56 protein-coding genes and 2 riboswitches (1 of these 58 only partly in view) are annotated in these 57671 nt (G+C 35.5%); of the genes, 14 read left to right on the plus strand and 42 right to left on the minus strand.

Annotated features, from left to right (window positions below; translation table 11 throughout):
* Together JM172_RS05295 and yutH are read right to left on the minus strand one after the other, a co-directional pair.
* On the minus strand, positions 1 to 1236 hold the 5' portion of the coding sequence (locus JM172_RS05295) for a homoserine dehydrogenase (protein WP_214481055.1). It extends 63 nt beyond the left edge of the window; only the first 1236 of its 1299 coding nucleotides appear in the window; the start codon lies at positions 1234 to 1236; its stop codon lies off the left edge, out of view.
* 297 nt (positions 1237 to 1533) lie between these two features.
* Entirely contained in the window at positions 1534 to 2544 is a 1011-nt protein-coding gene (gene yutH / locus JM172_RS05300) for a spore coat putative kinase YutH (protein WP_214481056.1), read from the minus strand.
* Between the two features lie 329 nt (positions 2545 to 2873).
* On the opposite strand from yutH, the gene JM172_RS05305 reads away from it, so the two are divergent.
* Entirely contained in the window at positions 2874 to 3371 is a 498-nt protein-coding gene (locus tag JM172_RS05305; RefSeq protein ID WP_214481057.1) for a phosphatidylglycerophosphatase A family protein, read from the plus strand.
* Positions 3372 to 4191: 820 nt separating this feature from the next.
* Here JM172_RS05305 and JM172_RS05310 read toward each other — a convergent pair.
* From JM172_RS05310 to JM172_RS05320, 3 genes are all read right to left on the minus strand, one after another.
* A complete protein-coding gene (locus tag JM172_RS05310) occupies positions 4192 to 4965 on the minus strand; it encodes a TIGR01457 family HAD-type hydrolase (protein WP_214481058.1) in 774 nt (257 codons plus the stop codon).
* Positions 4966 to 5046: 81 nt separating this feature from the next.
* On the minus strand, positions 5047 to 5691 hold the full coding sequence (locus JM172_RS05315; protein WP_214481059.1) for a helix-turn-helix transcriptional regulator: 645 nt from the start codon (positions 5689 to 5691) through the stop codon (positions 5047 to 5049).
* A gap of 86 nt (positions 5692 to 5777) precedes the next feature.
* Entirely contained in the window at positions 5778 to 6221 is a 444-nt protein-coding gene (locus tag JM172_RS05320) for a DUF86 domain-containing protein (protein WP_214481060.1), read from the minus strand.
* A 162-nt stretch (positions 6222 to 6383) separates the two neighbouring features.
* Here JM172_RS05320 and JM172_RS05325 point away from each other — a divergent pair, with 162 nt between their 5' ends.
* Positions 6384 to 6650, plus strand: coding sequence for a DUF3055 domain-containing protein (locus JM172_RS05325; protein WP_214481061.1), 267 nt, complete (start codon positions 6384 to 6386; stop codon positions 6648 to 6650).
* An 81-nt stretch (positions 6651 to 6731) separates the two neighbouring features.
* Positions 6732 to 6983, plus strand: a complete 252-nt coding sequence (locus JM172_RS05330; RefSeq protein ID WP_214481062.1) for a cytosolic protein — start codon at positions 6732 to 6734, stop codon at positions 6981 to 6983.
* Positions 6984 to 7284: 301 nt separating this feature from the next.
* Here JM172_RS05330 and JM172_RS05335 read toward each other — a convergent pair whose 3' ends face one another.
* A complete protein-coding gene (locus JM172_RS05335; protein ID WP_214481063.1) occupies positions 7285 to 7569 on the minus strand; it encodes a YutD family protein in 285 nt (94 codons plus the stop codon).
* Positions 7570 to 7698: 129 nt separating this feature from the next.
* Here JM172_RS05335 and JM172_RS05340 point away from each other — a divergent pair, with 129 nt between their 5' ends.
* A complete protein-coding gene (locus tag JM172_RS05340) occupies positions 7699 to 8316 on the plus strand; it encodes a YhcN/YlaJ family sporulation lipoprotein (protein ID WP_214481064.1) in 618 nt (205 codons plus the stop codon).
* Positions 8317 to 8372: 56 nt separating this feature from the next.
* Here JM172_RS05340 and lipA read toward each other — a convergent pair whose 3' ends face one another.
* Positions 8373 to 9266, minus strand: coding sequence for a lipoyl synthase (lipA, locus tag JM172_RS05345; protein WP_214481065.1), 894 nt, complete (start codon positions 9264 to 9266; stop codon positions 8373 to 8375).
* 476 nt (positions 9267 to 9742) lie between these two features.
* On the opposite strand from lipA, the gene JM172_RS05350 reads away from it, so the two are divergent.
* The gene (locus tag JM172_RS05350) at positions 9743 to 10738 is read left to right on the plus strand and encodes a M23 family metallopeptidase (RefSeq protein WP_250886522.1); all 996 of its coding nucleotides are present in this window, start codon (positions 9743 to 9745) and stop codon (positions 10736 to 10738) included.
* 200 nt (positions 10739 to 10938) lie between these two features.
* Here JM172_RS05350 and JM172_RS05355 read toward each other — a convergent pair whose 3' ends face one another.
* The 7 genes from JM172_RS05355 to JM172_RS05385 all read right to left on the minus strand — a co-directional run bounded on the left by JM172_RS05355 (position 10939) and on the right by JM172_RS05385 (position 18018).
* On the minus strand, positions 10939 to 11043 hold the full coding sequence (locus tag JM172_RS05355; protein WP_214481066.1) for a methionine/alanine import family NSS transporter small subunit: 105 nt from the start codon (positions 11041 to 11043) through the stop codon (positions 10939 to 10941).
* Positions 11043 to 12551, minus strand: a complete 1509-nt coding sequence (locus JM172_RS05360) for a sodium-dependent transporter (protein WP_214481067.1) — start codon at positions 12549 to 12551, stop codon at positions 11043 to 11045. The genes JM172_RS05355 and JM172_RS05360 overlap by 1 nt, the downstream gene beginning before the upstream one ends.
* A gap of 380 nt (positions 12552 to 12931) precedes the next feature.
* On the minus strand, positions 12932 to 14533 hold the full coding sequence (locus JM172_RS05365) for a Na+/H+ antiporter NhaC family protein (protein WP_214481068.1): 1602 nt from the start codon (positions 14531 to 14533) through the stop codon (positions 12932 to 12934).
* Between the two features lie 129 nt (positions 14534 to 14662).
* Positions 14663 to 14856: riboswitch (Lysine riboswitch) on the minus strand.
* 63 nt (positions 14857 to 14919) lie between these two features.
* Positions 14920 to 15678: a sporulation protein YunB gene (yunB, locus tag JM172_RS05370; RefSeq protein ID WP_214481069.1), complete on the minus strand. Its 759-nt coding sequence runs from the start codon at positions 15676 to 15678 to the stop codon at positions 14920 to 14922.
* Positions 15679 to 15730: 52 nt separating this feature from the next.
* Complete coding sequence (locus tag JM172_RS05375; RefSeq protein WP_214481070.1) at positions 15731 to 16855, minus strand: HD-GYP domain-containing protein; 1125 nt, start codon at positions 16853 to 16855, stop codon at positions 15731 to 15733.
* A gap of 154 nt (positions 16856 to 17009) precedes the next feature.
* Entirely contained in the window at positions 17010 to 17312 is a 303-nt protein-coding gene (locus JM172_RS05380) for a YunC family protein (RefSeq protein ID WP_214481071.1), read from the minus strand.
* Positions 17313 to 17481: 169 nt separating this feature from the next.
* Positions 17482 to 18018, minus strand: a complete 537-nt coding sequence (locus tag JM172_RS05385; protein ID WP_214481072.1) for a hypothetical protein — start codon at positions 18016 to 18018, stop codon at positions 17482 to 17484.
* A gap of 947 nt (positions 18019 to 18965) precedes the next feature.
* On the opposite strand from JM172_RS05385, the gene JM172_RS05390 reads away from it, so the two are divergent.
* Positions 18966 to 19304 carry a hypothetical protein gene (locus JM172_RS05390; protein WP_214481073.1) on the plus strand — a complete coding sequence of 113 codons (339 nt, stop codon included), beginning with the start codon at positions 18966 to 18968 and terminating at the stop codon, positions 19302 to 19304.
* Positions 19305 to 19428: 124 nt separating this feature from the next.
* Here JM172_RS05390 and JM172_RS05395 read toward each other — a convergent pair whose 3' ends face one another.
* The 18 genes from JM172_RS05395 to JM172_RS05480 all read right to left on the minus strand — a co-directional run bounded on the left by JM172_RS05395 (position 19429) and on the right by JM172_RS05480 (position 39449).
* Positions 19429 to 20274 carry a DUF72 domain-containing protein gene (locus JM172_RS05395; RefSeq protein ID WP_214481074.1) on the minus strand — a complete coding sequence of 282 codons (846 nt, stop codon included), beginning with the start codon at positions 20272 to 20274 and terminating at the stop codon, positions 19429 to 19431.
* An 85-nt stretch (positions 20275 to 20359) separates the two neighbouring features.
* On the minus strand, positions 20360 to 21757 hold the full coding sequence (gene sufB / locus JM172_RS05400; protein WP_214481075.1) for a Fe-S cluster assembly protein SufB: 1398 nt from the start codon (positions 21755 to 21757) through the stop codon (positions 20360 to 20362).
* Positions 21758 to 21824: 67 nt separating this feature from the next.
* A complete protein-coding gene (sufU, locus tag JM172_RS05405; RefSeq protein ID WP_214481076.1) occupies positions 21825 to 22262 on the minus strand; it encodes a Fe-S cluster assembly sulfur transfer protein SufU in 438 nt (145 codons plus the stop codon).
* Complete coding sequence (locus JM172_RS05410; protein WP_214481077.1) at positions 22252 to 23472, minus strand: cysteine desulfurase; 1221 nt, start codon at positions 23470 to 23472, stop codon at positions 22252 to 22254. The genes sufU and JM172_RS05410 overlap by 11 nt, the downstream gene beginning before the upstream one ends.
* On the minus strand, positions 23472 to 24785 hold the full coding sequence (gene sufD, locus JM172_RS05415; RefSeq protein WP_214481078.1) for a Fe-S cluster assembly protein SufD: 1314 nt from the start codon (positions 24783 to 24785) through the stop codon (positions 23472 to 23474). The genes JM172_RS05410 and sufD overlap by 1 nt, the downstream gene beginning before the upstream one ends.
* A 17-nt stretch (positions 24786 to 24802) precedes the next feature.
* Entirely contained in the window at positions 24803 to 25588 is a 786-nt protein-coding gene (sufC, locus tag JM172_RS05420; RefSeq protein ID WP_214481079.1) for a Fe-S cluster assembly ATPase SufC, read from the minus strand.
* A 298-nt stretch (positions 25589 to 25886) separates the two neighbouring features.
* Positions 25887 to 26741, minus strand: a complete 855-nt coding sequence (locus JM172_RS05425) for a MetQ/NlpA family ABC transporter substrate-binding protein (protein ID WP_214481080.1) — start codon at positions 26739 to 26741, stop codon at positions 25887 to 25889.
* 12 nt (positions 26742 to 26753) lie between these two features.
* Positions 26754 to 27422, minus strand: a complete 669-nt coding sequence (locus JM172_RS05430; protein WP_214481081.1) for a methionine ABC transporter permease — start codon at positions 27420 to 27422, stop codon at positions 26754 to 26756.
* Entirely contained in the window at positions 27415 to 28440 is a 1026-nt protein-coding gene (locus JM172_RS05435) for a methionine ABC transporter ATP-binding protein (protein WP_214481082.1), read from the minus strand. The genes JM172_RS05430 and JM172_RS05435 overlap by 8 nt, the downstream gene beginning before the upstream one ends.
* Before the next feature lie 442 nt (positions 28441 to 28882).
* Positions 28883 to 28991, minus strand: a riboswitch (SAM riboswitch).
* Between the two features lie 155 nt (positions 28992 to 29146).
* Complete coding sequence (locus JM172_RS05440) at positions 29147 to 30451, minus strand: O-acetylhomoserine aminocarboxypropyltransferase/cysteine synthase family protein (RefSeq protein WP_214481083.1); 1305 nt, start codon at positions 30449 to 30451, stop codon at positions 29147 to 29149.
* Positions 30444 to 30821: an SCP2 sterol-binding domain-containing protein gene (locus tag JM172_RS05445; RefSeq protein WP_214481084.1), complete on the minus strand. Its 378-nt coding sequence runs from the start codon at positions 30819 to 30821 to the stop codon at positions 30444 to 30446. Before JM172_RS05445 ends, JM172_RS05440 begins: the two co-directional genes overlap by 8 nt.
* Positions 30822 to 31495: 674 nt before the next feature.
* On the minus strand, positions 31496 to 31801 hold the full coding sequence (locus tag JM172_RS05450; protein ID WP_214481085.1) for a thioredoxin family protein: 306 nt from the start codon (positions 31799 to 31801) through the stop codon (positions 31496 to 31498).
* 14 nt (positions 31802 to 31815) lie between these two features.
* Entirely contained in the window at positions 31816 to 32163 is a 348-nt protein-coding gene (locus JM172_RS05455) for a toprim domain-containing protein (RefSeq protein ID WP_214481086.1), read from the minus strand.
* Positions 32164 to 32529: 366 nt separating this feature from the next.
* Entirely contained in the window at positions 32530 to 32913 is a 384-nt protein-coding gene (gene gcvH / locus JM172_RS05460; protein ID WP_214481184.1) for a glycine cleavage system protein GcvH, read from the minus strand.
* An 82-nt stretch (positions 32914 to 32995) separates the two neighbouring features.
* Positions 32996 to 33349 (minus strand): arsenate reductase family protein, encoded by a 354-nt coding sequence (locus JM172_RS05465; RefSeq protein ID WP_214481087.1) that lies wholly within the window; start codon positions 33347 to 33349, stop codon positions 32996 to 32998.
* Between the two features lie 463 nt (positions 33350 to 33812).
* Positions 33813 to 35597: an acyl-CoA dehydrogenase family protein gene (locus tag JM172_RS05470; RefSeq protein ID WP_214481088.1), complete on the minus strand. Its 1785-nt coding sequence runs from the start codon at positions 35595 to 35597 to the stop codon at positions 33813 to 33815.
* A 120-nt stretch (positions 35598 to 35717) separates the two neighbouring features.
* The gene (locus tag JM172_RS05475; RefSeq protein WP_214481089.1) at positions 35718 to 36893 is read right to left on the minus strand and encodes an acetyl-CoA C-acetyltransferase; all 1176 of its coding nucleotides are present in this window, start codon (positions 36891 to 36893) and stop codon (positions 35718 to 35720) included.
* A 171-nt stretch (positions 36894 to 37064) separates the two neighbouring features.
* Positions 37065 to 39449: a 3-hydroxyacyl-CoA dehydrogenase/enoyl-CoA hydratase family protein gene (locus JM172_RS05480; protein WP_214481090.1), complete on the minus strand. Its 2385-nt coding sequence runs from the start codon at positions 39447 to 39449 to the stop codon at positions 37065 to 37067.
* 359 nt (positions 39450 to 39808) lie between these two features.
* Between JM172_RS05480 and JM172_RS05485 the strand changes: the two genes are divergently transcribed.
* The gene (locus JM172_RS05485; protein ID WP_214481091.1) at positions 39809 to 39958 is read left to right on the plus strand and encodes a YuzL family protein; all 150 of its coding nucleotides are present in this window, start codon (positions 39809 to 39811) and stop codon (positions 39956 to 39958) included.
* Positions 39959 to 40200: 242 nt separating this feature from the next.
* On the opposite strand, the gene nagE is transcribed toward JM172_RS05485, so the two are convergent.
* Both nagE and JM172_RS05495 read right to left on the minus strand, forming a co-directional pair.
* Positions 40201 to 41568 carry an N-acetylglucosamine-specific PTS transporter subunit IIBC gene (gene nagE / locus JM172_RS05490; RefSeq protein WP_214481092.1) on the minus strand — a complete coding sequence of 456 codons (1368 nt, stop codon included), beginning with the start codon at positions 41566 to 41568 and terminating at the stop codon, positions 40201 to 40203.
* A gap of 17 nt (positions 41569 to 41585) precedes the next feature.
* Positions 41586 to 42317, minus strand: a complete 732-nt coding sequence (locus JM172_RS05495; protein WP_214481093.1) for an SIS domain-containing protein — start codon at positions 42315 to 42317, stop codon at positions 41586 to 41588.
* A 661-nt stretch (positions 42318 to 42978) separates the two neighbouring features.
* Between JM172_RS05495 and nagA the strand changes: the two genes are divergently transcribed.
* From nagA to JM172_RS05510, 3 genes are read left to right on the plus strand one after another with little or no spacing between them, the layout of a single operon-like run.
* The gene (nagA, locus tag JM172_RS05500) at positions 42979 to 44130 is read left to right on the plus strand and encodes an N-acetylglucosamine-6-phosphate deacetylase (RefSeq protein ID WP_214481094.1); all 1152 of its coding nucleotides are present in this window, start codon (positions 42979 to 42981) and stop codon (positions 44128 to 44130) included.
* A gap of 20 nt (positions 44131 to 44150) precedes the next feature.
* Entirely contained in the window at positions 44151 to 44879 is a 729-nt protein-coding gene (gene nagB / locus JM172_RS05505; protein WP_214481095.1) for a glucosamine-6-phosphate deaminase, read from the plus strand.
* A gap of 20 nt (positions 44880 to 44899) precedes the next feature.
* The gene (locus JM172_RS05510) at positions 44900 to 45625 is read left to right on the plus strand and encodes a GntR family transcriptional regulator (RefSeq protein ID WP_214481096.1); all 726 of its coding nucleotides are present in this window, start codon (positions 44900 to 44902) and stop codon (positions 45623 to 45625) included.
* Positions 45626 to 46111: 486 nt separating this feature from the next.
* Here JM172_RS05510 and JM172_RS05515 read toward each other — a convergent pair whose 3' ends face one another.
* Complete coding sequence (locus JM172_RS05515; protein ID WP_284730429.1) at positions 46112 to 47029, minus strand: proline dehydrogenase family protein; 918 nt, start codon at positions 47027 to 47029, stop codon at positions 46112 to 46114.
* Positions 47030 to 47608: 579 nt separating this feature from the next.
* On the opposite strand from JM172_RS05515, the gene JM172_RS05520 reads away from it, so the two are divergent.
* Positions 47609 to 47875, plus strand: coding sequence for a hypothetical protein (locus JM172_RS05520; RefSeq protein WP_214481098.1), 267 nt, complete (start codon positions 47609 to 47611; stop codon positions 47873 to 47875).
* Between the two features lie 16 nt (positions 47876 to 47891).
* The gene (locus JM172_RS05525; RefSeq protein ID WP_214481099.1) at positions 47892 to 48227 is read left to right on the plus strand and encodes a spore coat protein; all 336 of its coding nucleotides are present in this window, start codon (positions 47892 to 47894) and stop codon (positions 48225 to 48227) included.
* Positions 48228 to 48386: 159 nt separating this feature from the next.
* Here the strand turns inward: JM172_RS05525 and JM172_RS05530 are convergent, their stop codons facing one another.
* A complete protein-coding gene (locus JM172_RS05530) occupies positions 48387 to 48632 on the minus strand; it encodes a YusU family protein (protein ID WP_214481100.1) in 246 nt (81 codons plus the stop codon).
* A 100-nt stretch (positions 48633 to 48732) separates the two neighbouring features.
* Here JM172_RS05530 and JM172_RS05535 point away from each other — a divergent pair, with 100 nt between their 5' ends.
* Positions 48733 to 49431: an SIMPL domain-containing protein gene (locus tag JM172_RS05535; protein WP_214481101.1), complete on the plus strand. Its 699-nt coding sequence runs from the start codon at positions 48733 to 48735 to the stop codon at positions 49429 to 49431.
* Positions 49432 to 49731: 300 nt separating this feature from the next.
* Here the strand turns inward: JM172_RS05535 and JM172_RS05540 are convergent, their stop codons facing one another.
* From JM172_RS05540 to JM172_RS05550, 3 genes are all read right to left on the minus strand, one after another.
* Positions 49732 to 50439, minus strand: coding sequence for an ABC transporter permease (locus tag JM172_RS05540; protein ID WP_214481102.1), 708 nt, complete (start codon positions 50437 to 50439; stop codon positions 49732 to 49734).
* Entirely contained in the window at positions 50436 to 51284 is an 849-nt protein-coding gene (locus JM172_RS05545) for an ABC transporter ATP-binding protein (protein WP_214481103.1), read from the minus strand. The genes JM172_RS05540 and JM172_RS05545 overlap by 4 nt, the downstream gene beginning before the upstream one ends.
* 180 nt (positions 51285 to 51464) lie before the next feature.
* On the minus strand, positions 51465 to 52571 hold the full coding sequence (locus tag JM172_RS05550) for a LytTR family transcriptional regulator DNA-binding domain-containing protein (protein ID WP_214481104.1): 1107 nt from the start codon (positions 52569 to 52571) through the stop codon (positions 51465 to 51467).
* A gap of 172 nt (positions 52572 to 52743) precedes the next feature.
* Here JM172_RS05550 and JM172_RS05555 point away from each other — a divergent pair, with 172 nt between their 5' ends.
* A complete protein-coding gene (locus JM172_RS05555) occupies positions 52744 to 53574 on the plus strand; it encodes an aldo/keto reductase (protein ID WP_214481105.1) in 831 nt (276 codons plus the stop codon).
* A gap of 151 nt (positions 53575 to 53725) precedes the next feature.
* On the opposite strand, the gene JM172_RS05560 is transcribed toward JM172_RS05555, so the two are convergent.
* From JM172_RS05560 to JM172_RS05570, 3 genes are all read right to left on the minus strand, one after another.
* The gene (locus tag JM172_RS05560) at positions 53726 to 54082 is read right to left on the minus strand and encodes a cupin domain-containing protein (protein WP_214481106.1); all 357 of its coding nucleotides are present in this window, start codon (positions 54080 to 54082) and stop codon (positions 53726 to 53728) included.
* A gap of 95 nt (positions 54083 to 54177) precedes the next feature.
* Positions 54178 to 54867, minus strand: a complete 690-nt coding sequence (locus tag JM172_RS05565; protein ID WP_214481107.1) for a hypothetical protein — start codon at positions 54865 to 54867, stop codon at positions 54178 to 54180.
* Positions 54868 to 55030: 163 nt separating this feature from the next.
* Positions 55031 to 57430 carry a penicillin acylase family protein gene (locus JM172_RS05570; protein ID WP_250886523.1) on the minus strand — a complete coding sequence of 800 codons (2400 nt, stop codon included), beginning with the start codon at positions 57428 to 57430 and terminating at the stop codon, positions 55031 to 55033.
* Positions 57431 to 57671 lie beyond the last annotated feature (241 nt).

Below are 57671 nucleotides of genomic sequence, written 5' to 3' on the forward strand. Positions count from 1 at the left end.
TAATTGCTGCAAAATTTGCTCATAGTCTTGTAATGAAGCGTGATGTGTCACTAATACGATTTCCGCTAAATCACTTTCTTTTAAAGGTAACTGTAATATTTTTTCAAAGCTTACATCTCGTGCTGTAAATAGACCCGTTATTTTCGCAAAAGCTCCAACTTGATCCTTCACATGGATACGTAAAAAGTATTTTGAAAGAATTTCTGAAGCCGCTTTAAGTTGCTTATCATATTGTGGAGTAATAAAGCTATTTCCATTAATACCAAGTCTCATGTTTTTCATTACTCCAACCAAATCTGAAACTACTGCAGTAGCTGTTGGTAAGCTACCAGCCCCTGGGCCATAAAACATTGTTTCTCCTACTGCTTCACCATAAACATATACGGCATTGTACTCGTCATTTACTGATGCTAACGGGTGTGACTCCGGAAGTAGCGTCGGTTGGACACTGACTTCAACTCGATCACCACTTCTATTCGCCAAACCAACAAGCTTCATTGTATATCCTAATTGCTTACTATATTGAAGATCCTCTTCCGTAATATCTGTTATACCTTTCACTGAAACGTCTTCTAAATCAATATTCATCGAAAAGCCGAGGGTTGCCAATATTGCCATTTTCCTTGCGGCATCTAATCCTTCAACATCTGCAGTTGGATCTGCTTCCGCATACCCCAATTGTTGTGCTTCAGCTAGCACCTCATCATAGGGGCTACCAAATTTATTCATTTTCGTTAAAATAAAGTTTGTTGTCCCATTTACAATTCCCATCATTTTAGTTATTCGATCTGAAGCAAGACCGTCTACTAAGCCTCTTAAAATTGGAATTCCGCCTGCAACACTCGCTTCATAGAAAATATCACAACCGTTTTCTGCAGCAACTGTTAACAATTCTGATCCATATAACGCCATAAGGTCTTTATTTGCTGTAACAATATTTTTCTTATTTCTGAGTGCATCTAAAATATGTGAACGCGTTTCATCTACTCCACCCATTACTTCGATGATAACGTCGATGTCAGGATCATTAATCACATCATCAACATTCGTTGTGAGCACAGATGCATCTATCTTAACATCCCTATCTTTATTAACATCTTTTACAACGATTTTCTTAATTTTCACCGGACAGCCGACCTGATGCATAAGACGATCTTGATGGTTTTCAATAATTTTCACAACACCGGAGCCTACTGTTCCAAGACCTAATAACCCAACTGAAATTGACTGTACCATACTCCCCACCTCGTTCATTGTTTTCTCCATAGAAACATTTGTTTATATATAAAAGACATTATAGAGAGTATTACATATGATTACAAGCCTTTTTTTAAATGCAAAAATGTAATCGCATACTTTTATAATGACTGTTTTTTAGTGATTAGTTGTTGTATATCGTACTAAATTATAGACATGTATACAACTTGCCTTTCGGGGTAATCTATATTCTTCAAAGCACATGTTAATCCCATAACCTTTAACTAGTTCTTATGATTCAAAATACAGTTTACAAAATGAGCTTATATAAAAACCTCATTTATATAACCATTCCAATTTCTTTAATGATCCTTGCTGGTTTACGTGAGACAAGTAATCATATACTTCTTTAAGAAAATGCTCATACTGCTTTGTTGTTTGTAAGATGTTATCTAAAGCTTTTATATTCCTTTCTGCATTTTCTTGTTTATTATTACGATAATATTCTTCAATACAATCGAAATAATGTATCGGAAATAGTAAACGAGCAAACAATATTCTAATAAAAAAAGGAGATAGTTGCTTGGAGCGTCCATAATGATAAATAAATTGAGGAATTGTTCGGTTGTCAAACTTACCAGCTCTAAAATATTGGTGTCGCAACCACTCAGCAATATCTCTTGACGGATGATCAAAAACCCAATCTGTAGGAAACCTTACAAGCTGTTGATGTGACCATGTATTTTCTGTAAACCGTTGATGACAAACTGTTGCAGAATCTACTGGTTGTGGTTGTTCATCTAATTCTGTATCAACAAGAAATTGAATAGCGTTTTCTGTTATTCCTAAGTAGTATGGAAATGAGCATAGAAATTTTTCATCGAAAGCATTTAGATTTTCTGCTCTTACTTTTCTCCCCCAGAATATTTCCATTTGATCAAGCCTTTTTTCCCATAAGTATTTCCACTGTCCAATCCTAGCAGTTCTCGTTACTGAATATGGAAACCCACGACCTATATGATGGAATTTGGCAAGTTCCTTTGCTATATGTACATGTTTTTTGTACGTAAAATTTTTATATTGTAACAAAGCATACCTTTGGTCATTAATAAGGGCAAACAATAATTTACTCTTAGCAGGTACGAACGTTGAAGTGAATTGGTCTCCTTTTTGAACAAAATACTTACTAAACTGATCAAGTTCCATTATTTCTTCATCTTCAAGATGATCAACACGGACTGCAACATAGGATGTACGGTTATTTCTAAGTGAAAGGAAACTACCTGGATTTGAAAAGCTCTCATTCACAGATATTCCAAAAAATTCATCTATTTGCTCTTTGTTCATTTTATTCTCCTTTCTTCACCATAATAAAGGCAATCTCATAATGGCTTAACTTAGCTAATTTACTTATATGTATGCTGCTAATTACTTGAATAATCTACAATGCTCCTTTATGATATAGAAAACAATCTGGCAAAATTTTTCACATTCTTAACAATGAACTAGTAAAATATAAGAAAAGTGAGAGCTAGAGCCATCGATGAAAACTTCCATAAAACATGAAGGTTTCTGTTCGTAAGATATGTATCTCATAGGTAATGTTAAAAAACAACTACATTCCATATGAGACGCTTAAATGTAAGGAAAAAACACTTAGGAATCAGGTGACTACAATGGAAATTGAAAGAAGCAACCAAATCGAAGCGAGCGCTAGAGAGCTATTAATTCAAAGAGGTGTTACAATCGATGATATTGCTGACCTTGTATATTTTTTACAAGTGAAATATCATCCAGATTTAACGAAGGAAGTATGTAAAGATAATATTGAACGTGTTTTATCTAAACGTGAAGTACAAAATGCTATATTGACAGGAATTCAATTAGACATTCTTGCAGAAAAAGGCTTACTAGAAGAACCACTTCTTTCAACAATTACTGAAGATGAAGGGTTATATGGGGTTGACGAAATACTCGCCTTATCAATTGTCAATGTATATGGTTCAATCGGGTTTACTAACTATGGATATATTGACAAAGAAAAACCTGGCATACTTAAAGATTTAAATGATAAATCCTCAGGGAAATGTCATACATTTTTAGACGATATCGTAGGAGCGATTGCAGCAGCTGCCTCAAGTCGACTTGCCCACAGATTCGCAAACACAGAGTAAGAAGAAAAGCGGAAGTGCCTTGAACATCCCCGACAAGCACTGGAGCCATTTCACATGAAGGCGCTTTTTGCCTTCGGGTGAAATGGTGAAGTGACTCGAGGGGATAGGCACAGGAGCTGGACAAGAAGAAAAGCGGAAGTGCCTTGAACATCCCCGACAAGCACTGGAGCCATTTCACATGAAGGCGCTTTTTGCCTTCGGGTGAAATGGTGAAGTGACTCGAGGGGATAGGCACAGGAGCTGGACAAGAAGAAAAGCGGAAGTGCCTTGAACATCCCCGACAAGCACTGGAGCCATTTCACATGAAGGCGCTTTTTGCCTTCGGGTAAAATGGTGAAGTGACTCGAGGGGATAGGCACAGGAGCTGGACAAGAAAAAAAGCGGAAGGTGCCCGCTTATCGACGACAAGCATAAGCCAATTCGGCATGAAGGTTGCTTTTTAACCATCTTGACGGATTGGCTTATGACCTCGAGACGATGGCACCTGTAGCTAGACATGTAGAAAAGCGAATGTGCCTTGAACATCCCAAACAAGCACTGGAGCCATTTCACATAAGGTGCTTTTTGCCTTCGGGTGTATGCTTGCAATGACCTCGAGAGGCTAGGATGCAAACTTGAAATACCTTGCAACGTTAAAGGTTTATGTAAGAAAAAAAACTGTTAAAACGCTTAGAATTGAATGCACGTCAAATTGTTAAACAGTATCTAACAATTTGACGTGCAGTTTTTATGTGCTAAATATATTTTATTACGATGTTAATTAAACATTTTGTTGCGAATTAAACTTCTTAATGAAAGATGATGCGGTTTTTCCAACATATTAAATAAGTTCCATCCATTCTTCTAAAGTATTGATGACGTGTGTTGGCTGCTGCTTATACCCTTTTAATAATTCCTTAGTCGTCACACCTGTATGAACTAATAACGTATCCATACCAGCATTCATACCTGCTAGAATATCTGTATCGTAATTATCTCCAACCATCACAGTATTTTCTTTAGCCACACCAAGTACTTTAAGGGCTTGGTCTACAATTATTTTTTCTGGTTTACCTATAAAGATTGGATCAACTTGAGTTGAAACAGTAATAACAGATGTTAGTGAACCGTTACCTGGTAATAACCCTCTCTCTGTTGGGATTGCAATATCACCATTTGTTGAAATAAAAGTTGCTCCATCTCTTACAGCAAGACAACCTAATGCAAGTTTCTCATAATTAATACTTCGATCAATCCCTACTACAACAAAATCAGGTTTGTTATCCTTTAATTCAATTCCTTGATCAGTTAATGCTGTTTGAATACCTTCCTCCCCTATTACGTATGCACTGGCATGCTCTTTTTGTTCTGATATGTAGTTAGCAGTTGCCATACTAGTCGTAAAAACCTGCTCTTCTGTAGACGGTATATCAAAATCTCTAAGCTTTTGTGCTACTTGTGCTGGTGTTCGAGAAGAATTATTCGTTACAAATAAATAGGGGATATTATTCTTGTATAATTTTTTCACAAAATCACTCGCTGCATCAATTTTATCTTTTCCCCTATACATGGTTCCATCTAAATCAATTAAATAGCCTTCATATTTCTTTGACATGTTACACTCTCCTAAATAGTCATTGTGCTTTCTTATCTTATCAAAAAAAACACTTTCTATAAAAAATAGAAAGCGTTTACTTTATTTTTTTCTATTTACTGATGGCTTTTTTACTTCGTAACGACAATAATCATCGCCTTTTGCTAAACAAGAGCATGCAGTCACATCAGTTTTAAGTACATCTTTAAATAGTTGTAATTCACAAGCACATGCTTGTTCATAGTGCTCAGCAACTTCGGAAATTGGACAATTAAATTCGTTAATGTAAAATACGTCATCGTCTTTTTGTTCAATTTCTGCCATATATCCATTTTCATTTTGTATAGAAGCAAGTTCTTTAATTTTTTCCTCAAATGTTTTATTCTTCAATCGATCGTCATATCTTTTCGTCAATCGGTCTAATCTATTTTGGAAAAGTTGATGAATCATTTCTTGTCCGCCCATTTTATGAATATCTTCCAGGAACTCTAAGGTAACTGATTTATAATTACGAGGAAATAGTTCTTCACCTTTAGCTGATAATTGATAGACATGTATAGGTCTTCCAATTGCTTGACGTACAAGTGTAGATTGTATATATAAATCTCTTTCTAATGTATTTAAGTGTCTTCTAACAGCCATTTCTGTTATTCCAAGCTCATTAGCAAGTTCAATAACAGTCAGACGCTTTTTGAATTTAAGCAGCCTTAAAATTTCATCACGAGTTGAAGAGGATTTATTTTGCATGTACTTTCACCATCCTCTTCTTATTGTATACGATTTTACATGTTATAACAATTAATACGTTGCAAACAGCAGGCTACCATAGCATGCTATCGTTCACTTCTAAATGCTGATACTGGACCTAATTCATTAGCTAAATAGTTTAGAACAGACGACGAAAATGTTTTAATACAGGCTATGTTTTTCTGTACTTCAGCTATTAATTGTTTATGGTTTATATGTAAATAATCATGGACAACCATTTTACGGTAACGAATTATATTTTTAAGTGCCTCACCATCATCATTTGAAACGACCTTTTCATCAATTAATATATCTATTATATCTTCATAACTTCCTGGATCTCGCATAATGAATCCATCAATGATTAAATTTCCTACATCTAGCACCGACTCAATCATAATATGTACTATTCGTTCCAATGCTAATTGTTCAATTTGTCCATTGAATGTTTGTTTACTTTCAAATAATTGCACATGATTATCTAAAAAGACTAATGTTACTTCTATTTTTTGTCTATCAACAAAATACATATGAGTCTCCTTTCAACTTACAAACTTGCACTTACCCTTATTCTACCACATCATAAGGTCCGATATTGTTGCTGCTCCCCTCCTAAATGTTCAGATACTCATAAGAAAGTTGCGTGGTTGATTCATACGATATAATATACTAATAGTAAGGAGGGAGTACATATGAGTGAACGTTTCTTTTTATATGATGAAACTGCACAAACAACGACAAGATTTGTGAGCTTCATGGGAGAGCATCAACGTTTTGATTTGGCAATTATTAAATCAGATAAATATTACGGTAAGCACCTTGTCTTAAACTTACTAAGTAATAAATTTGCTATTATAGGTCAAGACGATTTGGATGAACCTGGGTTTCTTGAGGGGGCTTATCAGCTTAGTGAAGAAGACGCACATGAATTGCGCTCATTTTTAGAAGAGATTGTATAATTCAGTCTGTTCACTGGGAATAATACCAATAGATCTAACTTTAAGCTGTTGGTATTATTCCAAAAAGTAGGTGTAGCCATCATGAATAATAATAAGAATGAATCTTACTCAGATTTTAATAATGTTGAAGCAATGAAAAATTATATAGTTCCAGAACAACTCCCTGAAGGCCCTTATGGCTCACCTCGGGGACAAGAAGAGCAAGTTGAGAATAAAAGCTCCTCATGGGAGCCAAATCAACGATATTATAGTGCTTTTAACTATGAGGTTAAATCACTACATCATGATATTCCTCGCAAATTTCCTGGTGCACACCCTCCACATGACAAATAAAGTGCTCATGTGTTATGACAAACCCTTGTCGTAAACTTTGTTTTCTATTTTTACAAATCACAAAGCTAGGTCTTTTAAACAAGGGTCTTTCAAACTTTGTGCTTTTTTACTTACTTTAAGCAACTGATGTGTACGATATGATTTTTATAGCCTTTAAAGGTAAAAGGTGCTAAACATGATTAGCCCTTATGACGAAAAGCAACAATTAATGGGAAAACAGCCGTAACAAAACAAAAGATATGGCTTAAGGCTAGTTATATGTTGGCCTCTAATACGTCATGACAATAGTATTGATACTAGCTTACTTTTTTTTATTCTTCACTTTTCGCAAGACAAAATACGCACAGCCAAAATTACAATATTCAAATAAATACTCTGAGATTGAACTAATCTTTGTATCAAATGTTGCTTTTTGATTTTGATCTTCAAAAAAGCCTCGTAACCTTAATTGATTATAGCCCCAATCCCCTACTATGTAGTCATACTTATTTAAAATATCTGAATATCTTGCTCGGAAATCCTCTTCTTTAAACCCATCTTTTATATTTTCAACTAATTCAAAACAATGGTTATTAATACAAATCATTAAATATACCTCCTACAGAAAAAGAAGTTCTTACCTTATTTTTACCATAAAAATTATAGAATTACCATTCGATTACTCTTATAAAACTGTTTCAATTGCACAATGTTAGTATATGAGGAGGTGTTTGAATTGAACAAAACGATGATACTGCTAGTCAGCATATCGAGTGCTTTTTATTTAACAGCTTGTGCAACCAATGCAGGAGAAAAACAAGCACTTTATGAAAGAAACGGTACAACAGTTAATGTTACAGATCGCAACGATTTATATAATGAAACAAACTTGAGAAACGATAGAGAGCCTACTCGTTATGGATATGTGAGACATCAGAAAAACCCTATACCTGGAAAAGATACATCATATGATCAGATGGCTAAATTAGACAAAGAACAAGCAGCTGACGTAATTGGAAAGTTATGCACTCAGCTACCGAACGTTTCAGATGTAGCCACACTCGTCACTGATGAAGAAGTATTAATCGCTTATGAAACTGAATCAGATGATAGAGACTTGATTGCCGAGCAAGTAAAGAGAACTGCAACATCAGTTGTTCCAGGCTACTACGATATTATTGTTGCAGATAATCTAGAAATAAGCAAAGAAATTGAAAGGTATGGAGCCTTGGATGCATCTAATAGTAGTATCGATAAATCACTTAGAGAAACCATTAAGAAAATGTTGACATATCCTCAAGGAACAGACTTTAATTCAAACAAATTGAAAGATCAAGACATGATGTCAAAATAAAGTTCATTATACACTAAAGTCCAGCATTGTAGCTGGACTTCTCATTTAGAAAATATTTATGCTTCCTGCGCTTTCTTTGCAGCTGCACTAACTTGTTCATCGGCATGATATGAAGAGCGAACAAGCGGACCAGACTCACAATGACTAAAGCCTTTACTTAACGCAATTTCTTTAAATTCAGCAAATTCATCAGGGTGATAATATTTCACAACAGGTAAATGACTCTTAGAAGGTTGTAAATATTGCCCAATTGTAAGAATATCAACTTGATTTTCTCGTAAATCATCCATAGCCTCTATAAGATCTTCCTTCGTTTCACCTAAGCCAATCATAATACTTGACTTAGTTGGAATATCTGGCTGCATTTCTTTCGCTCTTCTTAAAAATTCTAAAGAACGCTCATATTTTGCTCTAGCCCTTACTCGATCCGATAATCGCTTAACTGTTTCAATGTTATGATTTAATATATCGGGACGTGCATCCATTAATGTTTTCAAATTATCATATTTTCCTCCCATATCGGAAGGGAGCACCTCTATAGATGTAAGTGGGCTTTTCCTTCTAATAGCCCGAACAGTTTCTGCAAACACTTCACTTCCACCATCTTTTAAATCATCACGTGCAACAGCTGTAACGACCACATGCTTTAAATTCATTAACTGGACAGAATCAGCAACACGTTCAGGCTCTTGCCAGTCAAGCTCTGTAGGCAAGCCTGTTTTTACTGCACAAAAACGACACGCTCTCGTACATATATCTCCTAAAATCATAAATGTCGCCGTTCTTCGCTCAGCCCAACATTCGTGTATATTTGGGCACTTCGCTTCTTCACATACAGTATGTAGCTTCTTTTCTCGCATCATTTTTTTAAGGCCTGTATAATTTTCGTTCGTATTTAATTTTATTTTCAGCCATTCCGGTTTACGTTTATATTCCTGTTTGTTAGCCAATTTTATCAACTCCAATTTATAGCTCTATCCTCTTAATTATATATCCAAACAATGTGTGTATCCAAATTTCAAGCTTTTTGCATTGATTATTGCTTTTTGCACAAAGATACATATCCCACTAGTTCATGACATCTTATCAAATTTCATCAAGCTGTAGTTTACAAATGGGCAACAAAGTAAACTAAAAAGCCCCATCCAATGTTATTTCTTCTGTCACTTTACCACATTTCTCAAGAAACGAACAAGAAAAAAGAATTACCAAGAATTTCTACTCGATTTTTATTATTAAAATACTACTTAGCTACAAACTAACATTAAGTAGCTAAGAGAGGGATCAAAGGAGCTTCACCAACAGAATTAACATGAGAAGGCTTAGCTTTAAGCGCTCAAGTTTGTGCGGTAATGGATATGAGTGATATAGCGAACAAACTCAAATTTTTTCCTCACTTTTTCAACACCTTTAATAGAAGGGAGAAATGAATTTCGTGCAACGTATTTCTATGGTATTATTAATCATTTTTGCAATCCTTTTTACTGAAACGTATGTCGTTCATGCTGAGGAAAAAAATGTACAACAAACTTACAATGAACGAATGGGACTATACAAGAAATTTGAAGCAGTCACACAAATCCCGTGGTATTATTTAGCAGCTGTTGATCAATATGAACGTAATGTACGACGAATTAGGAGGGACATTCCTGATGACGAAGGAATTATAGGTGTTTATATTAATTCAGATATGTGGACAGGTCCCTTAAATCCAAACAAAGCTGATCAAGATCTCTATTCCATTCAATTATTTGGCGGCATAGGAATGGACGGTGATGGTGATGGTTTAGCTGATCAGCAAAACGGGGAAGATGTTCTATATACCTTTACTCAACACTTTTTAGCTAGTGGAACAGACCATGAAAGTATTAAAATTGCATTGTGGGATTATTATAAACGTGATATATCTGTTGATGTAATATTAAGTCATGCCAAATTGTATCAAACATATGGGAACCTAGATCTTACTCAACACGCATTTCCTGTATCTTTAAATAGTAATTACAGTTATAGAAGTACTTGGGGATACGCTAGGAGTTGGGGAGGCAGACGAAGCCACGAAGGAACTGATATTTTTGCTAATTATGGAACACCTGTACGCTCTACATGTTATGGAGTTGTTGAAATCAAGGGGTGGAATAGGCTAGGTGGCTGGAGGATAGGGATCCGTGACATTTCTAACACGTATCATTACTACGCACATTTAAATGGTTTTGCAGATAATATTAAGGTTGGTCAAGTTGTAGAACCAGGTCAGGTCATCGGCTCTGTCGGTAGCACTGGTTATGGACCACCAGGAACTGCTGGAAAATTCCCTCCTCATTTGCATTATGGAATGTATAAAGACAATGGAAACATCGAATGGTCATTTGATCCATATCCACATTTAAAAGCATGGGAACGACAAGAACGAAATAAGTAATAAAACTAAGCAGATTGCTAAGAGAAGATTAGGAGACCTATCAACTGAAAGCGCTTTTTTTCTTCTAACTTCAGACCAAAATGCAGAGCTAGACAAACAGTGTTCACGTCTGTCTTAGTAAGCTGATAGCATAGGTGCAATAGGTTTGCGGAACGACTAAAAAAAGCATCGACAATTACATTGTCGATGCTTTTTATTAGTTATTTTTTCTTCGCTTTTATAACAGCATTTGTTACACTTGCTGCTAAACCTCCCCAAATGATAAGAATACCTAGGACCATCATTACGATTGCACTACCATCCATTACCCAGATACCTCCTTATCTTTTTTCACTTGTAAAGCTTTACTATCCCATTTTTTAAATGTGAATATGACACCAATAAGCATTGCACCTATCGCAACTGTCCAACCCCAATTAAAAATGAATTCTCTTGGATAGTCTCCATATTCTGATATCAGGTTCGTCTTTAAGTTCTCAAACATCATATATCCTAATACGACTGGAGTAATAACTCCTAAACAAACTTTCCACCATAGACCTAGCTTGATATCTGAAATGGCATTTGCATGATTTTGAAGATTTTTCAAATCTCTTGCAATCCAAGCGACTAATATAACTTCAAACAATCCTGCTAATGCTACACCGAAGTTATTAATGAATGCATCTGCTACATCAAGGAAATTCAATCCACCTTGTGTTGCAAAAACCAATGAGATAACCGCTGAAAGACCTCCAGCAAAAAATACAGCAGCTGTTCTCGACAATTTAAACTTATCTTGTACAGCAGCAATGTACGTCTCAGTAATTGATATTAATGATGATAATCCTGCAAGTACTAATGATCCGAAGAACAATACTCCGAACACTTCGTTCAATGCTGGGAACGAGTTAATTATTTCAGGGAATACCATAAAGGCTAAGCCAACTCCACCACTAACTACTTCATCAACAGAAGCACCTTGAGCTGTAGCCAAAAACCCTAATACACTAAATACTCCAATACCAGCTAATAATTCAAATGATGAGTTACTGAACCCTGTAATAAATGCGTTGTTTGTAATATCCGATTTTTTCGGAAGGTAACTAGAATAAGTAATCATGATCGCGAACGCAATAGATAAACTGAAGAAAATTTGTCCGTATGCTGCGACCCAAACTGTACCATCGGAAAGAGCACTCCAATCAGGCTTAAAGAACGCGTTAAGACCTGTAATTGCTCCATCAAGAGTAACTGCACGGATAACGATAATTAAAAATAATACTACGAGTGCTGGAATGAAAATTTTATTCGCAATCTCAATACCTTTTTTAACTCCCGCAAATAATACCCCTAATGTTACAACCCAGACGATAATTAAAGGAATAAGGACTCCTGGAACAAGACTTCCAAAGCTTCCTGCGTCTGTAACTTGTAGATAATCACCTACTAAAAAGTCAACTGGTTTATCCCCCCAGCCTAGGTTAAAGGCAAATACAGTATAGCTCATTGCCCAGGCAATGATAACAGAATAATACGTTGAAATGACAAAGGCTATTGCAACCTGCCACCAACCAAGCCATTCTGAGCCTTTACTTACTTTTGCATATGATAGAGGGGCTGAGCCACGATATTTATGGCCGATTGTAAATTCCATAACAAGAAGTGGAATACCGGCAGTTATTAATGCGAATAAGTACGGTAAAAAGAATGCTCCTCCTCCATTTTCATACGCTGTTGCTGGGAAGCGCCAAATATTACCTAGGCCGATTGCTGAACCTACTGCTGCTAAAATAAACCCAGCACGCGTTCCCCACTGTGGACGATTATCCATATTTGCATTACCTCCTTTTAATATTTTACCTCTCCGTATCTAGTAAATAAGAATGATATCTACTCGACTAAATTTAAACGGAAAGTTTTATATATTCTGATTATTTAATATAATCTATTCATAGTATAGCTAGTTCTAATGACATTTGTCAAAACATTATTTGTTTTTTTACAAAAAAGATATTTCAAAATAATGGATAAAAACAAAGCATTGGTAGAGTATGCTCAAATACTATTATTCATAAGCTTTTTAAGGTAATTTTAGTTGTAAAAAGAAAGGATCAGCTCTTAAAACTCATTATTTTGTATAATATATTAGAGTACCTAACCCTTATACATTCAATGAGTGCTTAAGCTGATCCTTTTGGCTCACTTGCAATTCTATTTATTATTGTATGCGGCATTTACAGCCTGAGAACTACTACTTTGTTTCTGCTTGGCAAAAATAAATATACCAACTAACATTAAGAGTACAACAGTTAACCCTATTAACGTACTATTCGTAAATCCTAATACTAAATATCCAATCGAAGCTACTACTGCTGCAATGATAGCATATGGAAGCTGCGTTAAAACATGATCAATATGATGACTTCCAGCTCCTGTTGAAGATAAAATCGTCGTATCTGAAATCGGTGAACAATGGTCTCCAAATACTGAGCCAGCTAAGACAGCAGACATAGCTGGAAGTAATATTGTTATATCTACTGTAGCCGCAATTTGTCCAGCAATTGGAAGCATTAACCCGAACGTTCCCCATGATGTACCAGTAGAAAACGCCATAATACCAGCAAGCAGAAACATAATAACTGGTATCATACCAATATTTAAGTTCGAACTTTCCACAAGTCCCGCTAAATATACACCTGTTTCTAATTGGCCAATTAAATCAACAATCATCCATGCTAATAATAAGATCCAAATTGCAGGAAGCATTGATTTAATCCCTTCAACAATACCTTTCGGAATTAATTCAAAAGATATTTTTTGAGAAATCGTAGCCTGTCTTATAAACATAATTAAAGTAACTAACAGACCGAATAAACCACCATATAACAATGAACCCGTTACATCTGTATTTTCAAATATAGCTAGTGCAGTAACAGCAGTTCCCTCAGCAACATTTGCCCAACCTGTCCAAATCATCGCTACGACTACACCTACAATTAAAGCTAAAATAGGAAGTACTAAATCCCAAACTGAGCCTTTGTCACTCACAGGTAAATTTTCTTTCAATTCACCAGGTACTTCTTTTTTGTCTGGGTCAACAACATTCCCAGAATCAACAGCTCTTTGCTCATGCGTTTTCATAGCACCTAAATTAACATTATAAATGCTAACTATAAACACCATTGCTATCGCTGAGATAACGTAAAAATTCATCGGAATCATTTGTACAAATGCAGCAAACGGTGTTATATCTGCAACACTATGTGCCGCTAGGATCGTACCAATTATACCGATAATGTATGCTCCCCAACTTGATACAGGAGATACTACACATATCGGCGCCGAAGTCGAATCGATCAAATAAGCTAGCTTTGCTCGAGAGATGCGATGACGATCTGTAAGGGGTCTGCTCACTTGTCCTACTGCCAAGCTGTTGAAATAATCATCAATAAATATAATAATCCCTAAAAATGCAGTAACTAGATGTGCCCCTACTCTAGTTTTTACACGTTTTAATGCCCACTCTCCGAAAGCTCTACTACCACCTGAAATAGAAATAAATGCAGTAATTAATCCTAATAATAGTAAAAAGAAAATAATATACACATTCCAAGTATTAAGAGCTCCGTCTGATACAAAGATTGCTGAAAAACTACCCCACATTGACTTACCAGCTTCGGTAATAGAGAATTCATGAAGAAGTAGAGCAGCAGACAAAATCCCTACCCCTAGTGAAAGTAAAACTCTTCTCGTGACAATAACCATAAGGATTGCCAACAGTGGTGGAATTAGCGAATAAATTGTTCCACTCATTTAAATAACCTCCTAAAAAAAAATTTTTTTGGAGGGCTACTAATTTAAATAAAATGAAACAAGCACAAAAAGAGTAATGATAGAAAATAACCTATCATTACTCTTTGTAATGTTATGTTATCCTCCATCACGATCAGTAGCCCTCCATTATGAAATATGCAACGATGCTTTCCATAATGACAGTGTTACCCTTATTCAAGGTAACCCCAGCAAAAATATTTTCGACAAATTATTTTCACTTCGGCAAAAAATCCTTTCAGCTATGATCATCGTTGTCATCCTTACATAGCCTAATCATACTTTTTGCGTCCTCTACCTCATCGATCAGATAAGGTTAATTATTCAGTTTGAAATTATTATATCAATAAAATGTAGTTAAAACAAGCTTAATTCATAGGAATTTCAATAGAAGGTTGAGTATCGCCACCGCCATTATAAAAATCAGGTACTTTACCTTGAAAGACTTTACTATCTAATATGACATCTGTTTTTACTGGAACTGTTTCAGTAGCAAACGGGATGACAACCTGCACATTTACCTCTAATTCTACTTTCACAATTAGTAACACATTATTAATCCCCCATGGCTCCATTTCATATATTACATTGGGCTTCACACTACCAACCATATAAAAAAGAACTGGTATGGACGGTCCTAAATTACCTAACAAGGCATTATTAGTTGCTTGCCCTAGTGGTATATTAAAGATAACACCGTTACCCTCTTCATCACCTTCTGTTTCGATATCTACATCTGGTACCTCTAGTTCATTTACCTTGCCTTTCCGTACTTTCGCAAGGTTTTGTTGAACCCTATTTGTTATTTGTGCTGATATACTATTAATAACGCCAGTATTGATGTTAGTAATATAAATATAGCCATCCTCATCTGTAGTTACATTATTAGTTAGTCCTTCAGTCTCCATTCCTTCTTTGATCTGCTTATTTACTGCATTATTTATGACTAATGTAGCAATTCGTTCTGATTCTTTCTCAGCCACATCCATCAATGTCGGTGTTATTCCCTTATTAATAATCCATAAACCAGTAGCAGTAGAAAAGATAAAAAAGACAAACGTTAATAAAAAAACATACCGAAAGGGTAGCGGCCCTTTTTTTCGAAAACGGCGGTTGTATAGTGACAAAACAAGATCCCCCCTTACAAGCTATATGTATGCAGACAAGGGGGATTTAACGCTAGAATTTTGGTATTAATTTCTCCTTATTACTTGTAAATGTTCGCATTTCACAATCAACGATAACAATGTGCAACTCTTTACTTAAATTAATATCATACGGATAAGTGAGAATTTGCCCTTTTTCTTCTAGTATACGAATAATTGGACGATCACTACTATTTGGGTTTTGTTTTGCCACAATACCTTTTCGACCATCACTTAAAACAACACCTAAACCATCTGGGTAAATCGCTACAGCTTTGCGGAAAGCTTCTACAATATTTTTTTCAAATTGAGTTCCAGATCCAGCATATAAAATCTCCAATCCTTCATGGGGAAGCATAGCCTTTCGATATACACGATTAGATGCTACTGCATCAAAAACATCAGCGACAGCGATGAGTCGTGCAAGGTAGTGAATTTCATTTCCTTTTATGCCCCTTGGATATCCAGATCCATCTAGCCTTTCATGATGTTGATATGCGCAGTGAGCTGCTACCAAAGGTATTGTATCAATCTTGCGAAGTGCATCAAATCCATATTCCGTATGCTTCTTCAATTCTTCAAATTCTTCATATGTTAACTTACCTGGCTTAAGTAATATATTCTTAGGTACCATTAATTTCCCAATATCATGAAATAATGCACCAATACCAATTGTCTCTAACTCTTTATTTGTTAAATTCAATTCTAGACCAATCGCTAGCGAATACATTGTTACATTTAACGAGTGGTTAAAAATATAGTGTTCATACGAAAAAATGTCTGCTAAAAGTGTGAATAAATTTCTATTTGACTTTAATTCTTGAAGTAATTGATTAACAATTTTTTTGAAACGTTGTGAAGCTTCATAAAATGCTGGTGATTTCAAAAATTGTTTTGGATTTTTAACCTCTAAAAATGTATGTTCAATTTCTTTTATGGCTTCCTTCCGTAAATCGATAGAAATTGCTTGTTTTGGGTTAATATCATTTGTTCGGTTATCATTTATGTATACAAAAGTTATACCTAACTGTTTTAATCGTTGAATCATTCGGTTAGTTAACTCAATATCATTATTTATCAAGGTTTGTCCAAAATCATTGTATATAGGCTTAGCTAATTTCGTGCCTTGATGTATTGAATCTACTGATACTAGTCTCATAAAATACTCCTCACAATTATAGTGATGGCTACTCAAGATTCTATGTAAAAGTATACACTATTTTAAACGTTAACATTGTCTCCTCCTCCCAAAAACTGAATCATTAGACAAATTTTACTTAAAAAATAGTCTGCTAAACATCTAGTTTACCAGACTACTCCATCTTTAAAAGCGCTTCTTTTCCTTTCATGCCACTTACAATGCCTAGCTTTTCTGCTCCGAGTGTTACCGATTCTAAAGGTGCTTCTAGTAATTGTTCAATTGTCCTTACCCCGACTGCTCTTCCAGCTATGATTCCTCTTTCTTTCAGCTTTTCATTAAGCAAGGCTACATCAAGCGCACCACACATTATATACCCTTTATCATTCGTTACTGCCATGAAATTCGTCTTAGGAAGCTTTACAGTAATGGCAGTAAATTGTTGATTTTCAATTATGATTGGTGTCATTGTTATCATTGCGAAAACTCCCCCTCTCCTCCTTGTATCACTCCATGAAAAGGAAAAAACAACGGTATTAATGTTTTTATAATCAGCATAACCTTGTTACAAACTGAAATTAAGTCATTATACGCTATTAGAACGTCATTAACCTCTTAAAACTAAACTAGCCACCACGAAATAACAGTTAACAGTTACATGCTGGAGGATTAGCAAGCATTCTTACTGTGCCTTCATATGAACCTCTTACTTGGTTACATGTAGGTTGTATAGAATTTGGCATTATATTCACACACATATCGTTAGGAGCACCAGAAACACATGAATTCACAAAACTAGCCTGTTCACCTTCAATTTCAAGCGCACATACATTCTTTGCTATAATCGACTTTTTCTGCCCGGGTAATACCCTAATTTCTTTTACTACATCACCAGTAGGTGATAATAATCTTGCCCTAATAGTACAATTTTCTATTTGATTTGCATTTGAAGCTGGCATTGTTGGATCACAATATATCGAATCATTTTGAATATTAATACACCAATCACCTGCACACGTTGAACACTCGTATTGTTCTATTACTGGCATCAATGAAGATGGGTCTATACAATCTTGAACGATACAACCGTTTATTTCACATAAACAACAATCCTCGATACTAATATTACAATCACCTTTCGCGGTCTTACCACAACAGCTGGAAGTGCTTATATGTTTAACCATACTGAAATATCACTCCTAATATCTTGTATTATGCTACATGGTATGATATTTCTCTTAATCATGTTTACGCTAATGCCTACCTCTCAAGAAAAAGGCTCAGACTTTCTCTAAATCAAATAAACTAGTTCATATTGTGTATTGGTTTCTTCCCCTTTGCACAATGTTGTTTTCGCTTCTATTGTTGTTTATCGTACTAAGTAATTAAACACGTATTTAAATTTATGTCGTGGCATCTTTTCTTTTTATATAAACGTAGATATTCTTACGAAACCTCTTATAGCTGTAAATTTTGTAATGATTGCACAACTTAGTTTTCGAAAAGTGCCTTACGATAAACTCTTTTCGCTTCTTTATGTTGTTTATCGTACTGAGTAGCGTACATACACGTACTTAAATATATGTCGTGGCATCTCTTCTTTTTATATAACGTAGATATTCTCACGACACCTCTTGTAGCTGTGATTTTGTAATGATTGCACAGCCTAGTTTTCGAAAAGAGCCTTACGATAAGCTCTTTTCGCTTCTTTATGTTGTTTATCGTACTGAGTAGCGTACATACACGTACTTAAATATATGTCGTGGCATCTCTTCTTTTTATATAACGTAGATATTCTCACGAAACCTCTTGTAGCTGTGATTTTGTAATGATGTACTACTTAGTTTTCGAAAAGTGCCTTAAGATAAGCTGCTTTCGTAGATTTTGTTTTTTATCGTACTAAGTAATAAACACGTACACAATTACAAGTCGTAGCATCTTTTTTTATTCAAAATTATGGAAACTGTAAATGATGACTACTACTAACTTTTCTTATTTTTGCAGCATTGAAGTTAGTTTTCAAAAAAGAAGCCTTGCATTTAGCAATTTGTAAATATTATTTTGTGAATGAAACGGTACAAGCATGAATATGAATAGAAGCATAACGACTGATATAAGAGGAGGAATATGAATGAAGAAGGGGATATTTTTGCTGTTCGGCATATTGTTTTTCGTGAGTGGATGTAGCCAAGCTGCTTCATACGACCTTTGTGGTTATGGATCTATGTTTTCGTTAGATGGAGATGGCTTTTTACTTGTCGAACCATCAGCAACAGTCTCGTATACAATTAATGAAAAAGTAGGTGCAATTGAGAAACAAATCGAGGAAGAGTACCACCCTGTTAATCACTTAGTCTCCAACCATTTAGAAGAAGGAACAGTCATTTATTCTGTCATGGAAGACCCCACTCTTATGATTGCAAAAATCAATAATGATGAGTATGCCTTATTCGAAAAAATTGATGAATGAATAGGGATAGGGAACATTACCCATGAAAGTAAAAATGACCTTCATGGGTAATGTTGATGGTGCTAGTCTATTTCACCATCCTGGAGGCTACGTTATCTGTATATATGAATGTTGAACTCATCTTCTAAAATAAATCCAGCTGTTTTGATGATAAACCATTATATTGTATCTCTAACATTGAAATTAACTGCTTGGCGTTGTCAGCTGCATCTCCCCCAGAATTATTATTAAACAACACATATATATTTTCAGAATTCTTCTTCAGTTGATGTAGATTTTTTATCCACTGCTCCAGCTCTACATCATTATATCGGTATAAATATCTAATTTCTCTCCAGTTACTAGAACTAGGTTTATTCCAGCCATGGACATTACGGCCATGAAAACGGACGAGTGTTTTTTGCTCATTTGTTGTATTAAGGATCGTTGGAATTGAACCTTCTCCTGCTTGGGGTTCGTCACATATACTATGTATCCAACCTTCTTGAATCATAAACTGTATCGTTTTATGTCGGTAATGATCAATAAACCATGATTGATGCCTAAATTCAAGGGCACACGGAATCTCCTGCATTCTTTCACGACAGTAACGTAAATAATCAACATGCTCCTTTTTACAATCAAACCAAGGCGGAAATTGAAATAGCACCATACCGAGTTTTTTTCTTTCTATTAAAGGTATCAGCGATTCTCTAAAGTCATTAAACATCTCTTCTATGTTATTAAATGGTACTTTCCCTCGTAAATGCCTAGTCATCCCTTGATATGCTTTAACAATAAATTGAAAGGAATTCGGTGTTTCATTTGCCCACTTCTCCATATTTTGTAGTGGTTGAATGGCATAAAAGGACGCATCTAGCTCTACGATTGGAAAATGAGCACTATAATGATGTAGCTTATCACGTGAGGAAGCCTTGTTTGGATATAAACTATCGTGATCACCCCAGCCTGTAAGACCGATGTAAATCATAATAACCTCCTATAAAATATAACGATGAACAACGCAAATTAAGAAAAGAACCCACAATATAAGTGAGTTCTTTAACGATTATAAATTATCCGATTGAACCTTCCATTTCAAATTTGATCAGTCGGTTCATTTCAACAGCGTATTCCATTGGGAGCTCCTTAGTAAATGGTTCGATAAAGCCCATTACGATCATTTCTGTTGCTTCTTGCTCAGAAATACCACGACTCATTAAATAGAATAACTGTTCCTCAGACACTTTTGAAACCTTCGCTTCGTGCTCTAACGATATATTATCATTTAAAATCTCGTTATATGGAATTGTATCTGAAGTAGATTTATTATCCATAATTAACGTATCACATTCGATGTTAGATCTTGACCCTTCTGCTTTACGACCAAAATGAACAATTCCACGATAAGTTACTTTTCCACCTTGCTTTGAGATCGATTTCGATACAATTGTTGACGATGTGTTAGGTGCAAGATGAATCATTTTCGCTCCAGCATCTTGATGCTGTCCTTTACCAGCGATCGCAATCGACAATGTCATCCCTCTTGCGCCTGCACCTTTCAAAATAACAGCTGGGTATTTCATTGTTAGCTTCGAACCGATGTTACCATCAATCCATTCCATCGTAGCATTTTCTTCACATACCGCACGCTTTGTTACGAGATTAAAGACATTATTTGCCCAGTTCTGAATCGTCGTATAACGACAATACGCGTCTTTCTTAATAATAATTTCTACGACAGCACTGTGTAATGAATTTGTTGTATAAACTGGTGCCGTACAACCTTCTACATAATGAACGTGTGCACCTTCATCAACAATGATAAGTGTACGTTCAAACTGTCCCATATTTTCAGAATTGATTCTGAAATATGCTTGTAAAGGTGTATCTACCTTAACTCCAGGTGGAACATAAATAAACGATCCGCCTGACCATACTGCAGAGTTTAATGCAGCGAATTTATTATCAGTTGGTGGAATGACTTTCCCCCAATGCTCTCTGAAGATATCTTCATTTTCTTTTAGAGCAGAATCAGTGTCTTTGAACACAATTCCAAGATCTTCAAGGTCTTCCTTCATATTGTGATAAACGACTTCAGATTCATACTGCGCAGATACTCCAGCTAAATATTTTTGTTCTGCTTCAGGAATACCTAGTTTATCAAAAGTTGTTTTAATTTCGTCTGGAACTTCATCCCATGATTTCTCGGATTTTTCTGATGGCTTCACATAATATGTGATGTCATCAAAATTCAAGCTCGCTAAATCTCCACCCCATTGTGGCATCGCTTGATTATAAAAATGCTCTAGCGACTTCAAACGAAAGTCGAGCATCCATTGTGGCTCTTCCTTCATGCGAGAAATTTCTTCAACAATCTCTTTAGTTAAACCTCGTTTTGAACGGAAAATCGACACATCTTTATCCGCAAAACCGTATTTATAATCCCCTATTTCAGGCATTTTTTTTGCCATTGATCGCAGCCTCCTTTAACTAAATGTTCATCAGATGAGAAAGTTGGACATTTTCACGTCCTCTCAGTTACTCTTTCCCTTGTAAACCTTTTTCCATAGCCTTCCATGCAAGTGTTGCACATTTTATTCTCGCTGGAAATTTTGAAACTCCTTGTAAAGCTTCAATATCACCTAAATCGATATCATCGTCATACTCTTTGCCCTGCATCATATCTGAGAAGATTTTTGAAAGTTCCATTGCCTTTGAAATTGGCTGGCCTTTTATCGCTTGTGTCATCATGGACGCAGATGACATTGAAATTGAACAGCCATCCCCTTCAAATTTTGCATCAACAACTTTTCCATCTTCTACTTTCATCGTTAAATGAATCCGATCACCACATGTTGGATTATTCATATCCACCGTTACGCTATCTTCTTCAATAGCACCTCGATTACGTGGTTTTTTGTAATGATCCATAATCACTTGACGGTATAGCTGGTCAAGATTGGCATTAAAAGACATTGCTAAAGTACTCCTTTGTTTTAATTAATGAAGAAACAAAACGATCTACATCCTCTTCATTATTATATATATAGAAGCTAGCACGTGCAGTAGCCGAAACATTTAACCATTTCATTAATGGCTGAGCACAATGGTGTCCAGCCCTTACTGCAATTCCATCAGCATCTAATACCGTTGCTACATCATGTGGATGTACGTCATCAACATTAAACGTAACTAACCCAGCTCGTTTGCTTGGCCCATATACAGTACATCCATCGACCTCCGATAGTCTGTGTAAAGCATATTGAGCTAATGTATGTTCATGTGCTTCAATCTTATCTAGTCCAATTTCTTCAAGAAAATCAATCGCTGCTCCAAAACCAATCGCACCTGCAATAATCGGTGTTCCACCTTCAAACTTCCAAGGTAGCTCTTTCCATGTCGATTCATATAAGTCAACGAAATCAATCATTTCTCCACCGAACTCAAATGGTTCCATATGTTCAAGTATATGTTTTTTTCCGTATAATACTCCTACTCCTGTCGGTCCGCACATTTTATGAGCAGAAAAGGCGTAGAAGTCACAATCTAAGTCTTGGACATCTACTTTCATATGCGGAGTACTTTGGGCTCCGTCAACAACCATAACAGCACCGTGCTTATGAGCAATCTTCGTAATTTCTTTAATAGGGTTAATTGTACCTAACACGTTGGAAACGTATACCATCGATACAATCTTCGTGTTATCCGTTATTGTGTTTTCTACATCCTCTAAGGAGATTGTGCCGTCTTCCTGTAACGGTAAGTATTTCAAAGTCGCTCCAGTTGCTTTTGCAAGCTGTTGCCAAGGAATAATATTACTATGGTGCTCCATGTAGGTAATGACAATTTCATCACCTTCTGCAAGGTTGGCACGGCCATAACTAGCTGCAACTGTATTAAGTGCAGTAGTTGTACCGCGTGTAAAAATAACTTCCTCAGTGCTTCTTGCATTAATAAATTTTCGAACCTTTTCTCGCGCGCCTTCATAGCCATCTGTAGCCTTTGTACCTAAAGTATGAACACCACGGTGTACGTTAGAATTGTACTGGCGGTAATATTGATCAAGTGCTTCAATAACAGATGTTGGTTTCTGTGAAGTCGCTGCGCTGTCCAGATAAACTAAGCTGTTTCCATTAACCTCTTGGTTTAGAATCGGGAACATATCACGAATATCTTGGATATTCATTATTTTACTTTCCTTTCGATAACCTCAACTAACTGTTCTTTAACCGAATCAATTGGAAGCTCGTTAACAACAGGTGCTAAAAAGCCATGAATAACGAGACGTTCCGCTTCTTCCTTCGGCAACCCACGACTCATTAAATAATATAGTTGAATTGGATCAACTCGACCAACAGATGCAGCGTGTCCAGCTGTTACATCATCTTCATCAATTAATAGAATCGGGTTTGCATCTCCGCGTGCTTTTTCACTAAGCATAAGAACGCGTGATTCTTGTTCTGCATTAGATTTTGAAGCCCCATGCTCAATCTTTCCAATGCCATTAAAGATAGAGGAAGCTGCCTCTTTCATAACACCATGCTTTAAAATATAACCTTCAGAATGCTTCCCATGGTGCACTACACTCGTTGTGAAATTTTGAGTCTGCTCACCGCGGCCAACAACCACAGTTTTAGTATCTCCGTAAGATCCATCACCAATAAGATGGGTAATATTTTCCGATACCGTATCTCCGTCATTCATTAGGCCTAATGCCCACTCAATTTTCGCATCTCGACCAGCTACTCCACGGCGATTTACGTAAGTCGTAACACCTTGTGCCAGATTATCAACGGCACCGTACGTTACTTTGGCATTAGTGTTTGCAAACACTTCCGTAATAATGTTAACAACTCCGTCATTAACCTCCGTAGTAGAAATATAGTTCTCTACATAAGTGACCGAGCTATTATCTTCAGCAACTATAATCACATGGTTCATTAATGTAGCGTCTGCATCATCGTGTACATATACAGCCTGTATCGGTGTATCAACCTCTACATTTTTCGGAACGTAAACGAATACTCCTCCGTTCATTAAAGCTCCATGTAATGCTGTTAGTCGGTGCTCATCAATCTTTACTCCATCGTTCATATAATACTTCTGTAAAAGATCACTATGTTCACGTGCTGCAGTTTGGATATCAGCTAATATAACACCCTTCGCTGTTAAATCTTGTGGTAGCGTTAAAAATGCAGCTGTATTATTACGTTGAATATATAGGCTTTTATCATCTTTTTCACTTTCAATGAGTGCCTTCACCTCACTTGAAAGTTCGTCTAACGATGTATATTTTTCGCTATTTACTAGATGGTTCTTAAAATTAGCAAAATTCCATTTATCTATTTTAGTTTTATCAGGTTTTGGCAGAGGTAACTCTTCATATTTCGCAAGAGCTTGTAAGCGGAGATCTAGTAACCATTCAGGTTCACCTAGTTCTTTTGACAAGCCTCTAATATAATCCTGATCGAATACATGTTTCGTATCAATTGTTGACATGTCCATCCTCCTAACGCTTACGCTTCTTGGCCTACTGTTTCATCTTCAATTCCAAGCTCATGTTTAATCCAGTCATAGCCTTCTGCTTCAAGACGTTGAGCTAGCTCAGGACCACCTGATTTAACAACACGACCTTGCATCATTACATGTACTTTGTCTGGAGTAATATAGTTTAATAGACGTTGATAGTGAGTAATAATTAAACAACCGAACTCAGAACTTCTCAACTCATTAATACCTTTGGAAACAACTTTTAACGCATCGATATCTAGACCTGAGTCAATTTCATCTAAAATTGCAATCTTCGGCTCAAGCATCATTAATTGCAAAATTTCATTACGTTTTTTCTCACCGCCTGAGAAACCCTCATTTAAGTAACGTTGTGCCATATCTGGGTCCATTTCTAAGAAGTCCATTTGCTTATCCATTTTACGAATAAACTTCATTAATGAGATTTCATCGCCTTCTTCACGACGAGAATTAATAGATGAACGTAAAAAGTCTGCGTTTGTTACACCACTAATTTCACTTGGATATTGCATAGCAAGGAATAGACCAGCACGCGCACGCTCATCTACTTCCATTTCCAGCACATCTTCACCGTCCAGTGTTATGCTACCTTGCGTTACTTCATATTTTGGATGACCCATGATTGCTGCAGATAAGGTTGATTTACCTGTACCATTAGGTCCCATAATCGCGTGAATTTCTCCACCTTTTATGTCAAGGTCTACCCCTTTTAGAATTTCTTTACCGTCAATAGAAACATGAAGATCTCTAATTGTTAATGTTGATGCTGCCATTACTATACCTCCAATTTATCTTCTATACTATTTGTTTAAATACTTTCATTCTCATTTTATTCTCATTACAATCTTATAACAAATGAAAAGTATTAGCAACCATTTAACAACATAGCTATACTTTTTAAATAAAAAAGTTTAAAAAGTATTTTCTTTCATTATATGTAGAAAAGTAAAGATTGTCTTCGACATATATTGTTTGCATAAAAAACAAAAAACATCCAAAATACACATCAAACTCATTATACGATAATAAGAAGAAAAAACCAGTGAAATCACTGGTTTTTCTTCTTATTTCTTATTCTGAAACAGGGACAACTGCTCCTTCAAATTCTTCAATAATATAATTTTGGATTTCTTCTGAGCGCAAAGCGTTAACTAACTCGACAATTTCCTTATTTTTTTCATCACCACTACGCACAGCAATAATATTTACATAAGGAGAATCAGAGCCTTCAATTGCTATAGCATCATCTAACGGATTTAATCCAGCATCAATCGCATAGTTTGTATTGATTAAAATAGCATCACCTTCATCATTATTATAAAACTCAGGTAATAAAGCAGCGTCGATTTCAGCTTCAAATTCCAGATTTTTTGGATTTTCTACAATATCATCAAGTGTTGCTGCTACTTTTTCAACATCATCTGCTAACTTAATTAAGCCCTGTGATTCTAGCATTGTTAAAATACGCCCATGATCAGCCACTGAGTTACTCATAATAATTACAGCGCCTTCTGGTAATTCATCTAAGCTGCTATATTTTTGTGAATATACTCCGATTGGTTCAATATGAACGCCACCTGCATTCACGAAATCATAGCCTACATCCGCCATTTGCGATTCTAAATATGGTATATGTTGAAAATAGTTAGCATCAAGGTCACCACTATCTAAATCTTCATTCGGTAAAATATAATCTTGATATGTTTCTATAACTAAATCAATTCCCTTGTCAGCTAATATCGGTTGTACTTGTTCTAAAATCTCCGCATGCGGTACATTCGAAGCTCCAACTACTAATGGCTTGTTCTCCTCTGAAGCTTGATTAGTTTGACTCTTTTCTGATGAACTTTCTTTTTCACTCGTTCCACATGCTGCCAAAGCCAAAACTACGAGTAATGTACTTACGATTGCAAATATTTTTTTCATGATGATCTTCTCCTATCTTTTGTCTATTTTTGATGTTATAAAATCTCCAATGTATTGGAGGATAAACACTATAATAAGAATAAAAATGGTTGCTACAACAACAACATCGGTATGACGGCGAGAAAAACCTTCTAAATAAGCCAAATTCCCAAGGCCCCCCGCACCGATAATTCCAGCCATGGCAGTATAACCAACTAGAGCAATTGCTGTCACTGTAATTCCTGATATGAGTGCAGGAAGTGCTTCAGGTAGCAGCACCTTGAAAACGATTGTTCTTGTTTTCGCCCCCATAGACCGTGCCGCCTCAATAACACCTTTATCAATCTCTCGCAATGCAATTTCTACCATTCTTGCGTAGAATGGTGCTGCTCCAATTACGAGGGCAGGTAAAGCGGCATTTGCTCCTCTAATTGTCCCAAGCATGAATTTTGTTAACGGAATTAATAAAATAATTAAAATAATGAATGGTATAGAACGAAAAATGTTTACAAAACTACTGATGATTGTATTAATCAGCTTATGTTCCAATAGGTTGTCCTTCGATGTTAAAAAAAGTAAGAGCCCTAAAATAACACCAAAAACAAATGTTGCAATCACCGATGTAACAGTCATATATAACGTTTCAAATGTTGCTTCCCACATTTTTTCCCAATTAACGTTTACAAATAGTTGACTAACCATGCTGTATCACCTCCACTGTCACATGTTTTTCCTTTATATATGTGATCGAGCGGTTTATCTCTTCATCGGTTCCTGTCATATGAATAAACAATGTGCCATATGCACCGTGCTGTGTATGTGAGATCTTTCCTTGTATAATATTAATACCAATATTAAACTGGCGGATTAATTCTGCTATTAAAGGTTGTTCAGCATCATCCCCAACAAACAATAGCTTAATTACTTTACCTTCAGGGTAGTTTTCTAAAATATGCTCAATTGTTTCTGTCGCTTCTTCGGGTTCTGTAATTTGCTTAACAAACTGCTGAGTAATTGAAGCTTTCGGTTGCTGAAACACCGATAACACTTCACCTTGTTCAACAATGCTGCCATCTTCCATTACAGCTACACGGTGACATATTTTACGAATCACATGCATTTCATGAGTGATTAACACAATTGTGAGACCTAGCTTTTTATTAATATCCACAAGCAGTTCAAGAATTGAGTCTGTTGTTTGTGGATCAAGTGCTGAGGTTGCTTCATCACATAATAATACTTTCGGACGATTTGCTAAAGCACGAGCTATTCCAACTCGCTGCTTTTGGCCACCACTTAGTTGTGAAGGATACGCATTTTCTCTTCCCTCCAACCCTACTAGCTTGATTAGCTCATCAACCCTTTTCAACCGTTCTTTTTTACGAATACCAGCAATTTCTAATGGAAATGATATATTCTCCCTTACAGTTCTTGACCAAAGCAAATTAAAATGCTGAAAAATCATACTAATTTCTTGTCGTGATTTACGTAACTCATCCTCTTTAATAGAGGTCATATCATAATTATTGATCGTAATTGTTCCTTCTGTTGTTGCTTCAAGCTGGTTTAACAAACGAATGAGTGTACTTTTCCCTGCTCCACTGTAACCAATAATGCCAAATATTTCACCCTTGCCAATATTCACATTGACATTATCTACAGCAACTACTTCTCCTTCTTGAGATTGATATACTTTTTTTACCCCAGATAGCTTTATCAAAAGGCTCACCTACTTCCTTAATCATATTATTCATATAAGTTTAGTGCGTTTTATGTTACAAACTAAACGATCTGCCAAATTTAGCTCTTCTAGCAGCTAGATAGTCGTTTTATCCATTATCATTGTTTTATCATAGGCTCTTTTCATAAAATTTGTTTCTATCGTTAACAATTTAGCAACTATAGTTGTTGTTGATTTTCAAAAGAATAGATGGCATGAACTATAGTTGTATATTTGTTTACTTCTTCATACAAACTACAACAATCATTATGAAAACAGCATGTGTAAAAGATAAGATATTACGAATACCAAATGAATACATGTTTATATTTTTGTACGAACAGCAACATTTAATGCGTAATCAACCTAATAGAAAACCTTAACAACAAAATTAAAAAGCCTTTCCGCACATATGAGCAGAAAGGCTTAATTATATTCCTTTCTCTCATCTATCAAAGCATACGCTTCGTGTGAATTGGCACCATTTCAACTTCACCGTTGATGGTTGCCGGGTTTCATAGGGCACATCCCTCCACCTCTCTTGATAAGAGTATATATCAATGTTTTATTTATTCATTTTTAAATTTACATTTCAAAATTAATCGCTTTTAAAAAGTATAATTGTGATTCTATCACGCTTCATTTATATGTGTCAATGAATATCTTTATGGAATTTACATCCAAAACACATATCAATTCACCCGAATTATTTACTTTGAGTTAGTCCTGTAGCTGTCTCTATTGCTTGCTCTAAGTCTTCTAATAGGTCGTCAATATTCTCAATTCCAACTGACAACCTTATCAAATCTTCCGTTACACCTGAAGATTGTAAGCCCTCAGTACTTAATTGTTGATGTGTTGTACTTGCTGGATGGATAATCAAGCTCTTAGCGTCACCTACGTTTGCTACATGCGACCATAGCTTCACATGATTAATTACTTTAGCGCCTGCTTCTCTCCCTCCTTTAATGCCGAACACAACGATGGACCCACTACCTTTTGGTAAATATTTTTTAGCAAGTTCTTTTGCAGGATGATCTTTATGGTCGGGATACAAAACCCACTCTACAGCAGGGTGTTTCGCTAAATATTCAACGACTTTCCTGGCATTATTAATATGTTCTTTCATCCGTACATGTAATGTTTCTAGTCCAAGGTTAAATTGATAAGCATTAAATGGACTTAATGAAGCACCTAAATCCCTTAATAATTGCACCCTAGCTTTGACGATATATGCACTTTCTCCAAGTGCTTCTGCGTATATAAGATTATTGTAGCTTGAGTCAGGGGTTATAAAGTCTGGGAACTTCTCAGAATTCCAATTGAATTTGCCTCCATCAACGATTATTCCCCCTAAAGTCGTACCATTTCCTAAAAGCCACTTTGTAGCAGAATGAATGACAATATCAGCACCATAGTCAATCGGTCTACATAGATAAGGAGTAGCAAATGTATTATCAATGATTAGCGGAATTCCAGCTTCGTGAGCAATTGAAGCAACCTTCTCAATATCCAATACGTGTAAGCTTGGATTACCAATTGTTTCAGCAAATATCGCTTTTGTTTTAGAAGAAATGGCCTTTGCAAAATTTTCAGGTTTGGAAGGGTCAACGAAGTGAGTTGTTATACCATATTTCGGCAATGTGTTAGCTAATAAATTATACGTTCCACCATATAAAGTAGCTGCTGCAACAATTTCATCATCTACTCCTGCTAGATTAAGAATCGCAGTCGTTATAGCAGCCATTCCACTTGATAATGCTAATCCACCAATTCCACCTTCAAGTAATGCCACTCTTTCCTCCAAAACAGTTACAGTAGGGTTGTGTATCCGTGAGTAAATATATCCTTCTTCTTGGAGTGAGAATAAATTTGCTGCATGGCTCGTATCCTTGAATCTAAATGCATTTGATTGATAAATTGGTACTGCTCTTGCACCTGTCACTGGGTCAGCTTCTAATCCTCCATGGACACTCAAAGTTTCTAAACGATAATCTTTCTCCTTACGCATTTTTTTCTTCCCCTTCCCCTTTAATATTTAAAGCAAATAAAGATTCTAGTAAAAGAATGTATCTGAATTTCCCTTGGCAAATGATACTTTGTCGACTTATCAATTTTTGTAACTTTTCTTTACCAGATAACAATTCGTAAAACTGTTGAGGTTCAGCACCTAATGAAATGTCTGCAGGACTTTGTTGCCGATTGCTCAACTCCAATCCCCTTGCTGTTAACACAACTTGAACTTTCTCTTTATTACTTTCAAAATTAACAATGATTGTTTGGTTAGGTAGGAGTAGGTTTAAGTGTGAATTTTGAACGAACCTATTATTAAACTCGTTAAGAAATAAACTAAGTTCCATACATTCAGTTACGAAAAACATATGACTAGCTGTTCTACATGTGTATAGGAGTACTTCACCAATTCATACAACCTAGTACAACAAACAAGTAATATATTTTCGGTAACTTCTCTCCCCCCTCGTTCCTTAGAATTATAAGTAAGTGTGCAAATGTTTAGACCATCTTCTACAAGCGTCGGAACCATCCCATAGAAAGAAGACTATTCAATTTAGTTAACGTGTTTATTATCTAAATTGTATAGGCTCTTTAGCTGGACAGCCAAAAGAGTAAAGGACTTTTATATCCTCTATTAACTGAACCTTAGGTCACTTTTGCTCTTCTAGGTACGTGAAACAACTCGTAACGCTAAACATCCTGTAAAGCTTAAGTTCAACAAAATATTTTTATTATTTTAAAATTTTCGATATTTCAAGGCAAACTCCTTCAAGAAATTAAAAGTAATGCCGAGCTACCTATTTCTGAACGCTCACTCCCTTGATGAGATTCAGGTTTTCCACAACTGAATTTGTTTTTGTTGAAATTACTGGAGGAGTATGGAAGCTGACCTAGATAAAAGGACTCTATCATCCCTCACAAGGAATAGAGCCACCTAATCTGAAGCGAGTTTTTCCATCATATGATTGGATAAATGGCCTCGAGGAGAATGGCTCTAAAGTCTGGAAATAAGATATAGTTTTTTAATAGAGAACAAATGTTAATCTAGGTCCTTTAAGTGCTTATATAATACGTCTACGGATTGAAAAGCATAGATACGCTTAATGACCATATTATTTTTAAATATGAGCAAGCACGGTACACTTTGAATTTCGTACCGTTCTGCCATGTCAGGAACATAGTTAACATCCACTTTACCAAACTCTATTGAAGGTACAATTTCTTTTACAACGCCAAGCATTCGTTCTGCTAATTGACAAGTTCCACAAAGTGGCGTATAGAAATATACTCCCTTTAAACCTGAAGCTTGTAAAACCTTGTTTATTTGGTCTGTCCATTGCTGCATAATGCTTAAACCCCTTATAAGTATTGTCTTTTCACTATAAAATTTGCACGGAATAAAACTGCTGCAATATGTTTTAACGGAGCAGCTGCAACTTCACGATACACTTTATCAATATAAATATGTTGCGCTTCTGGAAACTCTCTTTTAAATTGCTGACGGAGCTTGTTACCAGCTTCATCAGCATCAACAAGAACAAATACATCTTGATGAAATGTTGAATCAATAATTTCGTCCAATTTAGTCACACTTAGCGTCCCATTTGTACAAATGATTTCTATTGGTTCATTTAAAACGTTTTCGACTTGCTGTTTATCAGTTTTCCCTTCAACAATAATGACTTTATTAATCTCAATAATCGCCATCGACATCACCCTCGTTGAACAATTCATGAACTTAATAACTAATTTCACATTAGTAGTTTATGTTATTCAAACTACGAATCTACACGAAATATCTTCTCTTCTAAAACAGATAAGTGATACAAATTTCAAATAACGTTTATGAATTTTTGCACAGTCTCTTTTCATAACTTCGTTGCAATTTTGATGAGTATTATGATAGCTCAAAAATTGTAAATATAGAAAGATGCCACGATTGTTAGATGTATACGTTCTCATTATCTTAACAATGCTAAAACAGCCAGCATCATCGCCATATTGTCTATGAAAAAACAGTGGAGCTGTTACCCCACTGTTTCAAATATCGACCTTAATTTTGGTGAAGATAACTTAATCTTCCTTTGTCATTTCCTCATATTGTTCAGCTGACATTAAGCTTTCAACTTCACTCATATCAGCAGGCTTGATTACAACCATCCAAGCTTTTTCATATGGAGATTCATTTACGAATTCAGGCGTATCGTTTAAGTCTTCGTTAACTTCTAATACTTTGCCACTAATTGGAGCATATAATTCAGATACTGTTTTCACAGATTCAACACTACCAAATGGTTCATTGATTTCTAGTTCATCACCCGGTTCTGGTAATTCAACGAAAACAATATCTCCAAGTTCTGATTGAGCAAAATGAGTAATTCCTATGCGGACTTGATCTCCTTCAATACGTACCCACTCATGTTCTTCAGAATAACGCAATTCCTTCGGTGTATTCATTTCAACAATCCCTCCAACATTTATAATCATTTTATATATATTAAAAGATGACCGTTTTAACAGTACCTTCTAATTTCAATGACTACCCCCAAGTGTCTTCAAATTGCTTTTCATTAAACCCTACCGTCACAGCACTGCCATTCGTTACGATGGGACGCTTGAGTAACATGCCATCACTTGCTAGAATATCTAATAATTCAGCCTCTGAAGCAGCTTTGACCTTATCCTTTAATCCAAGCTCACGATACTTTTTCCCACTCGTATTAAAGAACTTTTTAAGTTCTAATCCACTTTTATGATATAATTCTTCGATTTTTTCTCTCGAAGGGGGATTATCAACAATATGTAATTCTTCATAAGAAACATGATGTTCATCTAACCATTTTTTTGCTTTACGACATGTTCCACATTTCGGATACCAATAAAAAGATACCATATAATTCCACCACCCAACGACTTTTTTTGAGGGTTTGCAAACGAGAAACTTGGTCAAAATTCCCCTCTTCAAATGAATATTATCATATTTTTAATTAAATGCATAATCAAGAATTCACTTGTTATAACCTTCTCAGTTTTATTCGTCTTTTATTTTGTTATTCCTGCAAGTCTTCTTGAGAAAAATATAACGTAAGTAACTAGGCCCTATTGGACAGTACTAGTAACCTTTCATAATAAGACTCTTTGCTTAAAATAGCTCTTATTACGAAAAGCAACAATTTATGAGAACCCAGCCTTTAAGTGGCTCTTTACGCAGGCTTTGTTGCCTTAATAACGATTTAAACGATGTATATCATTATCTCAGACGCCAGGTGTATATTTCTTAGTATTATATAGAGGTTTAAAAAAAGCTCCCATGTTACAGGAGCTTTTTTCAAGTAAAGGCCAACAGTTCGGTGTTGTTAAACTGTATAGCGTTCTGCTTCAATTAGTACTGCTGCAGCTTCACGCTTTTTAGCAATTACGTTAATCGGAGTATAACGAGTGAACTTGCGTAGTGATGATAGCATCATGCGAAGTGTATCACCTTGCTCTGTTGCAACAAGTGTTTCTTTTGCATGCGCTTCGATTTCGTTAAATGCTTCTTGGCAATAAATTTGTGTATATAAAAGTTTTTGGTTGTTTTTCTCTAGCCCAGTTTTGTTGATTGCTTTTTCTGTACGTAAGACAGTTGATTCCATGGCATATAAGTTGTTGACAATATCTGCAATATTAATTAGAATTTCTTGTTCTTTTTCGAGCTTTGGACCAAATTTTTGCGCAGCTAAACCAGCTACCATGATGCCTATTTTCTTCGCATTTTTCACTAAATATTTTTCTTGTTCTAGTGGCTCATCACCAACCTCTTCAGGCATCATCATCATTAACTCTTCCTGTAAAGCTTGTGCTTTTTGTAATAGTGGAAGCTCGCCTTTCATTGCTTTACGTAAAAATGTTCCTGGTACGAGTAAGCGATTGATTTCATTTGTTCCTTCGAAAATACGATTAATACGAGAATCTCTGTATGCTCTTTCTACTTCATATTCAGCCATGAAGCCATATCCACCATGAATTTGAACGGCTTCGTCAGCAATATAGTCAAGTGTTTCAGAACCCATTACCTTCCCAAGAGAACATTCAATCGCATATTCAGCAACTGCTTTCCCTACTTCTTTGCCGTCTTTAACTTGTTCTGGTGTAAGAGCACCCATACGGTCTTCAAATAAACCAACTGTTCTATAGACAGAGCTTTCAGAAGCATATAATCTCGATGCCATCGTACCGAATTTTTCTTGAGTTAAAGAGAATTTAGATATTGGTGTTTTGAACTGTTGACGTTGGTTAGCATATTGAAGTGCTACTTCTAACCCGCGTTTTGCTCCTCCTGTTGTCCCTACTCCTAGTTTGTAACGGCCAATGTTTAAAATATTGAAAGCAATAACATGACCTTTACCTGCTTCACCTAGAAGGTTTTCTTTTGGTACGTGTACATCTTCTAAAATGAGCGTACGAGTTGAAGAGCATTTGATACCCATTTTCTTTTCTTCAGGACCAGTAGACACTCCATCAAAGTCACGTTCAACAATAAATGTAGAGAAATGCTCACCATCGATTTTTGCGTATACGACGAATACATCAGCGAAACCAGCATTTGTAATCCACTGCTTCTCTCCATTTAACACATAATGTGTACCTTCTGCATTAAGTTTTGCAGTTGTTTTTGCTCCTAATGCATCTGAACCACTACCTGGCTCAGTTAAGGCATAAGCAGCGATCTTTTCACCCACCGCTAGTCCAGGTAAATACTTCTTCTTTTGTCCTTCACTACCGAATAATACTATCGGTAATGAACCGATTCCAACATGAGCACCAAACGTAATTGAAAAGCCGCCTGATCTTGACATCTTTTCCGTAATTAGTGCTGAACTAATTTTATCTAACTCAAGACCACCATACTCTTCAGGAACATCTGCTCCTAATAGTCCTAGCTCACCCATCTGTTTTAATAGCTTAACCGAACGGTCAAATTCATGGTTTTCAATATGATCTAGTTGTGGCACAACCTCATTAACAACAAAATCTTCTGTTGTTTTACCTATCATAATTTGTTCATCTGTATAATCCTCTGGTGTAAATACAGCATCTGAACTAATATCTTCAACTAAAAAGCTGCCACCCTTTACTAATTGTTTAGTTGTATCTGACATTTTAATTTCCTCCTATAAAATAATGTGTTGTTATTTATTCTATTGCAGTGCTAGTCATTCCCCTGTGACTAACACTGCTTTATGATTCCGACCAAATACCCCCTATTTGTTCCGAACACTCTATACTAATTCAAATACCCCAGCAGCACCCATTCCGCCACCAATACACATCGTTACAATCCCAAATTGTTCGTTACGGCGTTTCATTTCATGAATAAGAGATAACGTAAGTTTAGCCCCAGTACAACCAAGTGGATGCCCTAATGCAATTGCCCCACCATTCACGTTAACCTTTTCTTCATCTAAACCTAATTCACGAATAACTTGAATTGATTGTGAAGCAAACGCCTCATTTAATTCGAATAAGCCAATATCAGCTAATTCTAACCCAGCTAATTTTAATGCTTTAGGAACAGCTACAACCGGTCCAACTCCCATGATTTCTGGCGGTACTCCACCGACTGCAAATGAACGGAATTTAGCCATCGGCTTCAAGCCAGATGAATCAGCTTTTTCTCTATCCATCACCATCACCGCAGCTGCACCGTCACTCGTTTGTGAAGCATTACCAGCTGTTACAGATCCTGTGACAGAAAATGCTGGTCTAAGTTTCGCTAATCCTTCAACAGAGGAATCAGGGCGTACACCTTCATCTTGAGAAAATTGAATTGTTTTTTCTTGAACTTTATTGTCTTTACCTACAGAACGCATTGTTACGTCTACTGGTACGATTTCATCAGCAAACTTTCCTTCTGCAATTGCTTTCGCTGCTTTCTGATGGCTTCGCACAGCAAATGCATCCTGTTCTTCTCTCGTAATACCATATTTCATTGCAACTTGTTCAGCTGTATGACCCATGCCCATGTAATATTCTGGTGCACTCTCAGCAAGCTTCGCATTTGGACGAACAACATGCCCCATCATTGGTACTAAACTCATTGATTCTGCCCCACCAGCAATAACTGTATCTGCGTGACCAAGCATGATTTTTTCTGCACCATAGGCAATTGTTTGTAAGCCAGATGAACAATATCTATTTACTGTAACTGCTGGAACGGTGTAAGGTAGCCCAGCAAGCGCCCCAATATTTCTAGCCATATTTAATCCTTGTTCTGCCTCTGGCATTGCACAACCAATGATTAAATCATCTATATTACCTTCATAGTTACCTGCACGTTTTAATGTTTCATTTACTGCAGCAGCCCCTAAATCATCAGGACGTACATCTTTTAATGTCCCTTTTTTCGCTTTACCAACCGGTGTTCGAGCACCAGCAACAATAACAGCTTCTCTCACATCATTCCCCCGCTTTTCTCCGTATTTTTTCGAATAGGTGGAAGCATTTTTAGACGATGTTCAAAAACTATGCTTATTTAAGAAATACTGATCCACATAATTACTGCAAAACTCACATAGATGTTCTTTCCTAATCTCTATCCAGCCTTTTTGAACACATAGTAGTTATTATTAATTGCGTAACGGCTTACCTTTTACTAACATGTGTTGCATACGTTGCTGTGTTTTTGGTTCTCCAATTAAGCTAACGAACGCCTCACGTTCTAAATCAAGTAAGTATTGCTCATCGACCTTTGTTCCAAATGGTACTTTACCACCTGCAATAACGTGTGACAGTTTTTTCGCAATTGTTAAGTCGTGATCGGAGATATATCCAGATAAATGCATATTTTGTGCTCCTAATAATAATGTTGCATATCCTGTTTCCCCAACCACTGGAACCATCTCACGTTTAGGAGCTTGATAGCCTTTATCATAAAGTGATATGACAACTTGTTTTGCATCATGGATAAGATGATCTCCATTAAAGCTAATGCCGTCTTGTTTTGTTAAGAAATTATAGTTTCGAGCATCAGGTCCAGATGTTGACACTTTAGCCATTGCTATCGTTTCGAATACTTTATTTGCGACAGCTTGCAGATCAAAATCTACACCTTTTGGCATTGTTTTCAGATGGTTAATGTAAAGCTCTTTATTACCACCACCACCTGGAATTAAACCTACACCAACTTCAACTAAGCCCATATATGTTTCACTTGATGCTTGAATCTGACTTGTCGGTAAGCTAATTTCTGTACCGCCGCCTAACGTCATAGCGAATGGTGCGGCAACAACTGGCTTAGCGCTATATTTCACATTCATCATTGCTTGTTGGAAATGACGTATAACCATTTCAATTTCAAAGAAATTATCGTCCTGTGCTTCCATAAGCATCATTGCTAGATTAGCTCCGACACAGAAGTTTTTACCTTGGTTTCCTATTACTAATCCTTTATAGTTACGATCGACTTCTTCAAGAGAATAATTAACCATTTGAATGATGTCTAATCCAATGGCATTATTTGGAGAATGGAACTCTAAAAGTGCTACATCATTACCAATATCTATTAAACTAGCACCACTATTTTTCTTAATAACTCCATTTTTCTCTTTTAAGCTCTTAAGATGAACAATTTTTTCGTTTTCCTTTAGCAGCTTGTATTCATCTTTGTCTAAGTATGCAACTCCACCGTTCTCTTTTTTATAGAAGGAAGTAATACCGTTTGAAAGCATTTCTTCTATCCACGCTGGAATCTCTTTTCCTTCAGACTTCATTTTGTTTACTGATTTCTCTAAACCGATTGCATCCCACATTTCAAATGGACCGATTTCCCAACCAAAGCCCCACTTCATCGCTTTATCAATTGCAACGATGTCATCTGCAATCTCACCTAATAGTTCAGCAGAATACAAGAGTGCAGGGCTAATAATATTCCATAGCAGTGCCCCAGCTCTATCCTCTGCATATACAAGCGCTTTCAATTTCTCAGGAAGCTTCTTAATTTGTTTACTCATTTCGATAGATGGCGCTTTTAGCTTTGTTCTTGGCTCATACTCAAACGTTTCTGGATTTAATTGTAAAATTTCTTTTCCTTTTTTCAAGAAAAAGCCTTGACCAGTTTTACTACCTAACCAACCTTTTTCAACCATCTTTTTCATAAATTCTGGAGTAACAAATACTTCTTTATCCTTACCTTCAACATTATCGTATACGTTTTTTGCAACGTGAACGAATGTATCTAAACCGACAACATCAAGCGTGCGGAAAGTTGCACTTTTTGGTCTACCAATTAATGGACCGGTTACCGAGTCAACTTCACCGGCGCTGTAGCCACCTTTTAACATTTCATTTACAGTGATGTGAAGCCCATAAGTTCCAATTCGATTAGCAATAAAATTAGGTGTATCCTTCGCTTCAACTACACCTTTTCCTAGTTTTTCTTCCCCATACTGCTTAATGAAAGATAAAACTTCAGGAGAAGTATCCTTTGTAGGAATAACCTCCAACAGTTTTAAATAGCGAGGCGGGTTAAAGAAGTGTGTTCCAAGAAAGTGTTTTTTGAAATCATCGGAACGACCTTCTGCCATTGCCTCAATTGATATTCCAGAAGTATTAGAACTTACGATACTCCCTGGCTTTCTTACTTGTTCAATACGTTCAAATACTTGTTTCTTAATTTCTAGATTTTCTACAACAACTTCAATTATCCAATCACATTCAGAAAGCCTTTCCATGTCATCTTCCATGTTACCTGCTTCAATTAACACAATATTGTCCTTTGACATTAGCGGAGCTGGCTTTTGCTTTAACAGTTTTTTAATAGCTTGAGAGCTTAATCGATTTCTTACACTTTTATCTTCTAATGTTAGCCCCTTAGCTTTTTCATCGTCTGCTAACTCTCGAGGTACAATATCTAACAATATAGTGGGAACCCCAATATTAGCTAAGTGTGCTGCTATTCCAGAGCCCATTACACCTGAACCAAGAACAGCTGCTTTTTTAATATGTTGGACCATTCCATTTCTCCTCCTCTGACTTTTTGAATGAATACTCATTCATTTTACTGTCAAAAAAAATACTGCCTACCTAGAATGAGTTCCTTTAATTATAAATATAAATGATTTTTCAAATTTTCGCAATATAGGAGAAATAAAATAGGTAATTTTTTTCAAAATACAACATTATTCTACAAGAAGATTAACAACGTTCTATAACGAATGGCTATTTTTCCTGTGAAAAAAAATGTAGTTATGTGCGTGCTTATTAAGAAAAGCAAAAATTAATGCAAAAACATCCTTATGTAAAGAGCCTCATAATTATTATCTTGATAAAAATGTTCACTTTGGAAACGTTAATAAAATGGAGGTGATGCGAAATGGCACGCATGAAGAAGAGTCCATCAAAAGCAGGAGTAAGCGCAGCAAGTGTAAAAGGGAATGCTGGTCCTACGGTTGAAAATGAGGGTGGAAAAACTCAAAGCCAAAATCAGCAATATAAAAAGCATAATATGCAACCCGAGGAATAAAAAGGCGTTTTACCGGTTAAACAATAGCGGAATATCCGTTAATTACAATACTAAGACAGGTTTCACACGAAGGCGCATTGCCTTCGTGTGAAATCATGGTCTGGGTTAAGCTTTATGATGAACATTCAGTCAAACAGATAAACTTTAAATTTTCCCCTTTTACTAGCCGAAATGTATGGTTTACTATCCAAATTCGCACTTTCACTTGTCAAATATGCTGTTTACTGTCCAAACTGCCTATACTATACCATGCGCTTTAACGCATCTGCTACGAATTCAACATTTGTTCCTACAATTACTTGAATATGATTGTCATCTACTTTCATAACTCCGTGAGCACCATGTTTCTTTAATGAAGCTTCTCTTATAGCACTGCTGTCTTTCACCTCTAATCGAAGTCGAGTGGCGCAGTTATCTATACTAGTAATATTCTCTTTACCACCTAAATCTTGTAGGAAGCTCTCAGCCATTGTAGTATATTTATCACCTGTTCCAGCTGATGCGATAGGATCCTCCTCAATTGCCTCATCCTCTCGGCCTGGTGTTTTAATATTCATAACCTTTATAAGAACATAAAATACGATGAAGTAAATTACTCCATAAATTAATCCTACTACTAATAATAAAAGAGGTTTTTGGGCAATTCCAAAATTCAATAAATAATCTGTAACACCCGCTGAAAATCCAAAACCGTCGTGGATGCCAAGTAAGTTCGTCACTACCATTGAACTCGCCGTTAATAATGCATGAATAACATACAATAGTGGTGCGATAAACATAAACGTAAATTCTATCGGTTCAGTAATACCTGTTAAAAATGACGTTAAAGCAATACCTATCAGTGCGCCAGAAACTTGTTTTCTTCGTTCAGGTTTTGCGGCAGCTATCATTGCTAGGCATGCTGCGGGAAGGCCAAACATCATGATTGGAAAGAAGCCCGTCATAAATTGACCTGCTGTTGGGTCACCAGCGAAGAAGCGATTTAAATCCCCTGTTGCTCCTCCATATTCGCCGAACACAAACCAAACTAAGGTGTTTATGACATGATGAAGTCCTAACGGAATTAACAAACGGTTTAAGAAGCCGAATACGCCAACACCAACTGCACCTGCACCAATAATCCATTCACCTAAACTATTAATCCCCTCTTGAATAGGTGGCCAAATAAACCCTAATGGCAAAGCAATTATAAGCATCGCGATAGATGTAACAATTGGAACGAACCTTCTTCCTCCAAAAAAGGCTAACCATTCTGGCAATTTTATATCATGATAGCGATTATACAATTGACCACTTATAATCCCCGCTAAAATACCACCTAGAACCCCCATATTAATTTCATCATTAATAGCTTGCGTTGCATCTGTTAAGACAAAATATCCGACTGCACCTGCTAGTGCTGCAGCACCGTGATTATCTTTTGATAATCCTATTGCAATCCCTATTGCAAAGATGAGTGATAAATTTGCAAATAATGCTCCACCAGCAGCAGATATAAACGGGATATTTAATATATCCTCTGCTCCAAAACGAAGTAATAATGCTGCGGCTGGTAATACAGCAATTGGTAGCATAAGTGACTTCCCAATTCTTTGTAAAAATTTAAACATTTTTCATCTCCCCAATTCTATAAAAGGTGTGTGACTCTATCTTTATATTGATTAATTAAATCCTGATTGTGGATATCTGAGCCTTGTAGGTTTCCACTTAAGAAAATGGGTGGTTTAATATTTTTCATTAGTAGAATATTAATGGTCTCTACGATTACACTATTTATAATTGCAGTATTAATAATTGTAGAAGTTGGTCCAAATGGTTGCTGTAGTCGATCGTCAGTCATGACAGCATCGCCTGTAGGAGAATAGTTATCTATTACAAGATCAACGACTTCATGCAAGCGTTTTTGATCTATATGCCTTGACTTTACATGTTTTGAAAAATCAAGCGATGTTAAAGCGATCACTTGAGCCCCTTTCCTCTTTGCATATAGCGCAGCATCAATAGGAACTGGATTAATACCTGAAGTAGACACAACGATAAAAACATCATTTTCTTGAATTTGATATTTTTCAAGGTTAACTTCTATAAAATTATTAACCCTTTCAAGCATTGAAGACCTGACTGGGCCTTTAAATAACATTAAATCTTCTATAAGAATAGGGTTTACACATGCTAGCCCCCCTGCGCGATAGAAGATTTCCTCTGAGATGATATGTGAATGTCCACAACCAAATATATGAATAATGCCTTCTTTTTCAAGTGTATTTGCTAATATTGATGCAGCGTTTGTTAATGTTTGTTCATTGGATTTCACCTTATTAAGCAATCTTTCAACTTCATCCAAATATTGAGTAAGCATACATCCACCCCCAAGAAAATAAGCTCCGCTTCCTTAATAATCTTTTTTATATTCTCCCTATACATCACCCCATTATTTTTATTCATGACCAAATGACAGATTTGAGTCTAAAGTGCAACTTACAAAGAAAGTGACCTTTAATTAATGGTGAAAATTAAAATTTATATAACTAGGTGGCCATTCTTTAAGGCTGTTTTCGCGTTGATTGTTGCTTTTCATTCTAAGGTGTCGATCGTTTGTGGCATCTTTTCTACTATTACAATGATTAAGCTCTCTTAAAACTCATCTTACTGTCCAATTTAAGTAAAAATAGCTACAAAGTTTACGAAAAGAGCCTTCTTTTATTAAGTAATAATGTTAAGGTCACTATTGAACATATTGTAGAGCTTGTTAAATTAACGCAATTTTCTGATATTTAACCAGCACGTGACATGAACATTTTGTAAACGCATTCATAATTTGCACCGATAGAGAGTTTTTCAACCTCTCCATCAACTTGCTAAAACTTGCAATTAATATTTTACAGGTAGCCTAGTGGAACAACTATATCGTATCATTATAATATATAGTTGTCTATACCAATTTTTATATATGTATAGTTGTCTAGACAACTAATAATTAACATGATATGATATAGAAAAAAGCATAAGGAGTTTTCGATATGCTTATTAAAGGCTTAACAATTTATGCCGAAGATAGAACGATTGAACAAGGTACTATTAAGATTACTGATGGCAAAATTGAGTCAATCAGTGAACACATAGATGAAATTGACACTAACATCATTCAATTTCCTAACAATTATAAATGCCTACCAGGAATGATTGATGTTCATATTCATGGTGCACATGGTTCTGATATTATGGACGCCTCTCCACATGCACTGGATACAATTTCGAAAGCATTACCACAAGAAGGTACAACTAGCTATTTAGCTACAACAATTACACAACATCAATCAAAAATAGAACAGGCATTATTCAATGTTGGTAACTATATGGAATCTCAGAATGATGGTCAAGCTGAAATATTAGGAATTCACCTTGAAGGCCCATTTATTAATTCACAAAAAGCAGGAGCACAACCTTATGATTACATTTTAGAGGGAGATATATCATTATTTAAAAGCTGGCAAAAGCTTTCAGGTAACAATATTAAACTGGTGACGCTAGCACCCGAAATAAACAATGGTTTGGCCTTGATTAAATATTTAAGTTCAAATGGCGTTGTTGCTTCTATCGGGCATTCAAACGCTACTTATGATCAAGTAGTTGATGCCATTCGTGTTGGAGCATCTCACATTACTCATCTATTTAACGGCATGAGCGGCTTACATCATCGAGAACCAGGTGTTGTAGGTGCAGCAATGATGCGAGATGAATTATTTGTTGAAATGATTGTTGATGGTATACACGTTTCTCCTAAAATGATTGAACTTGCTTACCGTTCCATTGGATGTGAGCGAACAATTCTAGTTACCGATGCGATGCGTGCAAAATGTTTAAGAAATGGCATCTATGACTTAGGTGGTCAAAATGTACACGTGAAAAATGGTAAAGCAACTTTGGATGGAGGAGCATTAGCTGGTAGTTTATTAACGATGGATCAAGCAATGCAAAATATCTCGACTTACACAAATGTATCTCTTACTGAATTAACCATAATTGCCTCAAAGAATCCTGCTAAACAATGTGGCGTCTTTGATCGTAAAGGTAGTATAAAAGAAAATAAAGATGCAGACCTTATTATTTTAGATGAACAAAACAATCTAGTTATGACTATCTGTCGAGGAGTTATCTCATACGAGAGATAAATACACGAGGTGAATTGCTCATGAAAATCATACAAGCAGAAGACTACCATGATTTGAGTATTAAAGCCGCTCAACATATTATAAAAAACATACAAAACGAGCCAGATCTTGTTTTAGGTTTAGCGACTGGTAGTACACCTAAAGGTACTTATAAACAAATGATTAATGATTTTCAAAAAAATAACACATCTTATCGTTATGTAAAGACTGTTAATTTAGATGAATATGTAGGCTTAGCTAAGGATGACATAAACAGTTACTTTTCATTTATGAATGAGCATCTTTTTAATCATATTGATATTCCTTACTCTCAAACACATATTCCGAACGGAATGGCAAACGATTTACAAAGAGAGTGCAACAACTACGATAAGCTTATTCATTCATTAGGTGGCATAGATCTACAATTATTAGGCATCGGACACAATGGTCATATAGGCTTTAATGAACCATATACTTCCTTTAAGACCCGTACGCATATTGTAAAATTAACCTCATCAACTCGATATGCAAATGAGCGATTTTTTCAACACATTAATGAAGTTCCTAAATATGCGATTACGATGGGTATTCAAACTATTCTTGAAAGTAAACAGATACTTTTACTTATATCAGGTAAAGATAAACGAAAAGCTGTCCATAAACTATTAGTAGAACAAAATATGAGCGAAGAATTTCCTGCATCTTCCTTATATGATCATCCACATGTTACAATCATAGCAGATAAAGCAGCGCTTTCACTAACTTAATAGCGAAAGGAGAGCTAGAAATGATCGACAGAGAATCACCTGTGCCAATCTATTATCAAATTGAAGAATATATAAAGAATTTAATAGATAATGAAGAACTTACCCCTGGTGATGCAATTCCTTCAGAAAGAGAATTTTCTGAACAATTTAGCGTAAGCCGCATGACGATCAGGCAGGCGATTATAAACTTAGTTAATGAAGGATATTTATATAGACAAAAGGGCAGAGGTACTTTCGTTGGTGAAAAGAAAATAGAACAAACATTACAAGGCTTAACAAGCTTTACTGAGGATATGGAAAAAAGAGGGATGAAACCAGGAAGTAAACTTCTTAAATTTGAGCTTATTCCAGCAAGTCGTAGTATTTCAAACAAGCTATTAATAAATGAACATGACCCTCTATATGAAATAAAACGAATAAGATTTGCTGACGACTTACCGATGGCAATTGAAACAACCTATATACCTGCAAATTTGGTAAAGGGCCTAACCGAAGACATAGTCAATCGTTCACTTTATTCTTACATTGAAAATGAACTAGGTTTACAAATAGACGCTGCAAAGCAAATTATTGAGTCGTCAATTGCGAGAGCAGATGAAGCGAAAGATTTAGGTATAAATAAAAATGCACCAATATTATATATTCGGAGACAAACTAAGTTAACAAACGGGCAGCCGCTAGAGCTCGTTAAATCAGTTTATCGAGCTGATCGATATAAATTTGTTATTAATATGAAGAGAAATTAACATTATTATTATTTTAAAATAACAAAAGAGCCATTCGATAATGGATAATGATTTTATCGAATGGCTCTTTTCGTAACCTTTGTTGTTAGAGTGACAATATTAGCAAAACAAAATGATTTATAATTCATTGACGTCATTTTATATCAAGAAATAATATTTGCCGTGTTAATGTTTAAGTACGAAACACAATAATTAATGCGAGAACAGTTGACAAAAACTGTTTATGTTTTTTTCAAAAAATAACAATCAATACTAACCTCCAAGATAAAGTGAAATAGGCTTAAGAGTTAGACAATAAGGACTCAGAGTCTACTTCCCTAGAGATTATCAACTTAGTATGATTATAACCCCATAGTATAATAAAATCACCAGCCCTATTCACTAAAACCATCTATCGAATAAGGCTGGCTTTATCTTGATAATTTATCATTCTACTATTTTATTCGTTCACTAATTATACAAAGGTATGGAGAAGTCCAAAAATCTTTATTTTTTGACCATTCCCTTTACTACAAACGCAACATTAGCTGGTCTTTCCGCTAACCTACGCATAAAGTAGCCATACCAATCTGTTCCATATGGTACGTACACTCTCATTTTATATCCTTCGTTTGAAAGCTCCAGTTGGCGTTCTGTTCTTATTCCATATAACATTTGAAACTCGAATTGATCATTCGGAATATTGTGCTCTTTAACGAGTTGTTTAGTATATTCTATAATCGCATCATCGTGGCTTGCTACAGCTGTATAATTCCCATTTAATAAATGCATTTTTATAATTTTTTTAAGGTTGTCATCTACATCTTTCTTATCAGGAAATGCTACTTCAGGGGATTCTTTGTATGCCCCTTTTACTAGCCGTAGATTAGGATGATAGTCATTTAAGTCTTCAATATCTTTTTCTGTTCTATATAAATATGATTGGATAACTGTCCCTACATTATCAAACTCTTTTCTTAACTCTTTGAAAATATCTATTGTTTTCTGGCATCGAGAATAGTCTTCCATATCGATAGTAACGAACACACCATTGTCTTTTGCAGCTTGTAAAATTCTACGCATATTTCTCATTACCACTTGGTCAGATATATCCAAACCCATAGAAGTCATTTTTAATGATAGCTGTGAATCTAAATTTTCTCTACCAATTGCCTTAATTGCTTCAATTGACTGATCTGCCATTTCGTTAGCTTCTTTTTCGTTATCAACAAATTCACCTAAATAGTCAATTGTTACAACTAGCCCTTTACTATTTAGCTCTTTAATCACATCAACAGCTAGGTTAATCGTTTCCCCTGCAACAAACCTACCTGCACCAAAACGCAAACCGTATTTTTTTGCTAACTTTGTCATAGGTTTATTCTTTGATAAAAATAAGAAAAAGTTTTTCATCACTTGTTCCAATTTATAATAACCTCCTTTTTGTAACCGCATTCATTTGAGTTAGCAGAGTCCTCAAAAAGTGTGGAAAAAGATGTTGTATAAACTTTGTACAAGCTATCCTGAAATGAGCTTTCCTCTTCGTAGTTTGAGTATATGTCATTTCGTAGCTATGTGTAATTTCACTGTTCATGATCGTATGTGTTTTTTCGAGCAGTTAGTAGCCCCACTTTAATACGCCTACCACCATGATTTCTTCTTCGTACTTTTTAAACTCGCATTTTTAAGAAGGCTGTATTTATTTTTTCTACTAGCCAGCATTATTTTATCATCTTTTATTATTTTTGAATATAATTTAACGCTATTTTTGTCGAAAATATGACAAATTGTTTAACAGGCTATTTTCACATTGGTTGTTGCTTTTCGTTTTAAGTTTTTCTAACGTTCGTGTCATCTTTTCAACATTAAGATCAAACCCAATTTTAATGTCCATTTTTAGTAATAATAGCAACAAAGTTTACGATAAAAGCGTTAATAATAATTTGTATAGGTATTAGCCGTTAGGGAACGATAAATTTTGAAGTTAATAAGGAGGGTTTAATGATGCAGCAACAAAATATGACTCAAAACCAAACAATGGCAATGCCACAGCCACCACAAGTAATATCAACAAAAGACTCGATGTACTTAACTGACATGCTTTCTTGGAATTTATTAGCTATGAAGAAAGCACATTTCTTTGCTAGACAATGTCAAGATCAAGAAATTATATCAGCTATAGAGCGAGCTGGACAAATGCATCAACGACATTACGGTATAATAATGTCCCATTTGCAAAATAACAATCAGCGAACCCAACCAATGCAATAAGGAGGTAACATCATCAATGAATAATCAAAACAAAATTCAAAACCCAAAAACACCGACACCTCAAACACCTGAAATGAACGAACGTGATTTTTTAAATGACATGCTTGCAACTGAAAAATATATGACAGATTCTTACTGTACAGCATTGAATGAAGCAAGTCATCAAGCACTTTATCAAGATATACAAAATGTCTTTAACGAAACGCAAAATTGTCAAAGACAGCTATACAACCTAATGTTCCAAAAAGGTTGGTACAAAATCGAGGCTAGTGAACAACAGAAGCTACAACAATCTTATCAACAATTCCAAGGCTATACGAGTCAATTTCCATATAACAATATGACCCAATAAGAAAAATCTCTCATCCTGATTCTCCCCGACAAGCGCTTTATTTAAAGGTGCTTGTTGTTTTTTATTAGAACTTGAGGTTAGGAAAATAACATTTCGGCAGCCAGTCTAACCAAAGATACCTTTACCAAAGTAGGACACACACAACTCTTTGTGTCTGCCCTACTTTGATGTACGATGTTCTTCATTTAATTGTTTAATTTCAGCGATAACCTTCTTCATTTCTTCCTTTGCATCTGGGTACATTTCATTCCAATGCTTAGCCAATGCAGGCATGCTTTTCGCAATATGAGTATAAAGCGCCCACATCTCAACCTTTTTGATTGTATCAGGAGTATGTTGACCAACTAATAAATCAGCATATTTTTCAAGTAAACCGTCAAACTGCTCTATAAATTTTTGTTCCACCATCTCAGCCCCTTTGAACAAATACTTTAACTGTATATATTATAATCTTACACTTTACTACATACAATTTATTACTCCTAAAAAAGAAAGGGTTGTTTCGATGAATTCGTACCCTTATTACAATCCTTTTCCTAAACAGCTAAATAAAAGACACACTCAACATGACAAAGTTGAGCCACATATCATTGTCGAAGGACGTGGGAAAGTAACTGTAAAACCAGACCTAGTTTCTATGCAATTAGGTGTTATTACTGAGGATCAGAGCGCCACCACTGCTCAACAACAAAATGCATTACAGTCAACACAGCTTATTCGTTCTTTAATTGAGTTGGGAATTGACAAAAATGATATTGAAACAATGGCATATAACGTATTTCCAAAGTATAAAACAGTTGATAACGAAAGCATACTAGAAGGATTTAAAGTTACACACCAGTTAAAAATTACGGTTCGAAACAGCCATATGTCTGGCAAAATTTATGATGTAGCATTTCAAAATGGAGCTAGCAGTGCTGGAAGATTAAGTTTTGAATTATCAGATCCTGACCCCTACTACCTGCAGGCTCTACAAGCTGCTGTAAATCATGCCATTCGAAAAGCTGCTGTCATTGCAGAAACGATTCATGCACAAATAAATCAAACTCCTACAAAGATTAAAGAGCTTGGTCACCCTCCATACAGGACATTTTCTGAAGAACAACCACTTATGTCTACAACAATTACTCCTACTACATCTATTCTGCCTAGAGAAATTAGCATAACTGCGGAAATTGAAGCTCAATTTAATTATAAGAACTAGCCTGTTGATCAAGTCCTCAAAAAAGCAAGAGCATAGCTATACTAATTGTTCTTCTTGACTAATCGACCCAAAAACGGCTATTCTCGCATTGGTTGTTGATATACGTACTAATATATAAGCACGTATCCATCTAGTGTACCGGGCATCTTTTCTAATTTTACAATTATTAAGCTCTAATAAAATTCATCAAATTGTCCATTGTTCATAAAAATAACAACAAAGTTTACGAAAATAGCCTATAAAAAAACAGCCAGGGAGAGAGCCTGCTCTCTCCCTGGCTGTCTTATTGTATAGCTTTTACTAGTCAAACCTTCTTTTCTTATAAGTAATTAACGTAACAGCAATCGCTACAACTACCCAAATAAGAAGGATAAACAGATTTCCAAAAATATCGCTATAGCTTCCAGTATCATTAAATTGAGTCCACATATAATTAAATTGCTCACTCGGTAAATAGCTTACTAGCTTTATAATCAATTCATTATCTGTCACCGAAGTGAATATAGAACCCATTCCTAATATGACCAAAATTGGCATTCCAACTACTCCGGTTTCCATTACTGTACGAGAAAGTAAACCAATCATTGTACCAACCGAAATATATATAATTAATCCTACAATTAACATCAATATAAAGAGTGGTAAAGATACCATCTGAAAATCACTAAGAAACATAACACCAGCAACGACAACCATTGTAGCTGCGGCTGATAATGTACTTTTTCCTACTAGAATCTCCAATGTACTAGCTGGTGAAAGTAATAGTCCTCTCAGTGTATTTTTTTCTTTTTCTTCAGCGACTATAGAAGCTTGTACGAAAGTCCCTACTAGCGTAAAAGTTAAATTAATTATAAACATTTGAGAGATTCCATCATTACTACCTACTCTACCAAAATAAGCTGCAAGTACTAAAGGCATAGCGATTGTTAATAGCATGTAAGAATTTTTAAGTAAATCAATCCAGTCCTTAATAAAGATTGCATTTACTCTTTTCAATGAAAATATCATACTAATTCCCTCCCAGTTAATTGTACAAAAATATCTCCGAGTGTCGGCTCATTTGAATGTATAGAAACAATATCACCTGATTTCATCAGTTCATAAATTTGTTTTGCCCCTTGTTCATCCTTATCTACAACTATAGTTCGATCCCCTTTTAGCAATAACGAAATGGAAGGATCTGCAAATTTAGTGCGTAAATTTTGAGGTGTATCGAGTAACTCAATCTCGCCATTATTAAGAAATGCAACACGATCACAAATCTCTTCTGCCTCTAACATGTCATGTGTTGTTAAAAAGATTGTCGTTCCCTCTTCATTTAATTGGCGCAAACCATTGTGAATATTTTTCGTATTTGCTGGATCCAATGCTGATGTTGGCTCATCTAAAAATAATAGGTCAGGCTTATGAAGAATGGCACGAGCCAACGTCACTCTTTGCTTCATTCCTTTAGATAGCTTTTTAACTTGTGTTTTTTTCTCATTAACTAGGTTGACAGATTCTAATACTTCATCAATTCTGTTCACATCCACATCATATAGCTTACAATAGAGCACAAGATTATCGTAAACAGACAGTCGATCATATAGCCCACTATTATCTGTTAATACACCAATTCTTTTCATATAAGCAGGATCTTTTAATTTGCTTACATGTTCTCCGAACACTTGAACCTCTCCAGATGTATGTAGAAGTTGAGATGTTAATATTTTAATAGTTGTTGTTTTTCCTGATCCGCTTGGACCTAAGAAACCGAAAGTCTCCCCTTTTTTTACATTAAAAGAAACATCCTTCAAAGCTACTTTATTTTTAAATGACTTAACTAAATTACTTACTTCAATAATATTGTTCATAACATTAACTCCTTTTCCTAAAATTTCCGATTTAGTTAATTGTTTGTTTCGCTGTTGTATTTAGTATAAGCTCATTTCTTTTTACTAGCATTAAATTTTAGGTGAAAAGAGTATATCTGTTGATGAATAAATCCTTTTTATAGATGATTGGCGTTTCAAATTATGTATTATCATCAGATTTTATATTCCAATTATGCCCTTCAAATCATTTAATTTACCTTTTGATAACGGGATTGAGCTTTTTTTCGCATCATCTAGAATTAAACTGTAACTATTACGTGTCCAGGTTATAACTTCTCTTACCTTTTGCAAGTTTACAATATAAGAACGATGGCACCTGAAGAAACCAAATGGATATAAGCGATCAAATAATTCATTTAATGTATAAGAACACGCAAAAGTCTCCCCTTTCACATGTAAATGAGCGATTCCGTCATTACTTTCAATAAAATCTATTTCTGTTGGATCAAAGAGAATGATCTTTTCATTCACTTTAGCCGGAATCTTTTCAAAACGAACTTGTGTATTGATTACTTGATCCTCTTTAACATCTTGAATATTTTTCTCAGTTATTTCCGCATTTGAAGCTGCTTTATTTTTTGTCGTCCTGTTGTTATTCTTAATAATCTCCTTTTTAACGCCTTCGCCATCAGCTACATCTATCTTTTTTAACCCTTCTCCATTCAAACGATACACACAGTTCGTCATAATAATCGCATTTTCAAGATCGCTCGTCGTCAATAATATTGCTTTCCCCTGCTCAGCAAGTTCTTCAATTATCCTTTTTACAATCATTTTACTTTCAATATCAACATTTTGTGTTGGTTCTTCCATGATGAAAAACTGTGGATCTTGTAAAATTACCCGGGCAATTTGCAAACGCTTCTTTTCAGAAAAGCTAAGCTTGTCGATTTTTGTATTCTGTTTATCTATTAAACCAACCATTTTAACAATAACTTCAATATCGCCATCCACATTATACAGCCGCTTAATGAATTGTAAATATTGTTTCGGTGTCAGGCGTTCATAATAGCCATCATCAGACAATAGGACACCTATGTTAGGACTTATATCTTTAAAATTACCTATAAATGGTTTTTGGAAATAATTAATTCCTCCTCCAGATTTAGGTAATCTATCGGTCAGTATTTGAATGAATTGTCCACCAACTTCAATGTTACATTGGATTGCAACGATGTCTCCATTATGTATTGTTAAGTCTATAGGTGGGAATAAGACCGTATTCCCAATATTCCTTTCAAGCTTTTTCAGACTTAATATGCCCATAGCTTGTTCACCCCTGTTTAATCCAAAGTTGTAATAAGATACCTATTTATCCCTAAATTATACATTAAAACTATAAACATAATGCAAAAATAAAAAAATGAAGATCAAAAAATTCATTTTTTATCTCTTCTACTTCATAATATTAAGTGATATGAAAATTAAGGAGTTGGTTATGTTGAATTCAATATCAAGCACAGTTTCATTACATAATGGCATTGATATGCCATGGTTAGGGTTGGGGGTATATAAGGCTGAGGATGGCAAGCAAGTAATAGATGCAGTTAAAGCTGCTATTCGTGCTGGGTACCGAAGCATTGACACAGCAGCAATATACAAAAATGAAGAAGGTGTCGGGCAAGCGATTAAACAAAGCGAGATACCCCGTGAACAATTATTTATTACATCAAAGGTTTGGAACTCTGATCAAGGCTTTGAATCAACTTTACGTGCTTTTGAAGAAAGTCTTGCGAGACTTAACCTCGACTACTTAGACCTTTATCTTATTCACTGGCCTGTCGAAGGCAAATACAAAGAAACGTGGCGCGCTCTCGAACAGCTTTATAAAGATGGAAAGGTCCGTGCAATTGGTGTAAGTAACTTCCATGTCCATCATTTACAAGATTTATTAACTGAAGCAGAAATAAAGCCTATGGTGAATCAAGTAGAATTTCATCCAAAATTATTACAAGAAGAGTTGCGTAACTTTTGCCGAGAGCATCAAATTCAGTTTGAAGCTTGGTCACCTTTAATGCACGGAAAATTACTAGATAACGAACTTTTAACTGAGATTGCAAACAAACATAACAAAACAGTAGCTCAAGTAATTTTAAGATGGGATTTACAAAGTGGTGTTGTAACAATACCAAAATCAACAAAAGAGCCTCGAATCATTGAAAATGCTTCTATCTTTGATTTTGAATTAACAAATGAAGAAATGCGTACAATAAATGACTTAAATGAAGATTTACGTTTCGGACCAGATCCCGATAATTTTGACTTTTAATAGAAAGTAATTGTCTTAACTGTTGAAGGGGCTATCTCATTACTTGTGAACAACTTAGTAAGCCCCTTTTAAATTTAACATTATTTATTTTCTCTGTTGAGATTCGCTGTTGTCCTTTGTCCAATGAAAACTTTCTTAGTTTCTTTGAGCCTCATTTTCTCAACTTCATATATGCTGATGGATCTAGTTCTTCACTCTCAATAACGACGGCTGTTAATCCATCATTTGACACAGTTTCATGCCACTCACCTTTGTTCCAAAACACTGCATCCCCAGCTTCTACATATTGTGTTTCATCATTTTCACCTCTAACAGTGCCACTTCCACTTACGACTAATAGCAGCTGATCAGAAACTGCTTGGTGATAGCCGACGATACCTTCTTTATTTAGATACATGAATCCAATATGAGCTTTTTTATCTATGATACCTATACGCGACATGACAAAGTTTGAATCAAATTGTGTTATTTCTTTTCCCATATTTCTATTAAACTGATATATTTTCATTTATGACTCCCCCTACCATTTAATTTCAAGCGGTTAATTTTTAGTTAACTCAAATACAATAAAAAAAATTATAATTTTACATTTTATAGTAACTGTTATTTTTTAGAGAAGTCTATTAACATATTTTCTGGAATAGGAGAATTCCCTATATCTTTTGACAACATAATGAGCTCATTACATAAAAAACGACTGCGTCTTGATGGATATGTAGGTTCCATATTTTCACCTATACAGACTCTCTCAGGTTGAACATTAAAAGTCCCAATTGGCACTTCATTAACTTTAGCATTATCAAAGTAAATTCGAAAATATTCGTTTTCATTCCAAGTTAACCTAACTGTTCTTTGTTCTTCACAGCATAACATTGGTGTATCAATAATAACTGAATTTACTTCTTGATCTAATGAGAGCCAAACCTTAAATTTCCGTTGATGAACATTGTAAAAGCATAAGAAAAAATTATTTTCAATAGCTGTAGGATATGAATTATCTCGAATCATAAAAAAATATATATAATCTGGATTTGATATGCCCTCCATTGATTTAGTATTAAAAGTCCATTCAATCATACCTTCCTTCTTATTGAAAGGAATATTAAGTGATTTTCGGCTATCAGGAGAAATCCAAGTACCATTGGATCCATAATATTTGTAATAAATCATATTATTTAGATTAAAATCACAATGTGCAGCTTCTTCAACCTTAGGTGGGTTTAGTAAATATACATATCTGTCTACTTTATTAAGTGCTTTTGCTTTATACTTTTTTAGTTTACTTTTAATCATGAATACATTCTCCCCTTTTTTCATCAATAAAAAAATCACCCCCATAGAAAGTTTGCTTAAACGAGGATGACTATATATTCTATTTCAATACTGTTAAAAAAATGTTATAAAAGATTCTGACCATCTACTAACTATGACGCATACCTTTTAAATATTAGTTAAATTATTTTGGTTTCAATAACAATAAATGCGCATTTTTTTGGTAGTTATCAGAATCAGTGCTTGTCACATGATACTCTCCCTCAGCCCAGCTCTTCATTTGATCGTGGTAGTTTTTACTTAAAACGTGCCCGCTTTGACCGGGGCCGACAACACTATAGCTTGTTGCCATATCAGCTAAATCTTGTATTACTCGCCATGATGCACCGTGATTAACTTCTCCTGTTTCTCTATTCCAACTAGCTGCTTTGACAGTAATATTACTACCGCTCACCGGGATCGGTGAAGAGTTAAATAATAAATTTAATGGTTTAATTACTGCAAGAGGGTGACTAAAAATAATTTCGTGAAAATTGCCCCATTTCCACTTATCTACTTTATTCCCTTGTAGCTCAGCCGCTTTGTCAATAGCTCGCTGTAATGAATTCAAAACAACTTTGTCTAATCCCCCTGCATCTTCAATCCACGGCCCTGGATTTCCACTAATTGCCCTTCGAATTAGTTCGTCAACAACTTGTGATTTCCCTCTAAAGAAACCTAACATATCCTCGTCAATCTTATCATCAAACAACACATTTGATATTTCTTCCATCCAAAAATGAAAGACGAGCGGTTGGGCTAAGTCTTTATCATCTATAAAATCCCATTGACGCATTTTACTTAACACTTCTTCGTCAATGGATCTTAGTTGAACATTATTTAATAGTGATAAGAACATTGGTACAAACTCTTCTGCATATAAGTTCTTGTTATCAAGTTGGAGGTTCTTCATGTCCTCCATTGAAAATGTATCTTTACTTAATAACACATCGCGAATCCGTTGTTGTCGATATGGCTGCGCCCATATATTTGACAGATGATAAGGATAACTATCATCAACAACTTGATTATTTGCAGTAGAAATAAACCCTTCATCTGGATTTACGATTGTTGGGAGCTCCTCCCAAGGAACAAATCCTTCCCATTCATATTCACCTGTCCAACCAGGTACAGGTACAAGACTGGTCCCATTCTTTCGAATTGGAATTAACCCATTTGCACGATAAGCAATTGTTCCATCTGTTGATGCAAAAACAAAATTAGAAGCTGGGGCATAAAAATATGTGAGTGCGTCTTTAAAGTCATCCCAGTTCTCAGCCCTCGCAAATTTCAATACTACTTCAAGCTCTGGTGAAGGTTCGAGTGCCGTCCATTTCAGCGCAAGTGCTGTTTCTAACTTCTCATCATGCGCAAATTCTGAAATAATAGGCCCATGTCGGGTTTCTAGAACTTGATAATCTAAGTCTTCCCCATCTTTAACAGCAATTGGCTCTTGTATGACTGTTGCTTTTTCCCATTCACCCATGTATTCAAATTCTAAGTCATTTTCTGGATTCCTTTTTTCAATATATAAATCTTGTACATCAGGACCAACATTCGTAATTCCCCACGCTATATGCTCATTTCTTCCAAGGATGATTCCAGGTGCTCCCGGTACAATCACACCGCTTATTTCAAAATTTGATGTTTTTAGATGTGTTTCAAACCATATAGAAGGAGTTGCAAGCCCGAGATGAGGATCATTCGCAATATATGGATAGCCCGATTCGGTTTTTTCCCCTGCTACAACCCAATTATTACTTCCATTTAACTCATTTGGCATATGAGCAGCTGCCAAGCTTTGTTTCACATCAAGTGGATTTTCACGTAATGCTTGCAAAATAGTTGCCCCGTCTTCAGGGTATGTCGGAAACAGATCTAATGTTTGTTCGTCAGAAAAATTTTGAGCTAAGTAATAGCGGAAAGCTTGCCCCTCCCAATGACCTCCTAAGTCATACGCCATATACTTACCTACAAGAATTGAATCATAAACTGTCCACTTGTCCGGTTTATAACCCATTAACCGAAATTCAACAGCAAGCCCCCCCTCTTCATTAACTGTATCGATGAATGCATTTACCCCATTGGTATAAGCTGTTAATATTTGCTGTGTCTCTTCTGATAAAATATCCCATGTCTCATTTGCAACACGATGTAAGCCTATTGTGCGGAAAAATTTGTCCGTATCCACTGCGCTTTCACCAATGACTTCACTTAGTTGACCTGATGCTTGACGCCGAATTAAATCCATTTGAAACAAACGCTCTTGCGCGGTCACGTACCCTTGAGCAAAAAACAAATCTTTTAAATTATTTGCTTCAATATGAGGAATACCCATTTCATCACGGTATACTGAAACTTCTTGTTGTAATCCACTAATTATGATTTCACCTTTTGTTTTTGGTTTACTTTGTAGAACGTAAATATATCCAGCTGTAAGCAACAGAGCGCAAACAATAACAATCGTAAATATACTATAGAATACTAACCGACGACGTTTCGTATTAAAAAGAAGTCGCTTACTTTTTTCTGATGGTGCCTCCAATAAACTCCCCCCCTTTATACTTTTATTAATATTCATAATATTCTAATAAAAAGAACATAATCCTTTATATTACATATACTCATACCTATGCGCAGTATTAACGAAAAACTAATCTGCATTTGTTTGAAATTTATGTATCTGATTCCTATTTCATACTAAAGTTGTAGCTTGCTTAAGTCTTTTCCCCGACGATATTGCTTATTTTTTTTACTAAAATTTTCTATATGAGCCTATTCAACAC

The sequence above is a fragment of the Bacillus sp. SM2101 genome, from assembly GCF_018588585.1.
GTDB lineage: Bacteria > Bacillota > Bacilli > Bacillales > SM2101 > Nanhaiella > Nanhaiella sioensis.

Bases quoted from the DNA above. Each gene is read 5' to 3' on its own strand.
- yutH (WP_214481056.1), bottom strand. From the start codon at position 2,544: ATGAACAAAGAGCAAATAGATGAATTTTTTGGAATATCTGTGAATGAG.
- JM172_RS05305 (WP_214481057.1), top strand. From the start codon at position 2,874: ATGGAAATTGAAAGAAGCAACCAAATCGAAGCGAGCGCTAGAGAGCTA.
- JM172_RS05310 (WP_214481058.1), bottom strand. From the start codon at position 4,965: ATGTCAAAGAAATATGAAGGCTATTTAATTGATTTAGATGGAACCATG.
- JM172_RS05315 (WP_214481059.1), bottom strand. From the start codon at position 5,691: ATGCAAAATAAATCCTCTTCAACTCGTGATGAAATTTTAAGGCTGCTT.
- JM172_RS05320 (WP_214481060.1), bottom strand. From the start codon at position 6,221: ATGTATTTTGTTGATAGACAAAAAATAGAAGTAACATTAGTCTTTTTA.
- JM172_RS05325 (WP_214481061.1), top strand. From the start codon at position 6,384: ATGAGTGAACGTTTCTTTTTATATGATGAAACTGCACAAACAACGACA.
- JM172_RS05330 (WP_214481062.1), top strand. From the start codon at position 6,732: ATGAATAATAATAAGAATGAATCTTACTCAGATTTTAATAATGTTGAA.
- JM172_RS05335 (WP_214481063.1), bottom strand. From the start codon at position 7,569: ATGATTTGTATTAATAACCATTGTTTTGAATTAGTTGAAAATATAAAA.
- JM172_RS05350 (WP_250886522.1), top strand. From the start codon at position 9,743: ATGAATTTCGTGCAACGTATTTCTATGGTATTATTAATCATTTTTGCA.
- JM172_RS05355 (WP_214481066.1), bottom strand. From the start codon at position 11,043: ATGGATGGTAGTGCAATCGTAATGATGGTCCTAGGTATTCTTATCATT.
- JM172_RS05360 (WP_214481067.1), bottom strand. From the start codon at position 12,551: ATGGATAATCGTCCACAGTGGGGAACGCGTGCTGGGTTTATTTTAGCA.
- JM172_RS05365 (WP_214481068.1), bottom strand. From the start codon at position 14,533: ATGAGTGGAACAATTTATTCGCTAATTCCACCACTGTTGGCAATCCTT.
- JM172_RS05375 (WP_214481070.1), bottom strand. From the start codon at position 16,855: ATGAGACTAGTATCAGTAGATTCAATACATCAAGGCACGAAATTAGCT.
- JM172_RS05380 (WP_214481071.1), bottom strand. From the start codon at position 17,312: ATGATAACAATGACACCAATCATAATTGAAAATCAACAATTTACTGCC.
- JM172_RS05385 (WP_214481072.1), bottom strand. From the start codon at position 18,018: ATGGTTAAACATATAAGCACTTCCAGCTGTTGTGGTAAGACCGCGAAA.
- JM172_RS05390 (WP_214481073.1), top strand. From the start codon at position 18,966: ATGAAGAAGGGGATATTTTTGCTGTTCGGCATATTGTTTTTCGTGAGT.
- JM172_RS05395 (WP_214481074.1), bottom strand. From the start codon at position 20,274: ATGATTTACATCGGTCTTACAGGCTGGGGTGATCACGATAGTTTATAT.
- sufB (WP_214481075.1), bottom strand. From the start codon at position 21,757: ATGGCAAAAAAAATGCCTGAAATAGGGGATTATAAATACGGTTTTGCG.
- sufU (WP_214481076.1), bottom strand. From the start codon at position 22,262: ATGTCTTTTAATGCCAATCTTGACCAGCTATACCGTCAAGTGATTATG.
- JM172_RS05410 (WP_214481077.1), bottom strand. From the start codon at position 23,472: ATGAATATCCAAGATATTCGTGATATGTTCCCGATTCTAAACCAAGAG.
- sufD (WP_214481078.1), bottom strand. From the start codon at position 24,785: ATGTCAACAATTGATACGAAACATGTATTCGATCAGGATTATATTAGA.
- sufC (WP_214481079.1), bottom strand. From the start codon at position 25,588: ATGGCAGCATCAACATTAACAATTAGAGATCTTCATGTTTCTATTGAC.
- JM172_RS05425 (WP_214481080.1), bottom strand. From the start codon at position 26,741: ATGAAAAAAATATTTGCAATCGTAAGTACATTACTCGTAGTTTTGGCT.
- JM172_RS05430 (WP_214481081.1), bottom strand. From the start codon at position 27,422: ATGGTTAGTCAACTATTTGTAAACGTTAATTGGGAAAAAATGTGGGAA.
- JM172_RS05440 (WP_214481083.1), bottom strand. From the start codon at position 30,451: ATGCGTAAGGAGAAAGATTATCGTTTAGAAACTTTGAGTGTCCATGGA.
- JM172_RS05445 (WP_214481084.1), bottom strand. From the start codon at position 30,821: ATGTTTTTCGTAACTGAATGTATGGAACTTAGTTTATTTCTTAACGAG.
- JM172_RS05450 (WP_214481085.1), bottom strand. From the start codon at position 31,801: ATGCAGCAATGGACAGACCAAATAAACAAGGTTTTACAAGCTTCAGGT.
- JM172_RS05455 (WP_214481086.1), bottom strand. From the start codon at position 32,163: ATGGCGATTATTGAGATTAATAAAGTCATTATTGTTGAAGGGAAAACT.
- gcvH (WP_214481184.1), bottom strand. From the start codon at position 32,913: ATGAATACACCGAAGGAATTGCGTTATTCTGAAGAACATGAGTGGGTA.
- JM172_RS05465 (WP_214481087.1), bottom strand. From the start codon at position 33,349: ATGGTATCTTTTTATTGGTATCCGAAATGTGGAACATGTCGTAAAGCA.
- JM172_RS05470 (WP_214481088.1), bottom strand. From the start codon at position 35,597: ATGTCAGATACAACTAAACAATTAGTAAAGGGTGGCAGCTTTTTAGTT.
- JM172_RS05480 (WP_214481090.1), bottom strand. From the start codon at position 39,449: ATGGTCCAACATATTAAAAAAGCAGCTGTTCTTGGTTCAGGTGTAATG.
- JM172_RS05485 (WP_214481091.1), top strand. From the start codon at position 39,809: ATGGCACGCATGAAGAAGAGTCCATCAAAAGCAGGAGTAAGCGCAGCA.
- nagE (WP_214481092.1), bottom strand. From the start codon at position 41,568: ATGTTTAAATTTTTACAAAGAATTGGGAAGTCACTTATGCTACCAATT.
- JM172_RS05495 (WP_214481093.1), bottom strand. From the start codon at position 42,317: ATGCTTACTCAATATTTGGATGAAGTTGAAAGATTGCTTAATAAGGTG.
- nagA (WP_214481094.1), top strand. From the start codon at position 42,979: ATGCTTATTAAAGGCTTAACAATTTATGCCGAAGATAGAACGATTGAA.
- nagB (WP_214481095.1), top strand. From the start codon at position 44,151: ATGAAAATCATACAAGCAGAAGACTACCATGATTTGAGTATTAAAGCC.
- JM172_RS05510 (WP_214481096.1), top strand. From the start codon at position 44,900: ATGATCGACAGAGAATCACCTGTGCCAATCTATTATCAAATTGAAGAA.
- JM172_RS05520 (WP_214481098.1), top strand. From the start codon at position 47,609: ATGCAGCAACAAAATATGACTCAAAACCAAACAATGGCAATGCCACAG.
- JM172_RS05525 (WP_214481099.1), top strand. From the start codon at position 47,892: ATGAATAATCAAAACAAAATTCAAAACCCAAAAACACCGACACCTCAA.
- JM172_RS05535 (WP_214481101.1), top strand. From the start codon at position 48,733: ATGAATTCGTACCCTTATTACAATCCTTTTCCTAAACAGCTAAATAAA.
- JM172_RS05540 (WP_214481102.1), bottom strand. From the start codon at position 50,439: ATGATATTTTCATTGAAAAGAGTAAATGCAATCTTTATTAAGGACTGG.
- JM172_RS05545 (WP_214481103.1), bottom strand. From the start codon at position 51,284: ATGAACAATATTATTGAAGTAAGTAATTTAGTTAAGTCATTTAAAAAT.
- JM172_RS05550 (WP_214481104.1), bottom strand. From the start codon at position 52,571: ATGGGCATATTAAGTCTGAAAAAGCTTGAAAGGAATATTGGGAATACG.
- JM172_RS05555 (WP_214481105.1), top strand. From the start codon at position 52,744: ATGTTGAATTCAATATCAAGCACAGTTTCATTACATAATGGCATTGAT.
- JM172_RS05560 (WP_214481106.1), bottom strand. From the start codon at position 54,082: ATGAAAATATATCAGTTTAATAGAAATATGGGAAAAGAAATAACACAA.
- JM172_RS05565 (WP_214481107.1), bottom strand. From the start codon at position 54,867: ATGATTAAAAGTAAACTAAAAAAGTATAAAGCAAAAGCACTTAATAAA.